We start from the raw sequence: 50425 nt of genomic DNA, 5'->3' as shown, positions 1-50425 counted from the left end.
TGACTCCACAAGCACCCACACGAATTGCTTGATTCAGTTGTTAAAGAGCGGTTGGTTAAGCTTTCGCTCAACCGAGGCGCGCATTCTACAGCAGCCTCTGTTGCTGTCAAGCGGTTATTTTAAGATGTTTTCAAAGTTTCCTCTGTAACATCAACCACTTGCGCTTTCGATCTCTCGTCAGCGGGAGGCGAATTCTACAGCGTTACACGCTGCTGTCAACACCTCATTTCCTGCTTCGATGAATTGAAGCTGGTATCGTCAAAACCGTCTAACTCATTGAAACTCAAGGAGTTTTCCGTTTCGACTGCGCCGGAAGTGGGCGCATTATAGGCCAACAAAATGCGCCGTCCAGCATTATTTTCAAGTTTATTCAGATTTCAACGTAATTCGCGCAAACGCCTTCTTACCCGCCTGACAAACATGAGTGGAGCCCAATGCATATATATAGGAGCGATCAACCACCTCTCCATCAATACGCACACCGCCCGAACCCAACAAATCACGCGCAACCGCAGAGTTCTTCACCAGCCCAGCTTTATTCAGCACTGCAGCAATCGGCATGTCTTCAGTAGCGCTCAGCTCAATCTCAGGCAAGTCATCCGGCAGCTCACCCTCTTTCATGCGGTTACCCGCACCACGGTGCGCATTAGCTGCAGCCTCTGCACCGTGAAAACGCGCCACAATCTCTTCAGCCAGCTTGATTTTGATATCTCGCGGATTGGCCCCAGCCTCAACCTCTGCCTTAAAGGCATTGATCTCATCCATCGAGCGGAAGCTGAGCAATTCAAAGTAACGCCACATCAAAGCATCCGGGATCGACACCAGCTTGCTATACATCACACCAGGCGCTTCCTGAATACCAACGTAATTACCCAGGGATTTGGACATCTTCTTGACGCCATCCAACCCCTCAAGCAAAGGCATCGTGACGATGCACTGCGCCTCCTGCCCATAACCACGCTGCAACTCACGACCCATCAGCAAATTAAACTTCTGATCAGTGCCACCTAACTCGACATCCGCTCGCAAGGCAACCGAGTCATAGCCCTGTACCAACGGATACAAAAACTCGTGGATAGCAATAGGCTGATTCGTGGTGTAGCGCTTATCAAAGTCGTCGCGCTCAAGCATGCGCGCTACAGTGTATTGGGACGTCAGACGAATAAAATCCGCAGGCCCCATCTGATCCATCCAGGTTGAGTTGAACGCCACTTCGGTTTTCGATGGATCCAGAATCTTGAAGACCTGTGTCTTATAGGTCTCGGCGTTGTCGAGCACTTGCTCGCGCGTCAGCGGAGGACGCGTCGCACTCTTGCCACTTGGATCACCAATCATCCCGGTAAAGTCACCGATCAGAAAGATGACGTGATGACCGAGCTCCTGAAACTGGCGCAGCTTATTGATCAGTACGGTGTGACCCAAATGCAGATCGGGTGCAGTAGGGTCAAATCCCGCCTTAATACGCAGCGGCTGGCCACGCTTCAACTTCTCGACCAGTTCAGACTCGACCAGTACCTCTTCGGCACCACGCTTGATTAGCGCTAGCTGCTCTTCAACCGACTTCATATCAGACCCGTAAGGCTCAATTTCAAAGGGAACCAACCATACAAGATCACCCACTAATTACAAGTTCTGGCGGGCGCACGGGAGGCTATCTGTCAGTTTATGTGTGGTCAACTTGCTTCAAGGGCGTTTTGGTTATATTTTATACAGTTATTTCATCTTCACAGTGTCAGTCATCTTTTCCAATTCATCCTTTATCTCAAAGTCAAATTACCTATGACCAGTCAACCGCCTAAAGCGCCACCGCTTTATCCGAAGACCCACCTGCTCGCCGCAAGCGGGATCGCAGCATTATTGAGTTTGGCACTGCTGGTATTTCCATCCAGCGAAGTCGAGGCCAAACGCACAACGCTAAACCTGGAACTGGAAACCCCCGCAGAACAACTGACACAAGATCAAGACGCCGCAGACCTCGTTCAGGCCACAAATGAAGCGACACCTGCTCCGTTTACCCAAATAGACCCGCAAGACAGCGCGCCCGCTGCGACTGCCAAAGCTGAAGACAAAAAAGCGCCTAGCCACCGCGAAGTCATTGTCGCGAAGGGCGATACCCTCTCTACCCTGTTTGAGAAAGTGGGCCTGCCCGCTGCGTCCGTACACGAGGTTCTGGCCAGCGACAAACAGGCCAAGCAGTTCAGCCAGCTGAAACACGGGCAGAAGCTCGAGTTTGAAATGGGCACAGACGGTCAGCTCAATAACCTGCACAGCCGCATCAGCGATCTCGAAACCATCACCTTGAGCAAAACAGCCAAGGGCTATTCGTTTCGCCGTGTGACAGCTCAACCGACACTGCGCACCGCCTATGTTCACGGTGTAATCAGCAGCTCCTTGTCTGCTTCCGGCCAGCGCGCCGGCCTGCCTCACAGCATGACGATGGATATGGCCAAAGTATTCGGCTATGACATCGACTTTGCACAAGACATACGGCCCGGCGATCAGTTCGAGGTTGTCTACGAGCAAAAAGTGGTCAACGGCAAAACGGTTGGCACGGGCAACATCTTGTCTGCTCGCTTCACCAACCGAGGCAAAACCTATACGGCAGTGCGTTACACCAACAAGCAGGGCATCAGCAATTACTACACCGCTGACGGCAATAGCATGCGCAAAGCCTTCATCCGCACCCCAGTAGATTTCGCCCGCATCAGTTCACGCTTCTCTTCGGGACGCAAACACCCGATCCTGAACAAGATCCGTGCCCACAAAGGCGTGGATTACGCGGCACCACGTGGAACACCGATCAAGGCTGCCGGTGATGGCAAAGTATTACTTGCAGGCCGTCGTGGCGGCTACGGCAACACCGTCATCATTCAACATGGCAACACGTACCGCACGCTTTACGGCCACATGCAGGGCTTCGCCAAGGGCGTCAAAACGGGCGGCGCCGTCAAGCAAGGGCAAGTCATTGGTTACATTGGCACGACCGGCCTGTCGACCGGCCCACACCTGCATTACGAGTTTCAAGTCAATGGCGTCCATGTAGATCCGCTGGGGCAAAAGCTCCCGATGGCTGATCCGATTGCCAAAAACGAGCGTGCCCGGTTCATGCAACAAAGCCAGCCATTGATGGCTCGCATGAATCAGGAAAAAGCCACCCTGCTGGCTTCGAGCAAGCGCTAAGTCATGGCGCTCTACATAGGAGTGATGTCCGGCACAAGCCTCGATGGCATGGACATCGCTCTGATCGAGTTAGGGGCGAGCATCAAGCTTCTCGCCTCTCACTACACCCCCATGCCATCCTCATTACGCGCCGAATTACTCAGCCTGTGCGCCAGCGGCCCTGACGAAGTTGCCCGCTGTGCCATTGCTGAAAATCACTGGGTTGAACTGGCCGCACAAGGCGTAAACGCACTTCTCACACAACAACAGCTCTCCCCACAAGACATCCGGGCGATAGGCAGCCACGGCCAGACCATCCGGCACGAACCCGCTCTTGGCTATACCGTTCAAATCGGTAACCCTGCTTTATTGGCCGAGTTGACAGGGATTTGCGTGGTGGGCGATTTCCGTCGGCGGGATGTCGCAGCTGGCGGCCAGGGCGCGCCGCTCGTGCCGGCATTTCACGAAGCCTTGTTCACTCACGAGAGTGGCTATCGAGCCGTTTTAAATGTTGGCGGATTCAGCAACCTAAGTTTGATAACACCTGCCGAGCCTGTAGCCGGATTCGATTGCGGGCCCGGAAACGTCTTGCTGGATGCCTGGATACAAGACACACGCGGCGACCTGTATGACCGTAGTGGCCAATGGGCTGCCAGTGGCAGAGTAGAACCAGTTTTGCTGAACACGTTGCTCAGCGACCCATTCTTCAAGACACAAGGCCCAAAAAGCACCGGGCGCGAAGTCTTTAACCTGAATTGGCTGAAGCACCATCTCTTCAGCCTGCCCGCCTTCCCCGCTGAAGACATTCAGGCAACCCTGCTCGAACTCACAGCCCTAACGATCGTGGACTCACTGCAAAGCGCTCAACCGCACACCGACGAGCTTCTGGTATGCGGTGGCGGCGCGCACAACACCGCACTGATGACGCGGCTCGCTTCACTCCTCCCCCAAACCCGGGTCAATAGCACCCAGGTTAAAGGCGTGGATCCAGACTGGGTGGAGGCCATGGCTTTTGCGTGGTTGGCCCATTGCTGCCTGGAAAACATTCCTACCAACCGCCCCAGCGTCACTGGCGCTCGCGGCTTGCGCATCCTTGGCGCTATCTATCCCGCCTGAACACCCGTTCAATAAACGGCAGACAGCAAAACGCCGCGTATCGACGCGGCGTTGAGGGTCAAACGTGTGTGCGGACAATCAAATCGAGAAGGACGAACCGCAACCACAGGTCGTGGTGGCATTCGGGTTTTTGATCACAAAACGCGACCCTTCGAGACCTTCCTGATAGTCCACTTCAGCGCCAGCCAGGTACTGGAAGCTCATCGGATCAACCACTAGGCTCACGCCCTCGCGCTCAACGATAGTGTCATCGTCTGCGACTTCTTCATCAAAAGTGAAACCGTACTGAAAACCCGAACAACCGCCGCCCGTCACAAATACGCGCAGCTTCAAACGATCATTACCCTCTTCATCGACCAGGCTCTTCACCTTGTGCGCAGCACCTTCGGTGAATTGCAAAGCCATGGGGGTGAAGGATTCGACGCTCATGCTGACTATCTCCCGGCGCTATGCCGCCATAATGCGTGATGACGCGCATTATCCGCTTCTCCTAGAAAAGCGGTCAACTATTCATAAGTAGCAGCGGTAAGCTGAACGCGTACCGCTTGAGGATATCTGCAAGGTTTACGGCAGCATTCCGGCATGGGACAGGCCCAGACGCTCATCCAGACCAAACAGGATATTCATATTCTGCACGGCCTGACCTGACGCCCCCTTGACCAAGTTGTCGATAACCGACAAAACGACCACCAGATCGCCATCCTGCGGGCGGTGAATGGCTATGCGGCACACATTGGCGCCGCGCACACTACGTGTTTCGGGATGGCTGCCAGCAGGCATTACATCCACAAAAGGCTCGTTTGCATAACGCTTTTCAAACAGCGCCTGCAGATCCACAGAGCGATCAGTAACCGTCGCGTACAACGTGGAATGAATCCCACGAATCATTGGCGTTAAATGCGGGACGAATGTCAGCCCTACCTCTTTCCCGGCGGCACGGCGTAAACCCTGACGAATTTCCGGCAGGTGACGATGCCCTTTGACGGCATAAGCCTTCATGCTTTCAGACGCTTCGGCATATAGAGAGCCAACACTCGCCCCCCGACCAGCTCCGCTGACACCGGATTTACAGTCAGCAATCAAAACCGACGTATCGGCAAGACCTGCTTCGAGCAAAGGAAGAAAACCCAGTTGGGTAGCAGTCGGGTAGCAACCCGGCACTGCAATCAATCGCGCTTGCCTTATTTGTTCGCGATTGACTTCCGGCAGGCCATAAACCGCCTCTTCTAGCAGTTCAGGCGCACCATGCGGCTGGCCGTACCACTTGGCCCACTCCTCTGCATCTTGCAGACGGAAATCGGCCGACAGGTCGATCACCTTGGTTCCGGCCGCAAGCAATTCACCTGCCAAGGCATGAGCCACGCCATGGGGCGTCGCGAAAAACACCACATCACACGCCGCCAATGTCTGAGTATCAGGCACGCTGAAGGCAAGGCCATCGTAATGACCGCGCAGGTTGGGATACATATCAGCAACAGGCAGGCCTGCTTCGGATCGAGAAGTGATCACTACCACTTCTGCCTGCGGATGCTGCGCCAGCAAACGCAGCAATTCGACACCGGTGTAACCCGTGCCGCCGACAATACCGACCTTGACCATAACCTGCCCCTCAACGAACCCACTGGAAAGCCCTCGATAATAGGGACAGCGCGCCCCTGCGACAACCGCCAAGGTGACTCCCGGACGCTCTACTACTACTATTTGATCTACCGTGAACCTGGGAATAACTAAAAATGCTTTATCTATGGCTCAAAGCCTTCCACATCATCAGCATCGTCTGCTGGTTTGCTGGCCTGTTTTACCTGCCTCGCCTGTTCGTTTACCACGCCCAAAGCGAAGATTCCGTCAGCAAAGAGCGCTTCAGCGTCATGGAGCGCAAGCTGTATCGCGGCATCATGGGCCCCGCGATGATCGCCACAATCATTTTTGGCGGCTGGCTGATCAGCCTTAACCCTAGCGGCTATTTTAGCCAGGGCTGGATGCATGCCAAATTGACACTCGTGGTGCTGCTCATCGGCTATCACCACATGTGCGGGGCTCAAGTTAAACGCTTCGCCCGTGGAGAAAATACCCGCAGCCATGTGTACTTCCGCTGGTTCAACGAAGTGCCGGTCCTGTTTCTGATCGCCATCGTAATTCTGGTGGTGGTCAAACCGTTCTAACGGCAACTCATCTTTCAACGAGGTTATCCGATGTCACTGCCCGCTCTGCTTGAACAACGCTTGCGCCTGCCGGTGGTGGCCGCTCCTATGTTTCTGATCTCCAACCCGCAACTGGTGCTTGCCTGCTGCCGTAACGGCGTAGTCGGCAGTTTCCCGGCACTGAACCAGCGCGACAGCCAGGGGTTCAAAGCCTGGCTGGAGGAAATCGAAGCAGGTCTGGCACTACTGGATAACCCGGCGCCCTACGCCGTGAACCTGATCGTGCACAACAGCAACCCACGACTTGAAGCAGACCTCGCCATTTGCATTGAGCACAAAGTGCCCATCGTGATCACCAGCCTGGGCGCCGCTAAAGAGGTGATCGACGCGGTTCACAGCTACGGCGGGCTGGTCTTCCATGATGTCACCACCCGCCGTCACGCCGAAAAAGCCGCACAAGCCGGTGTCGACGGTTTGATCGCTGTTGCTGCTGGCGCAGGCGGGCATGCGGGCACCTGGAGCCCTTTCGCTCTGGCGGCTGAGATACGCCAGTTTTTCGACAAAACGCTGCTGCTCGCAGGCTGCCTGAACCACGGCCACGAGATCTTGGCAGCTCAAACACTTGGCGCCGACTTGGCCTATATGGGCACGCGCTTCATCGCCACCCGCGAAAGCCATGCGCCTGACGCTTATAAGCAGATGCTGCTAGCATCCCGCGCGGCCGATATCATTCACACCCCGGCGGTATCAGGCGTACCTGCCAGCTTCATGCGGCAAAGCCTTGAAAATGCCGGGTACGACTTGGCAGCGTTGCAAAGCAAGGGGGAATCAGGAAACAAACTGAAACCGCTCAACGATGAAGCCAAAGCATGGAAAACCGTGTGGTCGGCCGGTCAGGGCGTAGGCGAAATCTTCGACTTGCCTTCAACGGATGAACTGATCGCACGCCTGGACGAGGAATATCGTCAGGCGTTAAGTCGAATTCAACGGTTATCCAGCCATTGGCCACACCTTTGAAACATCGAAGCCCGCCCAATCAGCGGGCTTCATTTTTTAAATACCTGACAAGGACGCAGTAATGCCGGAAGTAAGCCTGGATAAAAAATCTCACGAATCGTATGGCACGCTGGACCCATTGGGGTTCGACGGTCGAATTGGCCGCATGCGAATGCTGGCCTGGCCACTGGTGCTCACCGCAATCGCGGCTGCACTGCTCATCCCGTGCCTGCTGTTAGCCCAAGTCTCATACACGCTGGGGTTCACCTGTAGCCTGACGTTACTACTGGCCTATTTCGTCATTAGCATCAGGATCAGCGCACAGCGCCTGCATGATCTCAACTGGTCAGCGTGGATGCTCTTGCTGCATTTAGTGCCTGTGGCAACCCTGATCCTGTCCTTTATGTTGGTACTGATGCCCGGTACGACCGGTACGAACCAGTATGGCCCGCCACCGCCGCCTAACAGTCCGGCAGTCAAAGTACTGGCTTGGGTTGCGATCACGCTGATGATTGTTTCGTTAATCGTGACGGTCCTCGCCTTTGCACTGGGCCTTGCAACCTCGTTCATCAACGCAGCCGGCACCAACAGCCTGTAGACTGCGCACTTTATTAAACGCGCTAACGCCAGGGACATCATTGTCACCGGACTGAACCGTTGCGATGGAGAACAGCATGACCCGTTACGCTTTGATCACTGGCGCCTCAAGCGGCATTGGCCTGGCCCTGGCAGAAGCCCTTGCCCGTCGCGGGCGCAGTTTGATTCTGGTTGCCCGCCAACGGGACGCACTGGAGGCCATAGCCCTCGAATTCACCCAGCGCTTTGGCGTAGAAGTGCTGATTCGCGCCTGCGATCTGGGCGAGCCGCTGCGGTTGTCCGGCTTCCTGCTGGAGCTGGAAGAAGGTGACAGGCAGATTGATTTGCTGATCAATTGCGCAGGGATCGGAACCTGCGGCCCCTTCCTGGCGCACGACTGGAGCGCAGAGCAAGATTTGATCGAGCTCAATGTGCTGGCCCTCACGCGGCTGTGCCATGCCATCGGCAATATGATGGCGGTCCAGGGCGGCGGGCAGATCCTCAACGTTTCCTCGATCGCGGCGTATCAGCCGGGCCCTTGGCTGAGCACCTACTTCGCCAGTAAAGCCTACGTGCTGCACTTTTCAGAGGGCCTGCGCGAAGAGGTCAAGAAAACCGGGATCAACGTGTCAGTGCTCTGCCCCGGCATCACCCGCACCGGTTTTTTTGAGGCGGCGAACATGAATGCCGACACGGTCAAACACAATCGCCATGCACTGAGCCCTGAAGAAGTCGCGCTTTACACCGTACGCGCACTTGAAAAGAACAAGGCGATTATCATGCCGGGCTGGCGAAACCGCTGGATGACCCGCGTCCCCCGGCTGCTTTCACGCTGGATGACACGCAAGATTGCCGCCTCGGTTAACAAGTCGTACTGCCCACGTTAAGGTGGCTGGTCGCCAAACGATCCCCTGCGTACACTCAGATCGGACTTCACTTACGGAGATACAGCTTTGGATACTCTGTTCACCAAGATCATCAACCGTGAAATACCCGCAAAGATCATTTATGAAGATGATCAGGTTCTGGCGTTTCACGACATTGCGCCACAAGCGCCGGTGCACTTTCTGGTCATCCCGAAAAAACCGATCCGCACCCTCAATGACCTGACCGAAGAAGACAAAGCGCTGGCCGGTCATATTTTGTTCACCGCGCAGCGTCTGGCGGTCGAACAAGGCTGCGAGAAGGGCTTTCGTGTCGTGATGAACTGCAATGAAGAGGGCGGCCAAACGGTTTACCACATTCACATGCACGTGCTGGGTCAGCGCCAAATGAACTGGCCGCCGGGCTGATTCATCGATCGGTTTGCGCGGGAGTGCCAAAACCTCCTGCGCTGACCCATGATCCAACGCAAACCCTGCCCGTCCGATTGGGGTAAACTGGCCGCCGTGATTTTTTCCGGAGGTAAGCATGACTACCCAACGTCACTACTCGCCGATTGACCGTCTTCTGTTACAAGCTGATACCGCAATGCGCACTTTGCTGCCTTTCAGCGGCCAGCCGTATCGCCCCTCACCTGCCATCGTCAAACCTGAAAACCCGCTGGGGGAACAGACCACGCGTCATGTGGCGGGTCTGATGCGCATCAACCATACCGGCGAAGTCTGCGCCCAGGCCTTGTATCAGGGCCAAGCCCTGACCGCTAAGCTGCCGCAGGTGCGCGAAGCCATGGAACATGCCGCTGAAGAAGAAATCGATCATCTGGCCTGGTGCGAACAACGCATTCGTCAATTGGGTAGCCACCCGAGCGTACTGAACCCGCTGTTTTACGGCATGTCTTTCGGGATTGGCGCTGTGGCCGGCCTGATCAGCGACAAAGTCAGCCTGGGGTTTGTCGCCGCCACCGAAGATCAAGTGTGCAAGCACTTGAACGAACACCTGGCGCAACTGCCGCCCGAAGACGAAAAGTCGCGCGCCATTCTCGAACAAATGCGCATCGATGAAGAACACCATGCTGAGTCCGCACTGGAGGCGGGCGGTTACCGTTTCCCGGCACCCGTAAAATTCGGGATGAGCCTGATGGCAAAAGTCATGACCAAAAGTACCTATCGCATTTAATCGCCCCTGCGCAAAATGCACACAAAAAAGGCGGCTCACCTCACGGTAGCCGCCTTTTTTGGTTGCTCGTTGCTTACGACATATTGCGTGCGTAAAAGATTTCGAGCATTTCGTGCTTCACACGCTCAGTGACCTGAGCGCGCTGCTCGGTCGACAGATTGCTCGTGGCATCGCCGAACAGGTAGTTATCCAGTTCGAAGTCCTTGAGCAGCATCTTGGTGTGAAACAGGTTCTCTTGATACACATTCACGTCGGTCATTTGATAACCGTCGCGGGTGTCTTCGGAGAGGTAGTTCTGGATCGAATTGATCTCGTGATCGATAAAGTGCTTTTTACCTTCCACGTCGCGGGTAAAGCCGCGCACGCGATAGTCGACCGTCACGATGTCCGAATCAAATTGATGGATCAGATAGTTGAGAGCTTTAAGCGGTGAAATAACGCCGCACGTCGACACGTCGATGTCCACACGGAAAGTCGCGATTCCGTCCACCGGATGAATCTCCGGATAGGTGTGTACCGTGATATGACTTTTGTCGAGGTGACCCAAAATGGTCTCTGGCAGCGGGCCTGGGGATTCTTCGATCTGGCTTTCGGTAGGTGTTACCGGCTGCTCGGAAATCAGAATAGTCACGCTGGCGCCTTGGGGATCGTAATCCTGACGGGCGATGTTCAGGATGTTGGCACCAATGATATCAACCACATCTGTAAGGATCTGCGTCAGGCGTTCTGCGTCGTACTCTTGATTGATGTACTCAACGTATGCCTGCTGGTCTTGCGGGGTTTCCGCATAGCAGATGTCATAGATGTTGAAGCTCAAGGTCTTTGTCAGGTTATTGAACCCGTGGAGCTTGAGTTTGCTTTTCACCGTAATAAAACTCTCTATGTCGATGCGGCTCGGCCGCGTGATCCAGCATGCCCGTCAAGTGCGTGGGACGCACCTGCGTAGGACGGTTAACACCTCTTCGCGATGGCGATTTTGGTTATCTGTTCGGACCCGCCGCCGGGATGATGCCCCGCCACGACCCTTAAAAAAGTGGCGCATTATGCAGACGTCAGCGACTGATCGCCAGAGTCTGCAATGCTTTTATGAAAATTGAATGTCCACTCAGCCCAGTTCGATTATTTCGTAGTCATGGCTGATGGCAACGCCGGCCGCGCCCAGCATGATCGACGCCGAGCAATACTTCTCGGCCGACAGTTCGATCGCACGCTTAACTTGTGCTTCTTTTAGCCCACGTCCCTTGACCACGAAGTGCAGGTGAATCTTGGTAAACACTTTCGGGTCCTCAGTGGCGCGCTCCGCCTCCAGGAACGCCTCGCAGCTTTCGACTGCCTGACGCGACTTCTTGAGGATGCTGACCACATCAAAATTGCTGCAACCGCCAAGGCCCAGCAGCAGCATCTCCATAGGACGCACACCCAGGTTCCGGCCGCCGCTTTCTGGAGGTCCGTCCATGACGACGACGTGGCCACTGCCCGACTCGCCCAAAAACATGGCTTCGCCCGCCCATTGAATGCGTGCCTTCATCGCTCAGACTCCACTGTCTTAAAAGGGGCGCCAGCTTATCACAGGGCCAAAATTCAATGACTGGCAGGCCCGAAGCCTTTCCCTGACGCAGCATGAGGAAATTTCTGCGTTAGGTGAAGAATTCGTCTGTTAAGCTGGCGCCAATTCGCTGGCGCCATGCCGGCAAGCGCTCTACATAAAAATAGATCAACCCCCTTACCGTGCAGGCTTTACGGGACACAACCATGGTTGCCCTTACTCCCATACCCAAGATCAAGAACCTCGACAAATTTCTGACTCATTGCCAACGCAGGCGTTATCAAGCCAAAAGCAACATCATCTGCGCCGGTGAACGTTCACAGACGCTGTTCTTCATCGTCAAAGGCTCCGTGACCATCGTGATCGAAGACGACGACGGTCGTGAAATGATCATCGCCTACCTCAATGCCGGGGATTTTATTGGCGAATTGGGGTTGTTCGAACAGCCGGGCCTGGAACAGGCGCGCAGTGCGTGGGTCAGGGCCAAGACCGAATGCGAAGTTGCAGAAATCACTTACGCCAAATTCAGGGAGTACGCGCATCAAGAACCTGAAATCCTCTACGCGCTTAGCGGGCAAATCGCACAACGATTGCGCAATACCACACGCAAGGTAGGTGATCTGGCGTTCTTCGACGTGACCGGCCGCGTAGCCCGTTGCTTGTTGGAACTGTGCAAGCAGCCTGACGCAATGACTCACCCCGACGGCATGCAAATCAAAGTGACGCGTCAGGAAATCGGCAGGATCGTCGGGTGTTCGCGGGAGATGGTGGGACGCGTGCTCAAGGATCTGGAAGAACAGAACCTGGTCAGCGTTAAAGGCAAGACCATGGTGGTGTACGGCACACGTTAAGGCTTGAGCAACGGCGCCAGAAGGTCTTGATAGCGGGAAGCCAGCTGTTCAAAAAAGTCGGGCGCCGCAAACACCTCGTGCAACGCAATGTGACTCTGCGCACGACAACGCTGCTCCAGTGAACACAGCCCATTGAATCGGTTGACCGACGCCACCATCGATTCGCGCTCGTTATCCAGCAGCAGAGCACCGTGAACCAGCCCCACCGGCCGTTGCCCCCCCTGACTCTGGCGCCAGCGCTGAGCGGTACCCACCAACTTGCGTCCATTGAGGTTGACGTTGAAACGGCCATCACAGAAAGCCCCTTCAATTTCCCCCAATGAAGCAACGCCGCCCAGTTCGGTCAAAAGATCACAGATAGGTTGGCACAGTCGCTGATAGGCAGTTTCGATACGCCCCTGATCCCCCTCGCTGCGAAGCGGGGCGTAAACCAGCGCGATGTTGACCGTAGATGCGGATTGAGGAACCGGCTCGCCGCCTGTTTCCCGCAACAGGATCGGCCAACCGTGGGTCGCCAGTCCAACACGCGCACTCTCAAAACCGGGCAGTCGAGCCAGGCGTTTAGGCATGACCAACGCCCGGTCGGTAGGCTGCCAAAACAGCACCCCGGCTTCACGCTCACCCGCGCAGACCGATGCCAGCAAATCCTGTTCGGCTTTGAGCCCGGCTTCGACACAGAGACGCTGAATACGGGTCATGGCAGTCCTTGCTAAACGCTGGCCGGGTTTAATCCGCTGTTGAGCCCGAAATGGGTGTACCGCGTTCCGGGAAGAACAACCGCTGCAATTCTGCGCCCGGACTTTCAGCGCGCATGAATGCTTCACCGACCAGGAACGAATACACCTCGCTGATTTCCATCAGCTCAACATCGGCGCGGTTCAAAATTCCGCTTTCGGTAATCACCAGTCGATCACGCGGCACACGGGGCAACAGGTCCAGTGTGGTTTCCAAACTCACCTCAAAGGTGTGCAGGTTGCGGTTGTTGATACCTATCAGGGGCGTATCAAGGGTTTTCAGCGCTCGCTCAAGCTCATCGCCGTCATGCACTTCAACCAGCACGTCAAGCCCCACGCTTTTGGCAACACTGGCCAGTTCGGCCATCTTGACGTCATCCAGCGCCGAAACAATCAACAGCACGCAGTCCGCACCCAGTGCGCGGGCTTCAACGATCTGATACGGATCGATCATGAAATCCTTGCGGATTACCGGCAGCTTGCACGCCGCGCGCGCCTGCTGCAGGTACGCATCTGCGCCCTGAAAAAAATCGATGTCCGTCAGCACTGAAAGGCAGGTTGCGCCGCCTTTTTCATAACTTTGTGCAATGTCAGCAGGCACAAAGTGCTCGCGGATCACACCTTTGCTCGGTGATGCTTTCTTGATTTCGGCAATCACCGCCGGCTGCTTCAACTTGGCCTGCGCCAGCAATGCTTTGGCAAAGCCACGGACCGGATCGGCCTGAGCGACCTGACGTTCAAGTTCAGCCAAACTGATGCGCGCGCTACGCTCGGCCACTTCCTGAACCTTGCGCGCCAGAATATTTTCCAGAACGGTTGGCACACTCATGCTTCATTCTCCTGCTTGAAAATCGCGGTAAACGCGCCCAGTTCTTCCAGCTTCTCCCGGGCCAGCCCGGTGTGCAGCGCATCGTGCGCCAGCGCCACACCCTCTTTCAGAGTGTAGGCAAGATCAGCAGCGTATAACGCAGCACCCGCATTCAGCACGATCATCTCGGCGGCCTTCTGCCCGGCCTCGGTCTTACGGCGCCCCAGCGCATCGCGAATCAGCTCCAGCGATTGCTCGGGGCTGTCGACCACCAGGCCAAACAGGCTTTGGCTCTTGATGCCCAGGTCTTCAGGCTGAACCCAATATTCCGTGATCTCGCCTTTGCGCAGCTCAGCGACATACGTCGGCGCGGCCAGGCTGAACTCGTCCAGGCCGTCCTGCGAATGAACCACCAGCACATGCTTGCTGCCCAGACGCTGTAACACTTCGGCCAAAGGACGGCACAACGCCTGGCTGAACACGCCGACCACCTGGTGCAACACACCGGCTGGATTGGTAAGCGGGCCAAGCATGTTGAACAGGGTACGCAGGCCCAGATCACGACGCGGGATGGCCGCGTGCTTCATGGCGCCATGATGGGATTGGGCAAACATGAAACCAATGCCCACGCTGTCAATGCAGCGAGCCACTTGCACCGGGGTCAGGTTCAGGTAAACGCCTGCCGCCTCCAGTAGGTCAGCACTGCCGCTTTTGCCAGAGACAGCGCGATTGCCGTGTTTGGCAACCGTGCAACCGGCCGCTGCGATCACCAGGGCGGACGCTGTGGAAACGTTGAAAATATTCGCACCGTCGCCGCCGGTGCCCACAATGTCGACCACGCCATCAAGTGTGTTGAGTTCGACTTTGTCCGCCAGCTCACGCATTACTGTGACCGCACCGACGATTTCGTCGATGCTTTCACTCTTCATGCGCATGCCCATCATGAAGGCGCCAATCTGCGCCTCAGTGCATTCGCCGGTCATGATGTCGCGCATCACATCGCGCATTTCCTCGGTGCTCAGGTCGAGGTGACCGACGATACGGTTCAGGGCAGTCTTGATATCCATATGAAGTCCTTAGCGCGTGCCGCCGGTTTGTTTAAGAAAGTTGGCGAACAGTTCATGACCTTGCTCGGTCAGGATCGATTCAGGGTGAAACTGCACCCCTTCGATGTGGAGGGTTTTGTGACGCACGCCCATGATCTCGTCGACCGAGCCATCGGCATGTTGCGTCCAGGCCGTCAGCTCAAGGCAGTCCGGCAGGGTCTCGCGCTTGACCACCAGCGAGTGATAACGGGTGACGGTCAACGGGTTGTTCAATCCCTCGAACACCCCCGTGTCGCGGTGATAAACCGGGCTGGTCTTGCCGTGCATCACGTGGCGCGCACGCACCACATCGCCGCCAAAGGCCTGCCCGATGGATTGATGCCCCAGGCACACGCCCAGAATCGGCAATTTGCCCGCGAAGTGTTTAATCGCTTCAAGTGAGATGCCCGCCTCATTCGGCGTGCACGGGCCGGGCGAAACCACAATGCGCTCGGGGTTGAGCGCTTCGATCTCGGCCACAGTCAGCTCATCGTTGCGCACCACCTTGACCTCTGCACCCAGCTCGCCGAGGTACTGCACAACGTTGTACGTAAAAGAGTCGTAATTATCGATCATCAGCAACATGGCTAAGCTCCTCAGGCGTCGGACGCGGGGGTTTGTTCGGCGAGCGCTACGGCACGAAACATCGCGCGGCGTTTATTCAGCGTCTCTTCCCACTCCAGGGCCGGTACCGAGTCGGCAACAATCCCGCCGCCCGCTTGCACATGCAACTCACCGTTCTTGATCACCGCTGTACGAATGGCGATAGCCGTGTCCATATTGCCGTTCCACGCAAAATAACCGACCGCGCCGCCGTACACGCCGCGCTTGACCGGTTCCAGTTCGTCGATGATCTCCATCGCACGGATTTTCGGCGCACCCGACAACGTGCCTGCCGGCAATATCGCACGCAAGGCGTCCATCGCCGTCAGACCGTTCTTCAACTGGCCGGTGACATTGGACACGATGTGCATCACGTTGGAGTAACGCTCGATCACCATTTTTTCGGTGAGTTTGACCGAACCAATTTCAGAGACCCGCCCCGTGTCATTGCGCCCCAGGTCGATCAGCATCAAGTGTTCAGCAATTTCCTTGTCATCACCGAGCAAGTCCTGCTCCAGCGCCAGATCCGCCTCTTCGGTCGCACCCCGCGGACGCGTCCCGGCAATCGGGCGCACGGTGATCAAATTATCTTCAACCCGCACCAGCACTTCAGGCGAGCTGCCCACCACGTGGAAGTCGCCAAAGTTGAAGAAGTACATATACGGCGTCGGGTTGAAGCAGCGCAGCGCGCGATACAGATCGATCGGCGCGGCCTTGAAATCGATGGACATCCGCTGCGACGGCACAACCTGCATGCAATCGCCCGCGAGAATGTAATCCTTGATGGTATCGACGGCTTTCTCGTAGTCGCTCTGGGTAAAACTGGAACGGAATACCGGGTCGGCTGCCTGTTGGGCCGTGAAGTCCAGGCCGCGGCGCGGCGCAATCGGCTGACGCAATTGCTCAAGCAATGCTTCAAGTCGCGCCAGCCCCTCTTCGTACGCACCTGGCTGTGCAGGATCGACCAGCACAATCGCGTGCATCTTGCCTGCGAGGTTGTCGAACACCACCACGGCATCGGACACCATCAGCAGGATATCCGGCACGCCCAGCGGATCCGGGTTCGGGCATTGGCCCAAACGTTTTTCCACGTACCGCACACAGTCATAACCGAAGTAGCCCACCAAACCACCGTTGAAACGCGGCAACCCGGCAATGGTCGGCACGTTGTAACGGGCCTTGAAGGCTTCGACAAACGCCAGCGGATCTTCGGCCTCGCAGGACTCGATCTCGACACCGTCGTGGGTCACACGCACCTGATGGTCGTGCACGCGCAGTACCGTGCGGCACGGCAAACCGATGATCGAATAACGCCCCCACTTCTCGCCGCCCTGCACCGACTCCAGCAAATAGGAGTTGGGCTGGTCGGCCAGTTTCAGGTAGATGGACAGCGGCGTGTCAAAGTCGGCAAGGGTTTCGCGGGCAAGCGGGATACGGTTATAGCCGGCAGCGGCCAAACGCAGGAATTCTTCACGGATCATGAGGTGCCTCGTGGTCTGAGGGTCAAACAGTCAGGTATGCAAACGTGCCGGATCTCCGGCCAGATTCAAGTCAGGCGCGCCAACGCCAACGGGCCAGGGCCTTGATAACTTTCATCCAGAGTTTGCGAGTGACCACCACGATGGAATCTCTACGAGAGGGGTGAACAGAAGAGCCCAACGGTATCTCAGCCGCCGAATCTAAGCAACCGGCTATCAGCTCCTGCAAATTGCCAATCACCATGTCCGGCGACTCTTCTTCAATCGGGCGACCGTGGTTGTAACCGTAGTTCAGGGCCACACAGCGCACGCCAGCCGCCTTGGCGGCCAGCACGTCATTGCGCGAATCACCGATAAACATCGATTGCTGCGGGGTGACGCCAGCCATTTTCATCACAAACTGCAGCGCAGCGGGATCGGGTTTTTTCTGCGGCAAGGTGTCGCCGCCGATGATCCAGCGGAAAAACCGGCCCAGCTTCAATTCATCCAGCAGCGGCGCCACGAAACGCTCGGGTTTGTTGGTGATCAGCGCCATTTCGACGCCCTGCTTTTGCAGCCACTTGAGGCTTTCGCGTACGCCGGGGTAAACCTTGGTGTGCTCATGGCCGCCGTCGTAGGCCTCCATGAAAATCTCCAGGGCCCGCTCAGCCTCGGCATCATCGACGCCCGACGCATCAAGATTGCCGGCCAGCGCACGACGCACCAGCATCGGCGCACCGTTGCCAATCCACATCTTGACGTTTTCGAGCCCGGCCGGCGGTCGGCCCAGCGTCTGCAGCATGGTTTCCACGGCAGCCGCCAGGTCCGGCACCGAATCAATCAGCGTGCCGTCCAGGTCGAACATCACCAGTTTTGGCAGCTGCCCTTGAAGGAGCTGCTCAAAACGGCTCATGGGCGAGCCAACGCAAGCTCGGCGCGCATTTGCTGAATGACGTGCTCGTAATTCGGCGTGTTGAAAATGGCCGAGCCCGCGACAAATGTGTCGGCGCCAGCTTCAGCGATTTCACGGATGTTGCCGACGTTGACGCCGCCATCGATTTCGAGACGGATGTCGCGACCCGACGCATCGATCAGTGCACGGGCTTCACGCAGTTTGTCGAGGGTGCCGGGAATGAACTTCTGACCGCCGAAACCGGGGTTCACGCTCATCAGCAAGACCATGTCGACCTTGTCCATCACGTACTTGAGCACGTCCAGCGGAGTGGCCGGGTTAAACACCAGGCCCGCCTTGCAGCCGCCTTCGCGGATCAATTGCAGGGAACGGTCGATGTGCTGCGTGGCTTCGGGGTGGAACGTGATATAGGTCGCGCCCGCCTCAATGAAGTCGCCGATGATGCGATCCACAGGGCTGACCATCAAATGCGCATCGATAGGCGCCGTGATCCCGTACTTGCGCAAGGCCGCGCACACCATCGGGCCGATGGTCAGGTTGGGCACGTAATGATTGTCCATGACATCGAAGTGAACGATGTCAGCACCCGCTGCGAGAACGTTGTCCACCTCTTCGCCAAGACGGGCGAAATCGGCAGAAAGAATCGATGGGGCAATAGCGAAGGGCTGCATGACGCACCTTTTAGTGAGCTAAACACGGTGGCGCGCATTGTATACCGCCGACCGCGACCCGCACACCGCCTCGCAGACGCTACGCGACCGATCGCAGCCTCCGGCGGCGAGGGAGCCCCTGGGAGCTCCCGGCAATATCTTGCGAACAAAGGCACAAGGCATGCCTTCACAACCCGTCTAGGTTTAAACAACGATCACCACGAGGAAGGCAACGGAATGCCGAAGTCCTACAGCAGCGGGCAACTCTTGAAAGGCCGTTACACCGAGCCCGGCCGTGTTTATTTACTCACCACCGTTACCGAACAACGCCGCCCGATCTTCAGCGACTTTCACTTGGGACGTCTCGTGGTCAATCAACTCAAGCAGGCGCACGACGATGGCATCGTCCAGTCAATCGCATGGGTTGTGATGCCTGATCATTGCCACTGGCTTGTCGAGTTGCGTCACAAAACGCTGGGAGAAGTGATGTGCAGAGTTAAATCGCGCAGCAGCCTGACCATCAACGAAATGACCTGCGCCAGTGAGCGTATCTGGCAAAAAGGTTTTTACGACCGCGTCCTGCACAAGGAAGAAGACCTCAAAGCCACCGCCCGCTACCTGATCAAAAACCCGATTCGCGCGCAACTGACCACACGAATCGGGGATTACCCCTTATGGGACGCCTGTTGGGTCTAGCCCTGAACCTGCGCTGTACGCATTTTCTCGCTGCGCCCGCGCAACCACTCAAGGGTCAGCAGCAGTACCACAGAGAACGCGATCAATAACGTGGCCGCCGCCGCAATGGTCGGGCTCAGGTTTTCGCGAATGCCGCTGAACATCTGGCGTGGCAAGGTCGCTTGCTCAGGCCCGGCCAGAAACAGCGTCACCACCACTTCATCAAATGACGTGGCGAAGGCGAACAAGGCACCAGAAATGACGCCCGGCGCAATCAGCGGCAAAGTCACCCGACGGAACGCCGTCAAGGGCGACGCCCCCAGGCTGGCTGCCGCACGCACCAGGTTGTGATTGAACCCCTGCAAGGTCGCGGACACCGTGATGATGACAAATGGCACACCTAACACCGCATGCACCACGATCAACGAGAAGAAGCTGTTGCCCAGCCCCAGCGGTGCGAAAAACAAGTAACTGGCCACACCGATGATCACCACCGGCACCACCATGGGCGAAATCACCAGCGCCATGACCAGCGCTTTACCCGGGAAGTCGCCACGGGTCAGGCCAATCGCCGCCAACGTGCCGAACACCATGGCCAATACGGTGGCCGCCGGCGCCACGATGACGCTGTTTTTCAGCGCGCGCATCCACTCGGCAGAGGCGAAGAAGTCCTGATACCAATGCAAGGAAAACCCTTGCAGCGGGTACACCAGAAAGCTGCCCGAGTTGAAGGACAACGGAATGATCACCAGCACAGGCAAGATCAGGAACAACAGGATCAGCCCGCAAAGAATGCGCAAGCTGTAGAACCAAATCCGCTCAATGGGGGACATGTAAGGGCTCAGCATGGCGATCTCCTTAACTCAAACGCAGGCGGGTAGCACCCACCAGCCAGTTGTAAATCAGGTACAGCACGACGGTTGCCAGCAGCAGCAAACCGCCCAGCGCCGTGGCCATGCCCCAGTTGATACTGGTGTTGGTATAGAACGCCACGAAGTAACTGACCATTTGATCGTTCGGGCTGCCGAGCAACGCCGGGGTGATGTAGTAGCCAATCGCAATGATGAATACCAACAAGCAACCGGCGCCCACACCCGCGTAGGTCTGTGGGAAGTACACACGCCAGAAGCTGGTAAACGGATGGCACCCTAGTGAGATGGCGGCACGCATATAGGTCGGAGAAATACCCTTCATCACGCTGTAAATCGGCAGGATCATGAACGGCAGCAAGATGTGCACCATGGCGATGTACACCCCGGTGCGGTTGAACACCAGCTCCAGCGGTTTGTCGATCAGCCCCATGCTCATCAGCGCGCTGTTGATCAACCCGCCCGATTGCAGCAACACGATCCAGGCCGCGACCCGCACCAGCACGGACGTCCAGAACGGCAGCAGCACCAGAATCATCAACAGGTTGCTCTGGCGTGCAGGCAAATTGGCCAGCAGGTAGGCCAAGGGATACGCCAGCACCAGACAGATGCAGGTGATGACCAGCCCCATCCAGAAGGTACGGGCGAAGATATCCAGATAAATCGCCTGGTCCGGTGTGGCCGGGGCCACTTCACCCAGGTCATCAATACGGTGATCGACGGCCGCCAACAGGTAAAACGGGGTCACGCTTGAGCTGTTGCGCTTGATCGCCTGCCAATACGCCGGATCTCCCCAACGCTCGTCGAGGGCTTCCAGTGCATCTTTATAAGAGTCAGGCGCCACCTTGAACGGCAGCGCTTTGGCGGTTTTCATCAGCAGGCTGCGATAGCCGGCCAATTCCATGTTCAGACGCTTCGACAAATCGCCCAGCACCTGATTCTTGCGTGCTTCGGCCAAGTCTTCGCTAAGCGCCAGATACACCGGTTCGGCCGGTAAGCCTTTGCCATCCCACCCGTGCACGGCCACCACAGTGCGCGGCAGGCCTTCGACCACTTCCGGGTTGCCGACACTTTTATAAAGCAGCGCCGCTATCGGCACCAGAAACACCAACAGCAAGAAAATCACCAGCGGCGCAATCAACGCCTGCGCTTTCCAGCGATTCACGCGCTCGGCATGCGCCAGACGCTTCTTCAAACTGGGGCTGGCGACTTCGTTCAGGGGGATGGCGATGGCCATGGCGAACTCCGCAAATCTTTAAACGGGGGCGGCGCGACCAGGTCGGGCGCGCCGCGTGTCAGCGCTGCTTACTTGGCAGCCCAGGCGTTGAAGCGTTGTTCCAGTTGCTCGCCGTTATCAGCCCAGAAGCTGACGTCGATCTGTACTTGATCCTTGAGGTTCTCCTGCGCAGTCGGCATGTCAGCTTTCACGGCCGAGGGCAGCAAAGTCATTGCCTCTAGGTTGGCCGGGCCATAGGCGATGTTTTGCGAGTAGACGCTTTGCTGCTTTGGTTCAAGCGTGAACTGCATGAACCTCTTCGCCGCGTCGGCCTTGTCTTTGCTCAAGCCTTTAGGGATGGCCCAGGCGTCAAAGTCGTAAATCCCGCCGTTCCAGACAATTTTCAGGTTGCTTTCTTTCTGCACGGCAGCAATTCGACCGTTGTACGCAGAGCTCATGACCACATCACCCGAGACCAGATACTGTGGCGGCTGTGCACCGGCTTCCCACCATTGAATGCTGGGTTTCAACTCATCGAGTTTCTTGAAGGCGCGGTTCTGGCCGTCTTTGCTCGCCAGCACCTTGTACACGTCCTTGGGCGCAACGCCGTCTGCCATCAAGGCAAATTCCAGCGTGTATTTAGCGCCCTTGCGCAACCCGCGCTTGCCAGGGAAGGTTTTGGTGTCCCAGAAATCCGCCCAACTGGTCGGCGCCGTTTTCAGCTTGTCGGCGTTGTAGGCCATCACGGTCGACCACACGAAGAAGCCAGCCCCGCACGCCTGGATTGCACCGGAGACGTACTGATCGGGATTGCCAAACAGCGCCGGGTCCAGTTGCTCAAACATGTCTTCGTCACAGCCACGGGACAATTCAGGAGACTCCACTTCGACCAAGTCCCACGAAATGCTTTTGGTGTCGACCATGGCCTTGATCTTGGCCATTTCGCCGTTGTATTCCCCGGCGATGATTTTGCCGTCGCCCTTGGCTTCCCAAGGCGCGTAGAAGGCTTTGACCTGAGCGGCCTTGTTCGCCCCGCCAAACGAGATCACGGTCAGATCGGTGGCGGCCAACGCATTGGCGGCGCACATCAGGCCCAAGCTCAGGGCCGTGAATTTCAGAGTGTTATGCATTTTTATTCTCCACAGGGTTGGTGAAGCCGGGGCGATTAATTCGCCTCTAAGAGAGGGTCCAGCGCACGTACGTGTTCAACCTGCCAACCGAGTGGCACCACGTCACCGACGGCCAGCGTCGGGTCCAGTTCGGCAATCGGCTGTTTCACAAAAAAATCGTTCTTGCCGCAGACTTCCAGCCGCACCCGCACGTGGTCGCCCAGATAGATGAACTCTTCAACGCGCCCCGAGAACCGGTTCACGCACGCCTCGCTGGCGCCGTTAAGGCTGATACGTTCGGGGCGGATCGACAGGGTCACGGGTTCGCCGGGGCGACCGACATTCACCGCCAGTGCCTGAACCTTCTCGCCACGCCCCAGCTCAACCACGCAGCGCTCGCCATCCTGGCTGTGCAGGCGACCATTGAGGCGATTGTTCTCGCCGATGAAGTTGGCGACAAAGGTGTTTTTCGGCTCTTCGTACAAGCAACGCGGCGGGGCGATCTGCTGAATTTCCCCTTGATGGAACACCGCCACCCGGTCCGACATGGTCAGGGCTTCGCCCTGATCGTGGGTCACGTAGACCACGGTCACGCCGAGGCGCTGGTGCAGGTGCTTGATCTCCATCTGCATGTGTTCGCGCAGTTGTTTGTCCAGGGCCCCCAACGGTTCGTCCATCAGCACCAGTTGCGGCTCGAACACCAGCGCCCGTGCCAGGGCCACCCGCTGTTGCTGGCCGCCGGACAACTGCGCCGGGTAACGCTGGGCGAAGGCATCGAGCTGTACCATGCTCAGCACGCGTTTGACCCGCTCGCTGATGTCGGTGCGATTGAGGCCACGCACCGACAACGGAAAACCCAGGTTTTCAGCCACGGTCATGTGCGGGAACAACGCGTAGTTCTGAAACACCATGCCGATGTCGCGCTTGTGCGGCGGCACGTTGTTGATAGCGCGGCCCGCGAGCTGGATCTCGCCCGCGGTCGGGGTTTCAAACCCCGCCAGCATCATCAGGCTGGTGGTTTTGCCCGACCCGGAAGGCCCGAGCAAGGTCAGGAACTCGCCTTTGCGAATGTCCAGGTTGAGGTCTTTCACAATCAGGTTTTCGCCATCGTAGCTTTTCTGCACGCCACGAAAGCTGACCAAAATGTCATTCGACCCAGCGCTTGCACCGACCTCACTCATAGCCACACCTTTTTGTTTTGGACTGCTGTAGTCCAAGACTAAAGAAGGCGTCAGCCCCCAGAAATCGGGGCGCAGGAGAGATTCACATCAGCAGGCTGGAAGATTGTGGGTAGGGCACGCCCTACAGGGATGTCGCGAATAGAACACTGGGTATCGCAAGACACAGCGCGCGGCTGAAGCACCACTCAAAAAGCGTCGCAAACAGGCATGCCCTGTCGCCGCGGCTCTAATGCTCGCGGCGCGTCAGCCCTTACACCAGCTTATGTTCCATGGCGTATTTCACCAGTTCGGCCAACGAGGTGACGTGAAGTTTTTGCATCAGCCGCGCTTTATGGGTGCTGATGGTTTTGCTGCTCAGGGCCAACTGCTGGGCGATGTCATTCACGTTCACCCCTTGCGCCAGCCGTTCAAACACCGAGAATTCCCGTTCTGACAGCAGCGCATGCAGCGGACGCGCGTCAGTCAGGCCTACTTCAAAGACCATGCGGTCCGCCAGCTCGGGGTCGATGTAGCGCCCGCCTGCCGCCACTTTACGAATGGCCATGAGCAAGAGTGCCGGGTCGCTGTCCTTGGTCGCGTATCCGGCCGCGCCGAACTTCAACGCCCGCGCCGCCATCTGCGCCTCGTCGTGCATCGACAGCACCAGGATCGCCGGCGGGTTATTCAAGGCGCGGATGCGCGGGATCGCTTCCAGCCCGTTAACGCCGGGCATGGAGATGTCCAGCAGCACCACCTCGCACGGCACATGGCGCAGGGTTTCCAGCAATTGCTCGCCGTTGCTCGCCTCCCCCACCACCCGCAGGTCTTTGGCCAGGCCGATCAATTGCTTGATCCCCTCCCGCACAATGGTGTGGTCTTCAGCTACCAGTACACGGATCACAGACAACGCCTCCTCAAAGTCACAACGGCACCCGCACACTCAGGATCGTGCCTTCGCCCGGCACACTGTGCACCGACAGCGTCCCGCCCATCATCAATACCCGCTCACGCATGCCCACCAGTCCGAAGGATGTCGGCCTGCCGGTGGCGGGAATAAACCCCTGGCCATCATCGCTGATGCTCAGGCACAGCGCATGCGCTTCAACACTCAGGGTTAACTCTACGGTTTGCGCCTGAGCATGACGCATCACGTTGGTCAGCGCCTCCTGCAAAATTCGGAACAGCCCGACTTCCTTGGCCGCACTCAGCGGTGGCAGATGCTCAGGAACCTGCACCAGACACGGAATGTGCGTACGCGCTTCAAAGCGCTGTGCCTGCCATTCGATGGCCGAACTGATGCCCGCATCCAAAATGGGCGGCCGCAGTGCTGTGGCCACATCGCGCACCAACTGGAACAACTGCGCGATGAGTTTTTTCATGCTGTTCAAGCGCTCACGCAGACCGGGGTCCAGATCCGCGTAGGCCAACTCGCACATGGACGTTTCAAGTTTGAGCACGGTCAACATCTGCCCCAGCTCATCGTGCACTTCTCGGGCAATGCGCGCCTTTTCTTCTTCGCGCACGCTTTCAAGGTGCGCGGACAGTTCGCGCAGCTGGCCGCGAGAGCTGTCCAGCTCCAGCTCGATTCGCTTGCTTTCGCTGATGTCCCACACGATGCCGTCCCAGACCACGGTGCCATCTTGCAGGCGACGGGTGATGGCCTTGATCTCGGCCCAGCGCTGCTCGCCTTCACGCGTGACAATCCGGCCCTGCCAAGACCAATCGCTGTCGCTGTCGAGCGCCTGGTCCTGCACACGGTGGTAATCCGCTTTGTCGTCCGGGTGCACAAGGCTGCGCAGACCGACTTCACGTTTACGCAACGTCGCGGGCGAGAACCCGGCCAAGCTTTCACTGCCTTCGCTGATGTAGGGGAAGTCCAACTCGCCCGTGAGCAACGAACGTTCCAGACGAAACACCAGCCCGGGGACGTTGGCCGCAATGCCTTGCAGGCGTGCATCACTTTCTTGTAGCGCGGCCTGCACGCGGCGGCGCTCGGTGATGTCATTGAGGTACACCACCAGGTATTCCGCCGCCTGAAAGCGCAAAAAACTGAGCGTGACGTCGGCCGGAAAGGTGCTGCCATCCGCCCGCACGCACTGCGTTTCAAACCGTTGCGCGCCCTCTTCACCGGCCCGCGCACGCTTCCACAACCCCAGCCAGCGGTCCATGCTCAGCCCCGGTTCGAAATCACTCAATGGCCGCTCGAGCACAGCACCCGGCGCGCACCCGAGCATGCGCTCGGCGGCCAGGTTGGCGTAGCGCACATGGCTGTCCCAATTGACCCACAAGATGCCAACCGGGCTGCGATCAATTGAAAACTGAGTCAGGCGCAAGGCTTCGGCACTGGCGGCGCGCAGGGCAATGTCTTCGCGCGCGCTAAGCAGGGCACGCTCCAGCGAGGTTTGCTGCCCCCGCTGCCAGAACACAATCGCCATGCTCGCCAGCAGCAAGGCACCGATCAACAGGCTGACATTCTGCCAAAAACCGGGGGACGGCCCGGCGTGGGGATACTTGGGCTGCAACCAGCGCGCGTGCAATTGCTCCATGTCCCGCGCCGGGATGGCGTGCAAACCGCGCTCGACGATGCTGGCCAACTCCGGCCAGTCACGCCGGGTCGCCACGCGCAGCAACAGCGGCAAACCAATATCACCCACCACGGTCAACCCGGAGAACTCAGGTTCAATGGACAAACGACTGAGCTGCGCTTCATCAATCACGGCGTAAGTGGCTTGCTGGCTCAGCAACAATTGCAGGGCCTGACGCTCCAACGGCACGCCCTGCACATTCAGGCCCGGATAGCTGGTGCGCAAGAACTCTGCCGTGCTGCCAGGCATGCGCACAGCCACACGGGTCTGGCTGTCGAGCCGTTCCAGATCGACGGAGCCGCTGCCGTCGCGCACGCCCACAATCAACTGCGGGACGCGCATGTAAGGGTCAGAAAATTGCCACAACCTCAACCCTGCGGGGGTTTGCAAAAGGCCCGGCACCAGGTCGATTTCCCCGGCTTGGGCGGCTTTTTCCAGTTGCGTCAGGTCCGGGTAATTGCGCCACCGCAACTCAACGTTAAGTGCCTGCGCCAGCCATTTCATCAGCTCCACATTGGCCCCGGACAACTGCTGCAAGCGCTGGTCGAAGCGCGCGTAAGGGGCTTGCAACACCAGCCCCACGCGCAATTCCCGATGCTGCGACAGCCACTGCTGTTGCCCGGCACTCAATTGCGCCGCCGGCACAGGCGCTGCATGGCTCATCAAGGGCAGCCAGAACCAGCCGATAACTAACAGATAGCAAAAACGTGTCATCTGAACGCTCACACCCTGACAAATACGGATCAACCCTTTAGGCTGCCGGGATTACTTCTGGCCTGGAAAAAACGATGTCTTCTTACCGTCTGGCACTGCCAGCCCTGTGCCTGTCGTTGTTATTGCCCCTGGCGTTACCTGTTCAGGCGGACGACCCGGCGCCCGCCGCAGAACCCGCCCAACCCCAGCCCGTGGTGCGCGAGCCGCTGCCCGAGCGCAGCCAGGAAGACGCGGCCGCGCTGGAGCGACAACTCCCGCCCCATGAGCAGCAACAGCTACAGGCCGGGGAAGTCAGCTTTCTCGCCCTCTGGAAGCCCGCCAATAACAGCGACCCCAGCGGAGCGGTGATTATCGTCCCCGGCGCAGGCGAAACCGCCGACTGGCCCATCGTTGTCGGCCCGCTGCGCAACAAGCTGCCCGACGCCCGCTGGGCAAGCCTGAGCCTCAGTTTGCCGGACATGCAAAGCGAAGCCAGTCAGGCACGCACCGTCGAGCCAGAGAAATTGCCTACACAGCAAGCGCCAGACAGTAGCAGTAAAGACGCCAGCACCACAGCCAAACCTATCGAACAAGCCGCCAGTGTCGGCACCGAAAACCCGGCACCGGACCTGACGCCGGTGGCGTCGCAGGAAGACATGAATAAAGCGGATGCCGAGCGGATTTTCGCCCGTATCGAGGCGGGCATTGCCTTCGCGCAGCAACAGAATGTGCGCAGCATTGTGCTGCTGGGGCACGGCACAGGCGCGTACTGGGCAGCACGCTATACCGCCGAGAAACAACCGGCGCAAGTGGGCAAACTGATCATGGTCGCCGCGCAGACACCGGCTCAGGAACAGGCGGACTTGAGCCAGATGACACCCAACCTGAAGGTGGCGTTGCTGGACGTGTTTTACAAAGACAATGCGCTACCGCGCAAAGCCGCCCTGGAACGGCTGCAAGCCAGCAAGCGGGTCAATGGCGGGAATTTCACTCAGGTCGGGTTGTCCGCGATGCCGGGCAATCGCGATGCCAGTCAAGAACAGTTGTATCGCCGTATTCGCGGTTGGCTCAGCCCGCAGCCTGTGGATAAGTAACGGTCAAAAACCGCGACGCTGCCGGATTAACGCGTAAGCGTGATGCAGCTCGCGGGTTTTCTCCGTGGCGTCGAGCACCTGAGCCGGACCGGCGCCTGAACCGGCCACCTTGTCGGGATGATGACGACTGAGCAAACGTCGGTAAGCCCGTTTGATGTAGGCCGGGTCGCTCTGATGGGTGACACCGAGTAGCGTGAGTGACTCCTGATAGGTGCCACCTCGCGTGGCCAGCGGCTTTTTGTGCGGCTCATAATCGGCCCCCAGCGCCTGAATCTGTTGCGGGGTCCAGCCCAGCCATTTGCCCCACAGCCCTATCAAGGCTCGCTCTTGAGCATCTACCCGCCCGTCCGCCACGATCATCCGCCAGCAAGCGCGCAACACGCCTTCGGCCGCATGGGGCTGGGCCTTGAGCCGCCGCAAATAACCGCGCAACGAGTCGTTGCCAGACTTGCCCCGATTAAACGCAGCAATCGCCCGCTGCTGCGCGGGCGCGCTCATGTCGAGCAGGCGCATCTCTTGGCGTGCCTGCTCGATGTGCTTATCCACCACGCGCCCGCCGCTTTTGGCCAGACGGCCGAGCAACACAAACAACAGTTCGTCATTGCGCAGCGCAGCGCGACCGCCCAGGCGTTCGCGCAGATGGGCCCAGCTTTGCAGGTTCAGGCGCCGATCCAGCGCCTGCCCCAACAACGCACCCAACATGGCCCCCGGAATGCTGGCAATCACAAACCCGCCTCCGGCTCCGATCAGCGTCCCTGGCCACAGCATCCTACTGAGCGCCCTTGATCAGGCCTTCGGCCTCAGCCAAACGCTCGTGTGTGCCTACATCCACCCAATGCCCTTGCAAATGCTCTCCTGTGACATGGCCTGCGGCCATGGCTGTACGTAATAACGGCGCCAGCTTGAACGCGCCGGGCTCACACCCGCGGAACAACGCCGGGCTCAACACGGCAATGCCGCTGTAAGTCAGCGCGGGGCCATCAGGTTGCGCATCCTGAACCTGCGATCCCATCAGGCAAAAATCACCCGTGGGGTGATGAGGCGGGTTATCGACCAGCACCAGATGCGCCAGACCGGCGCAAGGTTTGCGCAAAGCAGCAAAATCGTAGTCGGTCCAGATATCACCGTTCACCACCACGAACGGGTTATCGCCCAACAAGGGCAATGCTTTAAAAATCCCCCCGCCGGTTTCCAGTGGCTCGCCCTCGGCGGAGTACTGAATGCTCAACCCGAAGCGCGACCCGTCGCCCAGGTAATCTTCAATTTGCTGACCGAGCCAAGCGTGATTGATCACGATCTCGGTAAATCCTGCGGCCGCGAGCGCCCGCAGGTGGTACTCGATCAAAGGCACGCCGCCCGCACGGATCAAGGGCTTGGGCGTATGCAGGGTCAAAGGCCGCAGGCGTTCACCTTTGCCGGCGGCCAGAATCATCGCCTTCATGCCTGAGCCTCGACCGGTTCACGCAGACTGACAAATAGCTCACCCAGCTCTGACAGTTCCGGGCGACGGGCCAACACGGCTTCTATATAAGAGAAGAAGCGCGGCACATCGGCCAGATAACGTGGTTTGCCGTCGCGATGGCAAATCCGGGCAAAAATGCCGATCACTTTCAAATGCCGCTGCACACCCATCAGGTCACTGGCGCGCAGGAAGTCCTGCAGCACGGGCTGCACCGGGATCGCCAGATGGCGCGCATTTTCCCAGTACTGGGCCAGCCATTGCAGCACCCGCTCTTCGGGCCAACTGAGGAAGGCATCCTTGAACAGGCACGTGATGTCATAGGTCACCGGCCCGTACACCGCATCCTGGAAATCCAGCACACCGGGGTTGGGGATGCTCAGCATCAGGTTGCGCGGCATAAAGTCGCGGTGCACCAGCACTTTGGGCTGCGCCAGCGCGCTGTCGATCAGCACATCGCTGACCCGTTGCCACTGCGCCTGCTGTTGCGCGTCCAGTTGGATTCCCAGGTGACGGCGGACATACCACTCAGGGAACAATTCCAGTTCGCGGCGCAGCAACGCCACGTCATAGCTGGGCAACGGGGCGGTCATGGGCAATTGCTGAAAAGCCAGCAAGGCTTCGATGGCATCGTCGAACAGTTCATCGGCGTTATCGTCATTAATAACGTCAAGAAAGGTTTTATTGCCCAGGTCATTGAGCAAAAGAAACCCTCGATCGAGGTCCTGAGCAAAAATTTCCGGCACATTTATCTCGCTGATACGCAGCAATTGGGCGATATCGACGAAGGGTTTGCAGTTTTCCTGGGGCGGCGGCGCGTCCATCACGATAAAACTGCGCCCCTCTCCTTCCCAGCGAAAATACCGCCGAAAACTTGCGTCACTGCTGGCCGAAGTCAACGTGGCCGGGGGCACGGCGCCCCATCCGTTGTTTAAATACAGGGCTGACAATTGCTCATCGAGCCAAACTTTAAGGTGTTGCAAGCGTACATCTTGGTCAGGCATTACGTGGGTCTCCGACGGCCCTAGCCGTCAAGCGGGTCATGCTTTATTATCCAGCATCTTTTCCAGACCATCGAGAGGCGTGCGGCCCCCACCGCGGGCTGATGGCACGCAGGAAGCCCGGACTAATAAGATGGCATTGAAATCCCCCGCGTTTCGTAAAAAATTTCCGTTGCTGGTAACCGGCAGTTTGCTGGCCATGCAACCTCTAGCCACGCCTTTCGCTGTTGCCGAGGAGCAGTATGACTGTTCCGTGTCGGCATCGGGCGGCTGGGACTGCGCACCGAAAGCGACCACGGCTCAATTGCCGCCGCGCCCGGTTCACAACGCCAACTCGGTGGGCGCCAATGGCGAACCCGTCGAGGAGGTCGCCCAGACCCCTTTGGTGACAGAAGCCAAGGGCCGTGGTCTCAAAGCGCGCAGTGCCGACTACAGTCACCTCGACTGGGTTCCGCGAGACAAGCTGACCCCCGCACAACTGGCCGAGACCGGCCCGTATTGCGCAGGCGCGTATGTCGAGCCGATCCGTCCGGGCATGAACGACCCGACCAGCAAAAGCGATGCACCGACCTTTATCGGCGCCAAGGCTTCCCGCTACCAGCAGGAAGAACAGATCGCAACGCTGGCCGGTGACGTTGTCATGCGTCAGGGCAGCATGCAGATCGAGGCTGACGAAGCCAGCCTGTATCAGGCTGAAAACCGCGGCGAGCTCAATGGCAAAGTCCGTCTGCGCGACAACGGTGCACTGATCGTCGGCGACCACGCCGATGTGCAGCTCGACACCGGCGCGGCCAAGGTCGACAACGCTGAATACATCCTGCACAAGTCGCGCATTCGCGGCAGTGCGCTGTACGCCAAGCGCGGCGAAAACGCGATCATCCGCCTCAAGGATGGTACGTACACCACGTGCGAACCGAACAGCAACGCCTGGCAACTCAAGGGCAACAACATCACGTTGAACCCGGCCACCGGTTTCGGTACAGCGACCAACGTGACGTTGCGGGTCAAAGACATTCCGGTCTTCTACACCCCGTACATCTACTTCCCGATCGACGATCGCCGTCAGTCCGGTTTCCTGCCGCCGTCGTTCAGCAGCAGCACCGACACCGGCTTTATGCTCGTGACCCCGTACTACTTCAACCTGGCGCCCAACTACGACGCCACGTTGTACCCGCGCTACATGACCAAACGCGGCTTGTTGATGGAAGGCGAATTCCGCTACCTCACCGAGTCCAGCGAAGGCCAGTTCGGTGCTGCTTACCTGAACGACAAGGACGACAAGCGCAAAGACCAGACTGACTACAAAGACACCCGCTACATGCTCAACTGGCAGCACAAGGGTGGCCTGGACTCCCGCGTCCTGACCGAGGTCGACTACACCAAGATCAGCGATCCGTATTACTTCCAGGATCTTGAAACCGAACAGATCGGTATTGAAAGTCAGGACTACGTGAACCAGCAGGGTTCGGTGACGTACCGTGGCGACACGTTTAACGCGAAGTTGAATGCGCAGGCCTATCAAATGGCCACCGTGACCCAAATCACCCCTTACAACAAACTGCCGCAAATCACCTTCAATGGTGCGCTGCCGTATCATCCGGGTGGTGTGAACTTTAACTACAACACCGAACTGGTACGGTTTGATCGTGACCTTGAAAACGGTGATTTCATCAACGAAGACGGTACTCCAGCTAAAAGACTCGACACCAACGTCACCGGTTTGGCTAGAGCAAACGGTACGCGTCTGAATCTTGCGCCGAGCATGAGCTTGCCGATGACGGCGAGCTATGGCTATGTCACGCCAAAGCTCAAGTACATCTACACCCAGTACGATCTTGATCTGGACGGCACTGGGAAAAGCGACATCGTAAATGCCCAAGCCACTGCTGCAAAAAATGGAAAGATTTACAATGGAGGCGTTTACAAAAGCTCCCAAAACCGCAGCGTGCCAATTGCCAGTATCGACAGCGGCCTTTATTTCGATCGCAACACTCAATGGTTCGGCACCAACTACCGCCAGACCCTGGAGCCGCGTGCGTTCTACCTGTATGTGCCTGAGCGCAATCAGCAAGACATCCCGGTCTTCGACACAGGCGAAAGCACCTTCAGCTACGGCTCCCTGTGGCGGGACAACCGCTTCTCGGGCAGTGACCGTGTGGGCGACGAGAACAAACTGTCGCTGGGCCTGACCAGTCGCTGGATTGAAGAAAACGGCTTCGAGCGCCAACGCATCAGCGTGGGCCAGGCCTATTACTTCAAAGATCGCAAAGTGCAAATGCCAGGTATTGAGGAGAACCGCGACGATTCCACCTCCAGCGTTTCGCCGTATGCACTTGAGTACGCCTACCGTTTCAACCGTGACTGGCGCGCAACCGCTGACTACAACTGGGATCCGGAAACCCGTAGCCCACGTTCTGGCAGCGCGATGATGCATTACCAGCCGGAAGACAATCCGAACAAAGTCGTCAACATTGGCTATCGCTATCGCAATGACCAGGTGCGCTACAACCAGTACACCGGTAAGTGGGAAATCGGCGGCGGTGACTTCGGTGTGAAAGGTCAACCTGGCTACATCAAGGACTACTACAAGATCCAGCAGCATGATTTCTCGGTTATCTGGCCGATCGTGCCGCAGTGGAACGTCATCAGCCGCTGGCAGTACGACTACAACCGTAACCGCACGCTGGAAGCCTTCGGTGGTTTCGAATACGACAACTGCTGCTGGAAACTTCGTCTGATCAACCGTTACTGGGTCGACAACGATGAGTACACCCAAGAAGCCCCGACCAACGAAAAGGGCGACCATGGTCTCTTCCTTCAAATTGTGCTGAAAGGTCTCGGTGGCGTTGTTGGCACCAAAGTAGAGAGCTTCCTCGACAAAGGCATCCAAGGTTATCGTGAACGTGAAGATCAAGCTTTCTGAGTGTTTGCGCCCGCTAGTGCTGGGCGCGTTGTTCCTGGGTACCGCGGCTCACGCCGCGGTTGAACCTCTCGACCAAATCGTGGCCATCGTCGACAACGACGTGATCATGCAGAGCCAACTGGACCAGCGTGTTCATGAAGTTCAGCAAACCATCGCCAAACGCGGTCAGGGCGTACCGCCTACCAGCGTGTTGGATCAGCAAGTGCTGGAGCGCCTGATCGTCGAGAACCTGCAATTGCAGCTCGGCGAGCGCATGGGCATTCGTATCACCGATGAAGAGCTGAACGATGCCGTGGCCACCATTGCCCAGCGCAATGGCATGACCATCGATCAGTTCCGCAGGGCCCTGGCACACGACGGTCTGTCTTATGAAGACGCCCGCGAGCAGATTCGCCGCGAAATGACGATCAGCCGTGTGCGCCAGCGTCGTGTGGCCGAGCGCATTCAGGTCACCGATCAGGAAGTGCAAAACTTCCTGAAATCGGACCTGGGCAAGATGCAGATGTCCGAAGAGTTCCAGTTGGCCAATATCCTGATTCCAACGCCTGAAAGCGCGAATTCGCAAGCCATCCAGAACGCCTACAAGCAAGCGGTTGATGTCTACAACCAACTGAAGAAAGGCGCCGACTTCGGCCAGATGGCGATTGCCCGTTCGGGCAGCGACACTGCTCTGGAAGGTGGCGACATGGGCTGGCGTAAAGCAGCTCAACTGCCACCTCCATTTGACAGCCTGCTCAGCAAAATGCCGGTTGGCGAAATCACCGAGCCTATTCGTACACCGGGCGGCTTCATCATCCTTAAGCTCAATGCCAAGCGCGGCGGCCAGTCTGTGGTAGTGGACGAAGTACATGTTCGTCACATCCTGATCAAGCCAAGCGAAATCCGCACTGAAGCGCAGACCGAAGCCCTGATCAACAAAATCCACGACCGCATCGAAGCGGGCGAAGATTTTGCCACCCTGGCAAAAACCTACTCCGAAGACCCGGGCTCGGCACTTAACGGCGGCGATTTGAATTGGGTCAACCCCAACTCACTGGTTCCCGAGTTCCGTGCTGCCATGTCCGACACGCCTCAAGGTGTATTGTCCAAACCGTTCAAGACTCAATACGGCTGGCATGTGCTGGAAGTACTCGGTCGCCGCGCCACGGACAGCACCTCTCAAGCGCGTGAGCAACAGGCCATGAACGCCTTGCGCAACCGTAAGTACGACGAAGAGCTGCAAAGCTGGTTGCGTCAGATCCGTGACGAAGCCTACGTAGAGATCAAACTGCCCGGCGCGAACTCGGACGAGAGCGCAAGCCAGGCGGCTCAGTGAACACCCAGCGGTTTGCACTGACACCCGGCGAACCGGCAGGCATAGGTCCAGACCTGTGCCTGCTGCTCGCTTCGCAACACCAGCCCCATCCCCTGATTGCCATCACCAGCTGCGACCTGCTCTCTGAGCGGGCCGCCCAGCTGGGGGTGGACGTCAACCTGCTGCCCGTCGTGCCGGGGCAATGGCCCGAACAACCGGCGCCCGCAGGCAGCTTGTATGTGTGGGATACCCCGCTGAGCACTGCGGTGACGCCCGGCGTACTGGACAAGGCCAATGCCGCCTTTGTGCTGCACACGTTGACCCGCGCCGCCCAAGGCTGTGTGGACGGCGACTTCGCAGGCATGATTACCGCCCCTGTTCACAAGGGCGTTATCAATGAAGCCGGCATCCCGTTTTCCGGTCATACCGAATTCCTCGCCGACCTGACCCGCACCGAACAGGTTGTGATGATGCTCGCCACCCGCGGCCTTCGCGTGGCGCTTGTCACCACACACTTGCCACTGCGTCAGGTCGCGGATGCAATCACCCCCGAACGCCTGATGCGGGTGACGCGCATTCTGCACGCCGACCTGCAACAAAAATTCGGCATTGCCCAACCGCGAATCCTGGTGTGCGGGCTCAACCCCCATGCGGGCGAAGGCGGACATTTGGGCCATGAAGAAATCGACATTATCGAACCCACCCTGGAGCTTCTGCGCAGCGAGGGCATGGACCTGCGTGGCCCGCTGCCTGCCGACACTCTGTTTACCCCCAAATATCTGGAGCACTGTGACGCAGTGCTGGCGATGTACCACGACCAAGGCCTGCCCGTGCTGAAGTACAAGGGGTTTGGCGCCGCCGTCAACATTACCCTGGGCTTGCCGATCATCCGCACCTCTGTTGACCATGGCACCGCCCTGGATCTGGCGGGCAGCGGCAAGATCGACACCGGCAGCCTGCAAGTCGCCCTGGAAACCGCCTACCAGATGGCCGAGACCCGTTTATGAACGAGCAATACCAACACAAGGCGCGCAAGCGCTTTGGTCAAAACTTCCTGCACGATGCTGGTGTAATCGATCGCATCCTGCGCGCCATCAATGCCAAGGCAGGCGATCGCCTGCTGGAGATCGGCCCGGGCCAGGGCGCATTGACTGAAGGCATCCTCCACAGTGGCGGCCAACTTGACGTGGTCGAACTGGACAAAGACCTGATCCCGATCCTGAACCAACAGTTCGCAGGCATGAGCAACTTCAACCTGCATCAGGGCGACGCCCTCAAGTTCGACTTCAACACACTGGGCGCGGCACCCCGCACCCTGCGTGTGGTCGGCAACCTGCCGTACAACATCTCCACGCCGCTGATTTTTCACCTGTTGAAAAACGCCGAATTGATCCGCGACATGCACTTCATGCTGCAAAAAGAAGTGGTTGAGCGTATGGCCGCAGGTCCGGGCGGTGGCGACTGGGGCCGTCTGTCGATCATGGTTCAGTACCATTGCCGCGTGGAACACCTGTTCAACGTCGGGCCGGGCGCCTTCAACCCGCCGCCCAAAGTCGACTCGGCCATTGTGCGTCTGGTGCCACACGAGACCCTGCCGCACCCGGCCAAGGATCATCGTTTGCTGGAGCGCGTCGTGCGCGAGGCCTTCAACCAGCGTCGCAAAACGTTGCGCAACACCCTCAAAGCCTTGCTGAGCAACGCTGAAATCGAAGCCGCTGGCGTCGATGGCAGCAAGCGTCCCGAGCAACTCGACCTGGCGGCATTTGTGCGTCTGGCCGACAAACTGAGCGAGCAAGCCGTCGCAGCGCCCGCTGCCGACTGACCGTCCTTACAAATCGGGTACTGGCCGCATCTGGCCTAGTACCCGTGACTTGGCCTAGACTCAGGCATCAGTTTTATCCCGAGCTGTGTCTCTGCTTTCAAGTAAGGCCTACCGCATGTCCGAACCCCGCTATCAGGTTGACGTCAGCGTCGTCACCCGTTACTTGCCAGAACAATCTCAACCCGAGCACGACCGCTTCGCCTTCGCCTACACCATCACGGTGAAGAACAACGGCTCAATCCCCGCAAAACTGCTGTCGCGTCACTGGATCATCACCGATGGCGACGGGCACACCGAAGAAGTACGCGGTGCCGGTGTGGTCGGGCAACAACCGTTGATCAAGCCGGGCCAGGCACACACCTACAGCAGCGGCTCCGTGATCACCACACAGGTCGGCACCATGCAGGGCAGCTACCTGATGCACGCCCAAGACGATCATGAATTCAAGGCCATCATTGCGCCCTTTCGCCTCGCCGTCCCCGGAGCACTGCACTGATGGCGGTCTATGCCGTTGGTGACCTCCAAGGCTGCCTCCAACCCCTCAAATGCTTGCTGGAGCGGGTCGCCTTTGATCCGACCAAAGACACCCTGTGGCTGGTAGGCGACCTCGTAAACCGGGGACCTGAGTCGCTGGAGACGCTACGTTTTCTGTATGGCCTGCGTGAATCACTGGTCTGCGTGCTGGGCAACCACGACCTGCACCTGCTTGCGGTGGGCAACAACATTGAGCGCCTGAAAAAGGGTGACACGCTTCGCGAGATCCTTGAGGCACCGGATTGCGACCAACTGCTGGACTGGCTGCGCCAGCAACCACTGTTGCATTACGACCTCGAGCGAAATACCGCCCTGGTCCACGCAGGCATTCCCCCGCAATGGAGCCTGAAAAAAGCCCTCAAATATGCTGGCGAAGTGGAGCACGCATTGCGCGATGACAGCCTCTTGGGCCCATTCCTTGATGGCATGTACGGCAACGAGCCTGCCAAATGGGACAGCGACCTCACGGGCATTGCACGCCTGCGGGTCATTACCAACTACTTCACCCGCATGCGGTTTTGCACCCGCGACGGCAAACTCGACCTTAAAAGCAAAGAAGGCGTGGGCAGCGCTCCACCCGGCTATGCACCGTGGTTCAGTTATAAAGAACGCAAAACCCAAGACCTCAAGATTATCTTCGGTCACTGGGCCGCACTTGAAGGCAACTGCAAGGAGCCCGGCATCTACGCCCTCGACACCGGCTGCGTCTGGGGCGGCGCCATGACCCTGCTCAACGTCGACAGCGGCCAGCGTTTGAGCTGCGACTGCGATGATCTGCACCTTAAAGCCCCCGCCAGCGTCCAACCCCCTTCCCAACCTTTGGGCGTAACGACTCCACGCCCGTAGTCAGGCCACAGGAATTTCCCATGACCGATTTCAAACGTATCCCTCCCGAACAGGCCCAAGCACTGCGCGATCAAGGCGCCGTGGTGGTCGACATTCGCGACCCGCAAGCCTATGCCGCCGGGCATATCAAAAACGCGACACACTTGGACAACCACTCGCTGCACGACTTCATTGCCAAGGCCGATCTGGATGCGCCGCTGATCGTCGCTTGCTACCACGGCAATTCAAGTCAGAGCGCGGCGGCCTACCTGGCAGGTCAGGGATTCAGCGAGGTGTACAGCCTCGACGGTGGTTTCGAGTTGTGGCGTGCGACTTATCCGGGCGAAATCGCCCAAAGCCCGGAGGAATAATTTTTTAAAACACGCCAAGCCCACGTATTCAGTGGGCTGGCGCCCTGCCTGACCAACGGTCGCGCACAACAATTCGCGCATCTCACCTTGACCTCTCCCAGAACCAACTATCCTTTAGCTCAGGCCATCCGAATCTGGGGAGAGCCGGTACACCGGCGTGAGGATCATCAGTAGTAACTTCAAAGGGTTAGCCCCTTTGATGGTGTCCTGGGGGGTACACAGCAACAGCAACGTTGCCGCATGCCAGCACTCGAACTGACCGATCAATCGCCGGCTCCACGTATCGAGCGAGGTGACGTCATGAGTATTTTTAGCCACTTCCAACAGCGCTTTGAATCCACGCGCCAGGAAGAACTTACACTCCAGGAATACCTTGAGCTGTGCAAAAACGATAAAAGCGCTTACGCCTCGGCCGCCGAACGGCTGTTGATGGCCATTGGTGAACCGCAACTGCTGGACACCTCGACAGACTCTCGCCTCTCGCGAATCTTCTCCAACAAAGTGATTCGCCGGTATCCGGCCTTTGCCGACTTCCACGGAATGGAAGAGTGCATTGAACAGATCGTTTCCTACTTCCGCCATGCAGCCCAAGGGCTGGAAGAGAAGAAGCAAATCCTTTACCTCCTCGGCCCGGTGGGTGGCGGTAAGTCGTCCCTGGCTGAAAAACTCAAGCAATTGATCGAGAAAGTCCCGTTCTACGCCATTAAAGGCTCGCCGGTATTCGAATCGCCACTGGGCCTGTTCAACGCCACGGAAGATGGCGCGATTCTTGAGGAAGACTTCGGGATCTCCAAGCGCTACCTGAGCACCATCATGTCGCCCTGGGCCACCAAGCGGCTGGCTGAATTTGGCGGCGACATCAGCCAGTTCAGGGTGGTCAAACTCTACCCGTCGATCCTTAACCAGATTGCAGTGGCGAAAACCGAACCCGGTGATGAAAACAACCAGGACATTTCGGCATTGGTGGGCAAGGTCGATATCCGCAAGCTCGAAGAATTCCCGCAAAACGACGCCGACGCCTACAGCTATTCCGGCGCTTTGTGCCGCGCCAACCAGGGTCTGATGGAGTTCGTCGAGATGTTCAAGGCACCGATCAAGGTGCTGCACCCATTGCTCACGGCCACTCAGGAAGGTAACTACAACAGCACCGAAGGACTGGGGGCGATTCCGTTTACCGGGGTTTTGCTGGCGCACTCCAACGAATCGGAATGGCACACCTTCCGTAACAACAAAAACAACGAAGCGTTCATCGACCGGATTTACATCGTCAAAGTGCCGTACTGCCTGCGGGTCAGTGACGAAGTCAAAATCTACGACAAGCTGCTGTATAACAGCTCGCTGGCCAAGGCCCATTGCGCACCTGACACCCTGAAGATGCTGGCGCAGTTCACAGTACTGTCACGCCTCAAAGAACCGGAAAACTCCAACATCTACTCCAAAATGCGGGTCTACGACGGCGAAAACCTCAAGGACACCGATCCAAAGGCCAAATCCATTCAGGAGTACCGCGACAGCGCCGGTGTAGACGAAGGCATGAACGGTCTCTCGACCCGCTTTGCTTTCAAGATTTTGTCCAAAGTCTTTAACTTCGACCCGCACGAAATCGCCGCGAACCCGGTGCACTTGCTCTACGTGCTTGAACAACAGATCGAACAAGAGCAGTTCCAGCCCGAAACCCGCGAGCGTTATCTGCGCTTTTTGAAAGAGTACCTGGCGCCCCGGTATATCGAGTTCATCGGCAAGGAAATCCAGACCGCTTACCTGGAGTCCTACAGCGAATACGGGCAGAACATTTTCGACCGCTACGTGCTGTACGCCGATTTCTGGATTCAGGACCAGGAATACCGCGACCCCGAAACCGGAGAAATCCTCAACCGCATTGCCCTTAATGAGGAATTGGAAAAAATCGAAAAACCTGCGGGCATCAGCAATCCGAAAGATTTCCGCAACGAAATCGTCAATTTCGTTCTGCGTGCCCGCGCCAACAACAATGGCAAGAACCCGACGTGGCTCAGCTATGAAAAACTGCGGGTGGTCATCGAGAAGAAAATGTTCTCCAACACTGAAGACCTGTTGCCGGTCATCAGCTTCAACGCCAAGGCGAGCAAAGAGGATCAACAGAAGCACAACGACTTTGTGACCCGAATGGTTGAACGCGGCTACACCGACAAACAAGTACGACTGCTCTCTGAGTGGTACCTGCGGGTCAGAAAATCGCAGTGAGGCAGCGGCAAGCGCCCGGCTACACGCTGCTCGCACCTGACGAACACTCCCGATCCCGGGAGCTCGCAGTGGCTTGCGGCGTGCAGCTCACCTCTTGAAGCGGCCCGGAGGGCTTATGAGCTATGTGATCGATCGACGCCTCAATGGCAAGAACAAGAGCACGGTAAACCGCCAGCGTTTTCTGCGGCGCTATCGCGACCACATCAAAAAGGCCGTCGAAGAAGCCGTGGGCCGGCGTTCCATCACTGACATGGAGCATGGCGAACAGATCAGCATTCCCGGTCGCGACATTGATGAGCCGGTGTTGCACCACGGTCGCGGCGGTAAACAGACCGTCGTACACCCGGGCAACAAGGAGTTCACCAGCGGCGAACACATTCAGCGCCCCCAAGGCGGGTCCGGGGGTGGGGGCGGCCCGGGCAAGGCAGGCAATTCCGGCGAGGGCATGGATGAGTTCGTGTTCCAGATCACCCAAGAAGAGTTCCTCGAATTCATGTTCGAAGACCTCGAGTTGCCGAACCTGGTCAAACGCCACCTGACCGGCACCGACACCTTTAAAACCGTACGTGCCGGTATCAGTAACGAGGGCAATCCCTCACGCATCAACATCATTCGGACGTTGCGTTCAGCCCATGCCCGGCGCATCGCACTGACCGGCAGCAGCCGCGCACGGCTCAAAGAAGCCAAAACTGAACTGGAGCGCTTGAAGCGCGAAGAACCGGACAATTTCGGCGATATCAAAGACATCGAAGCTGAAATCGAGAAACTCAGCGCCCGAATTCATCGCGTGCCGTTCCTCGACACCTTCGACCTGAAATACAACTTGCTGGTCAAACACCCCAACCCGAGTTCAAAGGCGGTGATGTTCTGCCTGATGGACGTTTCAGGCTCCATGACACAAGCCACCAAGGACATCGCCAAGCGGTTCTTTATCCTGCTGTACCTGTTCCTGAAGCGAAATTACGACAAGATCGAGGTGGTCTTTATTCGCCACCACACCAGCGCACGGGAAGTGGACGAAGAGGAGTTTTTCTATTCACGGGAAACCGGCGGCACCATCGTGTCCAGCGCCCTCAAGTTGATGCAGGAGATCATGGCCGAGCGCTATCCCACGAATGAATGGAACATTTACGCCGCCCAGGCTTCCGACGGTGACAACTGGAACGACGACTCACCCATTTGCCGTGACATTCTGATCAACCAGATCATGCCGTTCGTGCAGTACTACACTTACGTGGAAATTACCCCACGCGAACATCAGGCACTCTGGTACGAATATGAGCGTATCAACGAGGCTTTTCCCGACACCTTCGCTCAGCAACAACTGGTCTCGGCCGGCGATATTTACCCGGTCTTCCGTGAACTCTTCCAGCGCAGGTTAGTGACATGACCGCCAAAGAGAATAAGCGCCACCCTATCTCCACTGGCTCCGAGTGGACCTTTGAACTGATCCAGGCCTACGACCGGGAAATCGGTCGCTTGGCAGAACGGTATGCACTGGACACCTACCCCAACCAGATTGAGGTGATTACCGCCGAGCAAATGATGGACGCCTATGCCTCTGTCGGGATGCCGTTGGGGTATCACCATTGGTCCTACGGCAAACATTTCTTAAGTACCGAGAAATCCTACAGCCGTGGGCAAATGGGGCTGGCGTACGAAATCGTCATCAACTCAGACCCGTGCATCGCTTACCTGATGGAAGAAAACACCATTTGCATGCAAGCCCTGGTGGTTGCCCATGCCTGCTATGGCCACAACAGTTTCTTCAAGGGCAATTACCTGTTCCGGACTTGGACTGATGCCAGTTCGATCATTGATTACCTGGTGTTCGCCAAGCAATACATCATGCAATGCGAAGAGCGCCACGGTATCGATGCCGTGGAAGACCTGCTGGACTCTTGCCATGCACTCATGAACTACGGCGTAGACCGCTACAAACGGCCTTACCCGATTTCGGCCGAAGAAGAGCGGCGGCGTCAGAAGGAGCGCGAAGAGCACCTGCAAAAACAGATCAATGACCTGTGGCGCACCATTCCCAAGAACGCTGACAAATTCAACGAAAAGGACAATGCGCGTTTCCCCGACGAGCCACAGGAAAACATCCTGTATTTCATCGAGAAACACGCGCCGCTGCTGGAACCCTGGCAGCGGGAAGTGGTGCGTATCGTACGTAAAATCGCGCAGTACTTTTACCCGCAGCGCCAGACACAAGTCATGAACGAAGGCTGGGCAACTTTCTGGCACTACACCCTGATGAACGACCTTTACGATGAAGGGCTGGTAACGGAAGGCTTCATGATGGAGTTCCTGACCTCGCACACCAGCGTGGTGTTTCAGCCGGGTTTTGACAGCCCTTATTACAGCGGTATCAACCCGTATGCACTGGGGTTTGCGATGTACCGCGATATCCGGCGCATGTGTGAAGACCCCACCGAGGAAGACCGCCGCTGGTTCCCGGAACTGGCCGGTAGCGATTGGTTATCCAGCATCAAGTTCGCCATGAGCAGCTTCAAGGACGAAAGTTTCATCCTGCAATACCTGTCTCCCAAGGTGATGCGCGACCTCAAGTTGTTCAGCATCATGGATGACGATCAGAAAGACGATTTACTCGTTCCCGCCATCCATGACGAAAACGGCTACAGGATCATTCGTGAAACCCTGGCAGCGCAGTACAACTTGGGTAATCGCGAGCCCAACGTACAGATCTGGAGCATTGACCGCCGCGGCGACCGCTCCCTCACCCTGCGCCATCAACAACATGACCGTAAACCGCTGGGCGATTCCACCGACGAGGTCCTTAAACACCTGCACCGCCTGTGGGGCTTCGATATTCATCTGGAGACGCTGCAAGGAGATCAAGTGATGAAAGTCCATCATGTTCCGCCTAAAGGCGAACATGGGGACGCTGACTATGGGCGCCTGGATTTGAGCGCCATTCACCTGTGACGCACGTGAACCTCCGTTTGCGCGACGCAGCGGTTATCCTGTCGCGCTAACGGAGGTTTTTTATGAAGATTTATAAAGTCGGCGGCGCAGTCCGAGACCGCTTGCTGGGCAAGCCTGTCACTGACATCGACTGGGTCGTGGTAGGCGCAAGCGCAGAACAAATGCTGGCCAAGGGCTTTCGTCCCGTGGGTTCCGACTTCCCGGTCTTTCTGCACCCCAAAACCGGTGAGGAATACGCCCTCGCCCGCACCGAGCGTAAAAGCGGACGCGGCTATGGGGGCTTTGTATTTCATGCCAGCCCTGACGTGACCCTTGAAGAAGATTTGATCCGCCGCGATCTGACCATTAACGCGATGGCCGAAGATGATGCGGGCACTATCACCGATCCCTACCACGGCCAACGGGACCTGGAAGCGCGCATACTGCGCCATGTTTCCCCGGCATTCGCCGAAGATCCGCTACGGGTGCTGCGCGTTGCACGTTTTGCAGCACGTTATGCGGGCCTGGGTTTCAAGGTTGCAGACGAAACACTTGAACTGATGCGTCAACTGTCGGCCTCGGGCGAACTGCAGGCGCTGACACCGGAACGCTGCTGGAAGGAAATTTCCCGCGCGCTGATGGAAGATCATCCCCACATCTTTATCGACGTGCTCAGACAGTGCGGCGCCCTTGAGGTGCTGTTACCGGAAGTTCAAGCATTGTTCGGTGTACCGCAGCCGCCGGCTCATCACCCGGAAATCGACAGCGGCATTCACACCCTCAGCGTGCTTGAACAAGCTGCGCGACATCATCAGCCTTTGACCGTCCGCTGGGCGTGCCTACTGCATGACGTGGGCAAAGGCCTAACACCTGAAGATAAATGGCCTCGCCACATTGCCCATGAACACAAAGGGCTGCGGCTGATCAAGGCGGTGAACGAGCGTTTCAAGGCGCCCCGCGATTGCCAGGAACTTGCATTGCTGGTCGGTGAATATCACACCCACGGGCATCGTGCCTTTGAGCTGAAGGCCTCGACCTTACTGGATTTGCTGCAACGGTTTGACGTATACCGCCGGCCTCAGCGCTTTGAGGAGTTTATCGTCGCGTGCGAGATGGACGCCAAGGGCCGCCTTGGACTTGAAGAGCGGCCTTACCCGCAGGCTGATTACCTGCGCGGCGCCGCAAAAGCGGCACAGGCCGTTGCCGTTCAGCCGCTGCTGGAACAGGGCTTCAAGGGGCCGGAATTGGGAGAAGCCCTCAAGCGCGAACGGCTCAGGGCTATACACACGTACAAAGAGACCCGCAAACACCCGGGGCCTGCTTCGTAGCCGCTGTCCAACAGGTTAGAGCGGCAGCGCCTTACAGGTGCCTCAGCATCTCTTTAGGTGTTAAGGGTTCGCCCCGCCATTCAAACGCAGCCGGGGCGAGCACTTGGTCAATCTGCGCATCAGCCCACATCTGACTCAGCGTGATGCCCACAATCGGGTGCAATTTGTCAGGGGCGATGAGCGAAAGCGGCCACAGCACAAAGGCATTCTTGAGAATCTCGGCGCGCGGCAGGACCAAACCGTCAAAGTTGCCCACCAGATCGCCGTAAAACAAAACGTCAATGTCCAGCGGCAGACCCTTGCGATCCTGAGCATATCGTCCGTTATCGGCTTCGATCAGCTTCAAACGTCGGCTCAACTCAGCTAAAGGAAGATCCGTGTTGGCCACCACCACCAGGTTGAAAAAAGGCCCACTCTTGATGCCTACAGGCTGGCTTTCGAAGACCGCCGAGCACTGCATGCCGTGCAGGAAGCCAGCCAGCGCATCGAGCCCCGCCTGTAAATGCTTTTCGCGCTCGACATTACTGCCCAACCCGAGAAAAACCTGAGTTAGCGACATCCGCGCTCAATCTCCACGCCCACCCCTGTGGCGGCCGCGACGGCGCCCGGCTTGGTCAGCTTGAGGTGCATCCAGGGAATATTGAATTCACGCATCAACACTTCCGTCAGACGCTCGGCAAAGGTTTCTACCAATTGGTAGTGGGCTTGCTCGGCAAAGTCCTGAATTCTGGTCGAGACGCTGGCGTAATCCAGCGCAAGGGTCAGATCATCCCCCGCTGCGGCCGGGCGGTTATCCCACGCAAAATTCAGATCAAGGCGCAAACACTGACGGATGCCACGCTCCCAGTCATAGGCACCGATCACGGTGTCAACTTCCAGGCCTTCGATAAACACTCTGTCCAAGCACTTTTCTCCGCAGCACGACAAGGGCGCAATGCGCCGTTAGAATCAGGGCGTCCTCGCCCGGAATAGTTAGCATGTTTTGGTTACTGGCGATTATCGCCTACCTGCTTGGCTCGCTGTCCTTCGCCATTTTGCTCAGCCGCCTGACGGGTAATCCCGACCCGCGAATGAGTGGCTCAGGCAATGCTGGCGCGACCAATATGTTACGCCTGGCCGGTAAAAAACTGGCCGTCCTGACCTTGCTCGGTGATCTGTGCAAAGGCCTGCTGCCCGTCCTGCTCGCCAACCAACTCAACCTGCCACTCCAGCAACAAGCCTGGATTGGCGTGTGCGCCGTCATCGGGCACATGTATCCCCTGTACTTCCGCTTCAGGGGCGGCAAAGGCGTCGCCACGGCTGCCGGCATGCTGCTGGGGCTTTATCCTCCCGCCGCCTTGCTGGCCGTTCTGGCCTGGCTGCTGACCTTCCAGCTGACCCGCACCAGCTCACTCGCCGCACTGATCGCCACCCCCTTGACCCTGCCACTCCTGGCCTGGCAAGAGCCTGCCGCGCTGCTGCCCATGTGTGGATTAACCGCACTGATTGTCTGGCGCCACCGCGGCAATTTACGCGACCTGATGGCCGGGCGCGAACGGCATTTCTGATTTACCCGCATGAAAATACCTCATGCTGGCCAGTAAACGCCTGAACACCACCGTCACAAAGGCTTCAACTGCTCCATCGGCCAGCGCGCCTGCACACTGATTGCCAAACTTTCGTGCTGGCCCGCCTGCAAGCGCTGACACCCGGCGAATGCGATCATCGCGCCATTGTCCGTACAAAACTCAGGCCGCGCATAAAACACCTGACCGTTCATGCCACCGAGCATGGTCTCCAGCGAAGCCCGCAACGCCTTGTTTGCGCTCACACCGCCGGCTATCACCAGACGCTTCATGCCTGCCTGCTTCAGGGCGCGCTTGCACTTGATGGTGAGCGTCTCCACCACGGCCTGCTGAAACGCCAGCGCGATGTCGCAACGGGCCTGTTCGTTATCATCACCCGCCGCCACGCAGCGCTGCCAAGTGTTCAAGGCAAAGGTCTTGAGGCCGCTGAAACTGAAATCGAGGCCAGGGCGATCGGTCATGGGCCGCGGGAACACAAAGCGTCCCGCCACACCTTGGGCGGCAAGGCGGGCAATTTCAGGCCCCCCCGGATAGTTGAGTCCCATCATCTTCGCCGTTTTGTCGAAAGCCTCGCCTGCGGCATCGTCCAGCGTTTCGCCCAGCAGCGCGTATTGACCGATGCCATCCACCTGAACCAGCTGCGTATGGCCACCTGACACCAACAATGCGACGAACGGGAACTCTGGGGGCCGATCTTCCAGCATGGGGGCCAGCAAATGGCCTTCCATGTGGTGTACGCCCAAGGCAGGAATGCCCCATGCGAAGGCCAGTGCCTGGGCGCAGGAAGCCCCGACCAGCAAGGCCCCGACCAAGCCTGGACCCGCCGTGTAGGCAATTGCATCGATTTCGGTCGGCACGCAGTCTGCCTCGGCCAACACCTGACGAATCAAGGGCAGCATGCGTTTGACGTGATCCCGTGATGCCAGCTCAGGCACCACGCCTCCATAGGCACGGTGCAAATCGATCTGACTGAACAGTGCATCGGCCAAAAGCCCGCGTTCACTGTCGTATAGCGCGACGCCGGTTTCGTCGCAGGAGGTTTCTAATCCCAGTACTAGCATGGGTTTGCGCCTTGTAGAGGCTAAATTCGAAGGCGCGCATAATAGTCGCCACTACCGCCCCCGGCCAGCGGTTTTCGATCAGAGGCTTTGCATTCCGGGCGATGAGGGGTTAACATCCGCAACCCTTAAAAACCGACGTCTTCCAACGCGATTTTGCCTTGAGACGTTGACCCCGGTAATGAATGAAGGTAGCTCTGGATGCCAGCCGTCAAAGTAAAAGAGAACGAACCCTTCGACGTAGCTCTGCGTCGTTTCAAGCGCTCCTGCGAAAAAGCCGGTGTACTGGCTGAAGTTCGCAGCCGCGAATTTTACGAGAAGCCGACTTCCGAGCGTAAGCGCAAAGCAGCAGCCGCTGTTAAGCGTCACGCGAAGAAAGTTCAGCGCGAGCAGCGCCGCGCCGTCCGTCTGTACTAATACACAGACGTTCGTTGCACGCTTCTGCCAAGCCCGGCCTAAAGCCGGGCCGTAGGCAGTTGCAGCAAGTTACACGCTTTACCGTCAAGGCCGCAGATGCGACCGCGACAAACTGCTACACCACGTCAGACCTGGCCTTTAAGCCAGCGGTGCACGTCTTTACTGACGAGCCTTCAAGGCTACCGACGAGCACACACCTCTGATTCTCCTCAAAGACGATCAGCCCAAGGCATCTCTCCCATGCCTGCTTATGAGCTATCCGAGACCAGCCATTGGTCAGCGCCGGACTCAGAGCGTGATATTTCGAACCCATTTACTCTGTTTTAAATACGAGTCTGCGGAGCTTCGACAGATACACTTCCCGACATGATTGAGCAGACGTCACACGTACGAGCAGCGTTTTCGCCTGCACGCCGCCATGACCAAACCTTTCTATACGGCTTTTTTTGCGCTGAGATGACGAGAACGCCATGGCCGGGTTAATCCCCCAGAGCTTTATTGACGACCTTCTGAACCGCACCGATATCGTCGATGTCGTCAGCTCGCGCGTGCAAATGAAGAAAGCAGGCAAAAACTACACCGCCTGCTGCCCCTTCCATAAAGAAAAAACACCGTCGTTCAGTGTCAGCCCGGATAAACAGTTTTATTACTGTTTTGGTTGTGGCGCAGGCGGCAATGCCCTCGGCTTCATCATGGACCACGACAACCTGGACTTCCCCCAGGCCGTCGAAGAACTGGCCAAAGCCGCAGGCATGGAGATTCCCAGAGAGGAAAGCGGTCGCTCGCACAAACCGCGACAGCCGACCGACTCGCCGCTCTACCCGCTGCTGACCGCAGCCGCCGATTTTTATCGACAGGCCCTGAAAAGCCACCCGGCGCGCAGAGCCGCCGTGGACTACTTGAAAGGCCGGGGCCTGACCGGCGAAATCGCCCGGGATTTCGGCCTGGGCTTTGCTCCGCCCGGCTGGGACAACCTCTACAAGCACTTGAGCAGCGACACCCTGCAGCAAAAAGCCATGATCGATGCGGGCTTATTGGTTGAGAACGCTGAAACCGGCAAACGCTACGACCGCTTTCGCGATCGCGTAATGTTCCCGATTCGCGACAGCCGTGGCCGCATCATTGCGTTTGGCGGTCGCGTGCTCGGTGATGACAAGCCCAAATACCTGAACTCCCCTGAAACACCTGTCTTCCACAAAGGACAGGAATTGTACGGGCTGTTCGAAGCGCGCAAGTTCAATCGCAGCCTCGACGAAATCATCGTGGTTGAAGGTTATATGGACGTCATTGCCTTGGCCCAACAGGGCTTGCGCAATGCCGTAGCCACGCTAGGCACCGCGACCAGCGAAGAGCACATGAAGCGCCTGTTTCGGGTCGTACCGAGCGTATTGTTTTGCTTTGACGGTGATCAGGCCGGCCGCAATGCCGCCTGGCGCGCGCTTGAGGCCACACTGCCCTGCCTGCAAGATGGCCGCCGCGCCCGCTTCCTGTTTCTGCCAGAAGGCGAGGATCCGGACACACTGGTGCGCTCCGAAGGCACTGATGCGTTCAAGGCGCGCATTAACCAGCACGCGCAGCCGCTGGCAGATTATTTTTTCCAGCAACTGACTGAAGAAACCGATCCGCGCTCGCTCGAAGGCAGGGCCCACATGGCCACGCTGGCAGCACCGCTCATCGACAAAGTGCCGGGCGCCAACCTGCGCAACCTGATGCGCCAACGCTTGAGCGAAATTACGGGCCTCAACAGCGAAGCGGTCAGCCAACTGGCGCAAAGCGCACCACCCCCTTCGCAACCCGCCTACGACCCCGGCATCGATTACGATGCCATGCCGGACTACAGCGACTTTCAGCAGCCGGAAACGTACGTTCCCCAACAGGAATGGACGCCGAAAAAGTCGGGGGCGGGCGGTAAAAAGTGGGAAAACAAACCATGGGACAAAAAAGGCAAGCGCGGCGGCGAACGCGAGCAGGCCTGGATCCCGGTCGGCGTTGAACCGCCGACATTAACCGCCCTGCGCACCTTGCTGCATCACCCGCAACTGGCCAAAAAAGTAGAAGACGCGGGCCACTTTGCGGCCGAAGACCAGACGAATAACCAGCTCTTGATCGCGCTGGTCGAGGCCGTACAGAAGAATCCTAAGCTAAGCTCTATTCAGTTGTTGTCCCGCTGGCACGGCACTGAACAGGGCCGCTTGCTGCAAAGACTGCTCGAAAAGGAATGGCTAATTGACGCCGACAACCTTGAACAACAGTTTTTCGACACCATAACTAGCTTGTCAGCTCGCCAACGCGAGCGAAATCTGGAACAACTTCTTCGAAAAGCACGTCAAGGCGAGCTAAGTAGCGAGGAGAAAAATCAGTTACGCGACCTTCTGAGTCGCAATAATCCCGCATCAAACCCGACCTCAACTGGCGCGTGAGGTCATAGCTAAGGTATAATCCTCGGCTTGTTTTTTGCCCGCCAAGACCTTCAGTGGATAGGGTGTTATGTCCGGAAAAGCGCAACAGCAGTCTCGTATCAAAGAGTTGATCACCCTCGGCCGTGAGCAGAAGTATCTGACTTACGCAGAGGTCAACGACCAC

General features: G+C 57.8%; 50 protein-coding genes (1 of these 50 cut by a window edge). 26 read left to right on the top strand and 24 right to left on the bottom strand.

Annotated elements, in window-relative coordinates:
- Window positions 1–366: 366 nt before the first annotated feature.
- Window positions 367–1566 carry a tyrosine--tRNA ligase gene (tyrS, locus tag V6F78_RS09655; RefSeq protein WP_047279275.1) on the bottom strand — a complete coding sequence of 400 codons (1200 nt, stop codon included), beginning with the start codon at window positions 1564–1566 and terminating at the stop codon, window positions 367–369.
- Window positions 1567–1779: 213 nt separating this feature from the next.
- Here tyrS and V6F78_RS09650 point away from each other — a divergent pair, with 213 nt between their 5' ends.
- Together V6F78_RS09650 and V6F78_RS09645 are read left to right on the top strand one after the other, a co-directional pair.
- Entirely contained in the window at window positions 1780–3180 is a 1401-nt protein-coding gene (locus V6F78_RS09650; protein WP_047295812.1) for a peptidoglycan DD-metalloendopeptidase family protein, read from the top strand.
- 3 nt (window positions 3181–3183) lie between these two features.
- Window positions 3184–4275 carry an anhydro-N-acetylmuramic acid kinase gene (locus V6F78_RS09645; protein WP_047295814.1) on the top strand — a complete coding sequence of 364 codons (1092 nt, stop codon included), beginning with the start codon at window positions 3184–3186 and terminating at the stop codon, window positions 4273–4275.
- A gap of 78 nt (window positions 4276–4353) precedes the next feature.
- On the opposite strand, the gene erpA is transcribed toward V6F78_RS09645, so the two are convergent.
- Both erpA and argC read right to left on the bottom strand, forming a co-directional pair.
- Window positions 4354–4704 (bottom strand): iron-sulfur cluster insertion protein ErpA, encoded by a 351-nt coding sequence (erpA, locus tag V6F78_RS09640; RefSeq protein WP_003444456.1) that lies wholly within the window; start codon window positions 4702–4704, stop codon window positions 4354–4356.
- A 135-nt stretch (window positions 4705–4839) separates the two neighbouring features.
- Window positions 4840–5874, bottom strand: coding sequence for an N-acetyl-gamma-glutamyl-phosphate reductase (argC, locus tag V6F78_RS09635; protein WP_047295815.1), 1035 nt, complete (start codon window positions 5872–5874; stop codon window positions 4840–4842).
- Between the two features lie 134 nt (window positions 5875–6008).
- Between argC and hemJ the strand changes: the two genes are divergently transcribed.
- The 6 genes from hemJ to coq7 all read left to right on the top strand — a co-directional run bounded on the left by hemJ (window position 6009) and on the right by coq7 (window position 10046).
- Window positions 6009–6437 (top strand): protoporphyrinogen oxidase HemJ, encoded by a 429-nt coding sequence (gene hemJ / locus V6F78_RS09630; RefSeq protein WP_047277952.1) that lies wholly within the window; start codon window positions 6009–6011, stop codon window positions 6435–6437.
- A gap of 30 nt (window positions 6438–6467) precedes the next feature.
- Complete coding sequence (locus V6F78_RS09625) at window positions 6468–7433, top strand: NAD(P)H-dependent flavin oxidoreductase (protein ID WP_094990669.1); 966 nt, start codon at window positions 6468–6470, stop codon at window positions 7431–7433.
- A 61-nt stretch (window positions 7434–7494) separates the two neighbouring features.
- On the top strand, window positions 7495–8010 hold the full coding sequence (locus V6F78_RS09620; RefSeq protein ID WP_047295818.1) for a DUF805 domain-containing protein: 516 nt from the start codon (window positions 7495–7497) through the stop codon (window positions 8008–8010).
- A 76-nt stretch (window positions 8011–8086) separates the two neighbouring features.
- Window positions 8087–8875 carry an SDR family NAD(P)-dependent oxidoreductase gene (locus V6F78_RS09615; RefSeq protein ID WP_047295821.1) on the top strand — a complete coding sequence of 263 codons (789 nt, stop codon included), beginning with the start codon at window positions 8087–8089 and terminating at the stop codon, window positions 8873–8875.
- Window positions 8876–8941: 66 nt separating this feature from the next.
- Window positions 8942–9280 (top strand): histidine triad nucleotide-binding protein, encoded by a 339-nt coding sequence (locus tag V6F78_RS09610; protein ID WP_047277960.1) that lies wholly within the window; start codon window positions 8942–8944, stop codon window positions 9278–9280.
- 118 nt (window positions 9281–9398) lie between these two features.
- A complete protein-coding gene (coq7, locus tag V6F78_RS09605; RefSeq protein ID WP_047295823.1) occupies window positions 9399–10046 on the top strand; it encodes a 2-polyprenyl-3-methyl-6-methoxy-1,4-benzoquinone monooxygenase in 648 nt (215 codons plus the stop codon).
- A gap of 73 nt (window positions 10047–10119) precedes the next feature.
- On the opposite strand, the gene speD is transcribed toward coq7, so the two are convergent.
- Both speD and V6F78_RS09595 read right to left on the bottom strand, forming a co-directional pair.
- Window positions 10120–10911, bottom strand: a complete 792-nt coding sequence (gene speD, locus V6F78_RS09600) for an adenosylmethionine decarboxylase (protein WP_047277964.1) — start codon at window positions 10909–10911, stop codon at window positions 10120–10122.
- A 240-nt stretch (window positions 10912–11151) separates the two neighbouring features.
- The gene (locus tag V6F78_RS09595; protein WP_003444470.1) at window positions 11152–11574 is read right to left on the bottom strand and encodes an OsmC family protein; all 423 of its coding nucleotides are present in this window, start codon (window positions 11572–11574) and stop codon (window positions 11152–11154) included.
- 224 nt (window positions 11575–11798) lie between these two features.
- Here V6F78_RS09595 and crp point away from each other — a divergent pair, with 224 nt between their 5' ends.
- Window positions 11799–12443, top strand: coding sequence for a cAMP-activated global transcriptional regulator CRP (gene crp / locus V6F78_RS09590; protein WP_047277966.1), 645 nt, complete (start codon window positions 11799–11801; stop codon window positions 12441–12443).
- Here the strand turns inward: crp and V6F78_RS09585 are convergent.
- The 7 genes from V6F78_RS09585 to rpe form a co-directional block, all read right to left on the bottom strand.
- Window positions 12440–13141 carry a lipoate--protein ligase family protein gene (locus V6F78_RS09585; protein ID WP_047295824.1) on the bottom strand — a complete coding sequence of 234 codons (702 nt, stop codon included), beginning with the start codon at window positions 13139–13141 and terminating at the stop codon, window positions 12440–12442. The two genes, crp and V6F78_RS09585, sit on opposite strands and share 4 nt — an antisense overlap.
- Before the next feature lie 28 nt (window positions 13142–13169).
- Window positions 13170–14006: an indole-3-glycerol phosphate synthase TrpC gene (gene trpC / locus V6F78_RS09580; protein ID WP_047277970.1), complete on the bottom strand. Its 837-nt coding sequence runs from the start codon at window positions 14004–14006 to the stop codon at window positions 13170–13172.
- On the bottom strand, window positions 14003–15052 hold the full coding sequence (trpD, locus tag V6F78_RS09575) for an anthranilate phosphoribosyltransferase (RefSeq protein ID WP_047295826.1): 1050 nt from the start codon (window positions 15050–15052) through the stop codon (window positions 14003–14005). Before trpD ends, trpC begins: the two co-directional genes overlap by 4 nt.
- Before the next feature lie 9 nt (window positions 15053–15061).
- A complete protein-coding gene (locus V6F78_RS09570; RefSeq protein WP_047295828.1) occupies window positions 15062–15655 on the bottom strand; it encodes an aminodeoxychorismate/anthranilate synthase component II in 594 nt (197 codons plus the stop codon).
- Window positions 15656–15666: 11 nt separating this feature from the next.
- The gene (gene trpE / locus V6F78_RS09565; protein ID WP_332727039.1) at window positions 15667–17154 is read right to left on the bottom strand and encodes an anthranilate synthase component I; all 1488 of its coding nucleotides are present in this window, start codon (window positions 17152–17154) and stop codon (window positions 15667–15669) included.
- 70 nt (window positions 17155–17224) lie between these two features.
- The gene (locus tag V6F78_RS09560) at window positions 17225–18043 is read right to left on the bottom strand and encodes a phosphoglycolate phosphatase (protein WP_047295830.1); all 819 of its coding nucleotides are present in this window, start codon (window positions 18041–18043) and stop codon (window positions 17225–17227) included.
- A complete protein-coding gene (gene rpe / locus V6F78_RS09555; RefSeq protein ID WP_047277981.1) occupies window positions 18040–18714 on the bottom strand; it encodes a ribulose-phosphate 3-epimerase in 675 nt (224 codons plus the stop codon). The genes V6F78_RS09560 and rpe overlap by 4 nt, the downstream gene beginning before the upstream one ends.
- 216 nt (window positions 18715–18930) lie before the next feature.
- Between rpe and V6F78_RS09550 the strand changes: the two genes are divergently transcribed.
- Window positions 18931–19389: an REP-associated tyrosine transposase gene (locus V6F78_RS09550; RefSeq protein ID WP_094990664.1), complete on the top strand. Its 459-nt coding sequence runs from the start codon at window positions 18931–18933 to the stop codon at window positions 19387–19389.
- On the opposite strand, the gene V6F78_RS09545 is transcribed toward V6F78_RS09550, so the two are convergent.
- The 6 genes from V6F78_RS09545 to V6F78_RS09520 form a co-directional block, all read right to left on the bottom strand.
- Window positions 19386–20216, bottom strand: coding sequence for an ABC transporter permease (locus V6F78_RS09545; RefSeq protein ID WP_094990663.1), 831 nt, complete (start codon window positions 20214–20216; stop codon window positions 19386–19388). The two genes, V6F78_RS09550 and V6F78_RS09545, sit on opposite strands and share 4 nt — an antisense overlap.
- A 10-nt stretch (window positions 20217–20226) precedes the next feature.
- Window positions 20227–21474, bottom strand: coding sequence for an ABC transporter permease (locus V6F78_RS09540; protein ID WP_047277987.1), 1248 nt, complete (start codon window positions 21472–21474; stop codon window positions 20227–20229).
- A gap of 68 nt (window positions 21475–21542) precedes the next feature.
- Window positions 21543–22583: an ABC transporter substrate-binding protein gene (locus V6F78_RS09535; RefSeq protein WP_314399228.1), complete on the bottom strand. Its 1041-nt coding sequence runs from the start codon at window positions 22581–22583 to the stop codon at window positions 21543–21545.
- Between the two features lie 35 nt (window positions 22584–22618).
- Complete coding sequence (locus tag V6F78_RS09530; protein ID WP_047277990.1) at window positions 22619–23743, bottom strand: ABC transporter ATP-binding protein; 1125 nt, start codon at window positions 23741–23743, stop codon at window positions 22619–22621.
- A gap of 250 nt (window positions 23744–23993) precedes the next feature.
- Complete coding sequence (locus V6F78_RS09525) at window positions 23994–24623, bottom strand: response regulator (protein ID WP_047277991.1); 630 nt, start codon at window positions 24621–24623, stop codon at window positions 23994–23996.
- A gap of 19 nt (window positions 24624–24642) precedes the next feature.
- The gene (locus tag V6F78_RS09520) at window positions 24643–27021 is read right to left on the bottom strand and encodes a PAS domain-containing sensor histidine kinase (protein WP_047295838.1); all 2379 of its coding nucleotides are present in this window, start codon (window positions 27019–27021) and stop codon (window positions 24643–24645) included.
- A 74-nt stretch (window positions 27022–27095) separates the two neighbouring features.
- Here V6F78_RS09520 and V6F78_RS09515 point away from each other — a divergent pair, with 74 nt between their 5' ends.
- Entirely contained in the window at window positions 27096–28094 is a 999-nt protein-coding gene (locus tag V6F78_RS09515; RefSeq protein WP_332727032.1) for an alpha/beta hydrolase family protein, read from the top strand.
- A 3-nt stretch (window positions 28095–28097) separates the two neighbouring features.
- Here V6F78_RS09515 and V6F78_RS09510 read toward each other — a convergent pair whose 3' ends face one another.
- From V6F78_RS09510 to V6F78_RS09500, 3 genes are read right to left on the bottom strand one after another with little or no spacing between them, the layout of a single operon-like run.
- The gene (locus tag V6F78_RS09510; protein ID WP_094990660.1) at window positions 28098–28862 is read right to left on the bottom strand and encodes a TerB family tellurite resistance protein; all 765 of its coding nucleotides are present in this window, start codon (window positions 28860–28862) and stop codon (window positions 28098–28100) included.
- Between the two features lies 1 nt (window position 28863).
- Window positions 28864–29535: an N-acetylmuramate alpha-1-phosphate uridylyltransferase MurU gene (gene murU, locus V6F78_RS09505; RefSeq protein WP_094990659.1), complete on the bottom strand. Its 672-nt coding sequence runs from the start codon at window positions 29533–29535 to the stop codon at window positions 28864–28866.
- On the bottom strand, window positions 29532–30557 hold the full coding sequence (locus V6F78_RS09500; protein WP_094990658.1) for an aminoglycoside phosphotransferase family protein: 1026 nt from the start codon (window positions 30555–30557) through the stop codon (window positions 29532–29534). Before V6F78_RS09500 ends, murU begins: the two co-directional genes overlap by 4 nt.
- Window positions 30558–30687: 130 nt before the next feature.
- On the opposite strand from V6F78_RS09500, the gene V6F78_RS09495 reads away from it, so the two are divergent.
- The 11 genes from V6F78_RS09495 (at window position 30688) to V6F78_RS09445 (ending at window position 44802) form a co-directional block, all read left to right on the top strand.
- Window positions 30688–33477, top strand: a complete 2790-nt coding sequence (locus tag V6F78_RS09495; protein ID WP_332727029.1) for an LPS-assembly protein LptD — start codon at window positions 30688–30690, stop codon at window positions 33475–33477.
- Window positions 33452–34792 (top strand): peptidylprolyl isomerase SurA, encoded by a 1341-nt coding sequence (gene surA / locus V6F78_RS09490; RefSeq protein ID WP_169840099.1) that lies wholly within the window; start codon window positions 33452–33454, stop codon window positions 34790–34792. The genes V6F78_RS09495 and surA overlap by 26 nt, the downstream gene beginning before the upstream one ends.
- Window positions 34789–35778 carry a 4-hydroxythreonine-4-phosphate dehydrogenase PdxA gene (pdxA, locus tag V6F78_RS09485; RefSeq protein WP_047295849.1) on the top strand — a complete coding sequence of 330 codons (990 nt, stop codon included), beginning with the start codon at window positions 34789–34791 and terminating at the stop codon, window positions 35776–35778. Before surA ends, pdxA begins: the two co-directional genes overlap by 4 nt.
- Entirely contained in the window at window positions 35775–36593 is an 819-nt protein-coding gene (rsmA, locus tag V6F78_RS09480) for a 16S rRNA (adenine(1518)-N(6)/adenine(1519)-N(6))-dimethyltransferase RsmA (protein WP_047279308.1), read from the top strand. The genes pdxA and rsmA overlap by 4 nt, the downstream gene beginning before the upstream one ends.
- A gap of 115 nt (window positions 36594–36708) precedes the next feature.
- The gene (gene apaG, locus V6F78_RS09475; protein WP_047281413.1) at window positions 36709–37089 is read left to right on the top strand and encodes a Co2+/Mg2+ efflux protein ApaG; all 381 of its coding nucleotides are present in this window, start codon (window positions 36709–36711) and stop codon (window positions 37087–37089) included.
- Entirely contained in the window at window positions 37089–37973 is an 885-nt protein-coding gene (locus tag V6F78_RS09470) for a symmetrical bis(5'-nucleosyl)-tetraphosphatase (protein ID WP_047278012.1), read from the top strand. The genes apaG and V6F78_RS09470 overlap by 1 nt, the downstream gene beginning before the upstream one ends.
- A gap of 20 nt (window positions 37974–37993) precedes the next feature.
- Window positions 37994–38323 (top strand): thiosulfate sulfurtransferase GlpE, encoded by a 330-nt coding sequence (gene glpE, locus V6F78_RS09465; protein WP_047295853.1) that lies wholly within the window; start codon window positions 37994–37996, stop codon window positions 38321–38323.
- A 300-nt stretch (window positions 38324–38623) separates the two neighbouring features.
- Entirely contained in the window at window positions 38624–40546 is a 1923-nt protein-coding gene (locus V6F78_RS09460; RefSeq protein WP_047278017.1) for a PrkA family serine protein kinase, read from the top strand.
- A 115-nt stretch (window positions 40547–40661) separates the two neighbouring features.
- On the top strand, window positions 40662–41936 hold the full coding sequence (locus V6F78_RS09455) for a YeaH/YhbH family protein (protein ID WP_047278020.1): 1275 nt from the start codon (window positions 40662–40664) through the stop codon (window positions 41934–41936).
- A complete protein-coding gene (locus V6F78_RS09450; RefSeq protein WP_047278022.1) occupies window positions 41933–43495 on the top strand; it encodes a SpoVR family protein in 1563 nt (520 codons plus the stop codon). Before V6F78_RS09455 ends, V6F78_RS09450 begins: the two co-directional genes overlap by 4 nt.
- Window positions 43496–43557: 62 nt before the next feature.
- Window positions 43558–44802: a multifunctional CCA addition/repair protein gene (locus V6F78_RS09445; protein ID WP_047295855.1), complete on the top strand. Its 1245-nt coding sequence runs from the start codon at window positions 43558–43560 to the stop codon at window positions 44800–44802.
- Between the two features lie 31 nt (window positions 44803–44833).
- Here V6F78_RS09445 and folK read toward each other — a convergent pair whose 3' ends face one another.
- The gene (folK, locus tag V6F78_RS09440) at window positions 44834–45361 is read right to left on the bottom strand and encodes a 2-amino-4-hydroxy-6-hydroxymethyldihydropteridine diphosphokinase (protein WP_047295857.1); all 528 of its coding nucleotides are present in this window, start codon (window positions 45359–45361) and stop codon (window positions 44834–44836) included.
- Window positions 45352–45705, bottom strand: a complete 354-nt coding sequence (folB, locus tag V6F78_RS09435) for a dihydroneopterin aldolase (RefSeq protein WP_169840096.1) — start codon at window positions 45703–45705, stop codon at window positions 45352–45354. The genes folK and folB overlap by 10 nt, the downstream gene beginning before the upstream one ends.
- 74 nt (window positions 45706–45779) lie before the next feature.
- Between folB and plsY the strand changes: the two genes are divergently transcribed.
- Window positions 45780–46349: a glycerol-3-phosphate 1-O-acyltransferase PlsY gene (gene plsY, locus V6F78_RS09430; RefSeq protein WP_047278031.1), complete on the top strand. Its 570-nt coding sequence runs from the start codon at window positions 45780–45782 to the stop codon at window positions 46347–46349.
- Window positions 46350–46402: 53 nt separating this feature from the next.
- On the opposite strand, the gene tsaD is transcribed toward plsY, so the two are convergent.
- Window positions 46403–47428 (bottom strand): tRNA (adenosine(37)-N6)-threonylcarbamoyltransferase complex transferase subunit TsaD, encoded by a 1026-nt coding sequence (tsaD, locus tag V6F78_RS09425; RefSeq protein ID WP_047295861.1) that lies wholly within the window; start codon window positions 47426–47428, stop codon window positions 46403–46405.
- A gap of 198 nt (window positions 47429–47626) precedes the next feature.
- Here tsaD and rpsU point away from each other — a divergent pair, with 198 nt between their 5' ends.
- The 3 genes from rpsU to rpoD form a co-directional block, all read left to right on the top strand.
- A complete protein-coding gene (gene rpsU / locus V6F78_RS09420) occupies window positions 47627–47842 on the top strand; it encodes a 30S ribosomal protein S21 (protein WP_002551877.1) in 216 nt (71 codons plus the stop codon).
- Window positions 47843–48312: 470 nt separating this feature from the next.
- The gene (gene dnaG, locus V6F78_RS09415) at window positions 48313–50262 is read left to right on the top strand and encodes a DNA primase (protein WP_047295863.1); all 1950 of its coding nucleotides are present in this window, start codon (window positions 48313–48315) and stop codon (window positions 50260–50262) included.
- Window positions 50263–50329: 67 nt separating this feature from the next.
- Window positions 50330–50425: the beginning of an RNA polymerase sigma factor RpoD gene (gene rpoD / locus V6F78_RS09410; protein WP_094990655.1), read on the top strand. Its footprint extends 1755 nt past the window's final position; the window shows 96 of its 1851 coding nt (coding positions 1–96); it begins with the start codon at window positions 50330–50332; its stop codon lies off the right edge, out of view.

It is taken from the genome of Pseudomonas sp. ESBL9, assembly GCF_036668715.1.
Taxonomy (GTDB): domain Bacteria; phylum Pseudomonadota; class Gammaproteobacteria; order Pseudomonadales; family Pseudomonadaceae; genus Aquipseudomonas; species Aquipseudomonas lundensis.
The sequence above is the reverse complement of the archived record's forward strand: the minus strand, read 5'-3'. Positions and strand labels throughout refer to the sequence as shown.

What these genes read in the sequence shown, in the direction of transcription:
- V6F78_RS09620 (WP_047295818.1), top strand. Translation starts at nt 7,495, where the DNA reads ATGCCGGAAGTAAGCCTGGATAAAAAATCTCACGAATCGTATGGCACG.
- V6F78_RS09500 (WP_094990658.1), bottom strand. Translation starts at nt 30,557, where the DNA reads ATGCCTGACCAAGATGTACGCTTGCAACACCTTAAAGTTTGGCTCGAT.
- crp (WP_047277966.1), top strand. Translation starts at nt 11,799, where the DNA reads ATGGTTGCCCTTACTCCCATACCCAAGATCAAGAACCTCGACAAATTT.
- trpD (WP_047295826.1), bottom strand. Translation starts at nt 15,052, where the DNA reads ATGGATATCAAGACTGCCCTGAACCGTATCGTCGGTCACCTCGACCTG.
- V6F78_RS09645 (WP_047295814.1), top strand. Translation starts at nt 3,184, where the DNA reads ATGGCGCTCTACATAGGAGTGATGTCCGGCACAAGCCTCGATGGCATG.
- V6F78_RS09595 (WP_003444470.1), bottom strand. Translation starts at nt 11,574, where the DNA reads ATGAAGGCACGCATTCAATGGGCGGGCGAAGCCATGTTTTTGGGCGAG.
- V6F78_RS09540 (WP_047277987.1), bottom strand. Translation starts at nt 21,474, where the DNA reads ATGGCCATCGCCATCCCCCTGAACGAAGTCGCCAGCCCCAGTTTGAAG.
- V6F78_RS09450 (WP_047278022.1), top strand. Translation starts at nt 41,933, where the DNA reads ATGACCGCCAAAGAGAATAAGCGCCACCCTATCTCCACTGGCTCCGAG.
- V6F78_RS09535 (WP_314399228.1), bottom strand. Translation starts at nt 22,583, where the DNA reads ATGCATAACACTCTGAAATTCACGGCCCTGAGCTTGGGCCTGATGTGC.
- erpA (WP_003444456.1), bottom strand. Translation starts at nt 4,704, where the DNA reads ATGAGCGTCGAATCCTTCACCCCCATGGCTTTGCAATTCACCGAAGGT.
- V6F78_RS09550 (WP_094990664.1), top strand. Translation starts at nt 18,931, where the DNA reads ATGCCGAAGTCCTACAGCAGCGGGCAACTCTTGAAAGGCCGTTACACC.
- apaG (WP_047281413.1), top strand. Translation starts at nt 36,709, where the DNA reads ATGTCCGAACCCCGCTATCAGGTTGACGTCAGCGTCGTCACCCGTTAC.
- V6F78_RS09530 (WP_047277990.1), bottom strand. Translation starts at nt 23,743, where the DNA reads ATGAGTGAGGTCGGTGCAAGCGCTGGGTCGAATGACATTTTGGTCAGC.
- murU (WP_094990659.1), bottom strand. Translation starts at nt 29,535, where the DNA reads ATGAAGGCGATGATTCTGGCCGCCGGCAAAGGTGAACGCCTGCGGCCT.
- dnaG (WP_047295863.1), top strand. Translation starts at nt 48,313, where the DNA reads ATGGCCGGGTTAATCCCCCAGAGCTTTATTGACGACCTTCTGAACCGC.
- V6F78_RS09650 (WP_047295812.1), top strand. Translation starts at nt 1,780, where the DNA reads ATGACCAGTCAACCGCCTAAAGCGCCACCGCTTTATCCGAAGACCCAC.
- V6F78_RS09460 (WP_047278017.1), top strand. Translation starts at nt 38,624, where the DNA reads ATGAGTATTTTTAGCCACTTCCAACAGCGCTTTGAATCCACGCGCCAG.
- tsaD (WP_047295861.1), bottom strand. Translation starts at nt 47,428, where the DNA reads ATGCTAGTACTGGGATTAGAAACCTCCTGCGACGAAACCGGCGTCGCG.
- tyrS (WP_047279275.1), bottom strand. Translation starts at nt 1,566, where the DNA reads ATGAAGTCGGTTGAAGAGCAGCTAGCGCTAATCAAGCGTGGTGCCGAA.
- coq7 (WP_047295823.1), top strand. Translation starts at nt 9,399, where the DNA reads ATGACTACCCAACGTCACTACTCGCCGATTGACCGTCTTCTGTTACAA.
- V6F78_RS09585 (WP_047295824.1), bottom strand. Translation starts at nt 13,141, where the DNA reads ATGACCCGTATTCAGCGTCTCTGTGTCGAAGCCGGGCTCAAAGCCGAA.
- V6F78_RS09445 (WP_047295855.1), top strand. Translation starts at nt 43,558, where the DNA reads ATGAAGATTTATAAAGTCGGCGGCGCAGTCCGAGACCGCTTGCTGGGC.
- rpe (WP_047277981.1), bottom strand. Translation starts at nt 18,714, where the DNA reads ATGCAGCCCTTCGCTATTGCCCCATCGATTCTTTCTGCCGATTTCGCC.
- V6F78_RS09520 (WP_047295838.1), bottom strand. Translation starts at nt 27,021, where the DNA reads ATGACACGTTTTTGCTATCTGTTAGTTATCGGCTGGTTCTGGCTGCCC.
- folK (WP_047295857.1), bottom strand. Translation starts at nt 45,361, where the DNA reads ATGTCGCTAACTCAGGTTTTTCTCGGGTTGGGCAGTAATGTCGAGCGC.
- V6F78_RS09615 (WP_047295821.1), top strand. Translation starts at nt 8,087, where the DNA reads ATGACCCGTTACGCTTTGATCACTGGCGCCTCAAGCGGCATTGGCCTG.
- rpsU (WP_002551877.1), top strand. Translation starts at nt 47,627, where the DNA reads ATGCCAGCCGTCAAAGTAAAAGAGAACGAACCCTTCGACGTAGCTCTG.
- V6F78_RS09545 (WP_094990663.1), bottom strand. Translation starts at nt 20,216, where the DNA reads ATGCTGAGCCCTTACATGTCCCCCATTGAGCGGATTTGGTTCTACAGC.
- V6F78_RS09510 (WP_094990660.1), bottom strand. Translation starts at nt 28,862, where the DNA reads ATGCTGTGGCCAGGGACGCTGATCGGAGCCGGAGGCGGGTTTGTGATT.
- argC (WP_047295815.1), bottom strand. Translation starts at nt 5,874, where the DNA reads ATGGTCAAGGTCGGTATTGTCGGCGGCACGGGTTACACCGGTGTCGAA.
- V6F78_RS09625 (WP_094990669.1), top strand. Translation starts at nt 6,468, where the DNA reads ATGTCACTGCCCGCTCTGCTTGAACAACGCTTGCGCCTGCCGGTGGTG.
- V6F78_RS09455 (WP_047278020.1), top strand. Translation starts at nt 40,662, where the DNA reads ATGAGCTATGTGATCGATCGACGCCTCAATGGCAAGAACAAGAGCACG.
- glpE (WP_047295853.1), top strand. Translation starts at nt 37,994, where the DNA reads ATGACCGATTTCAAACGTATCCCTCCCGAACAGGCCCAAGCACTGCGC.
- trpE (WP_332727039.1), bottom strand. Translation starts at nt 17,154, where the DNA reads ATGATCCGTGAAGAATTCCTGCGTTTGGCCGCTGCCGGCTATAACCGT.
- plsY (WP_047278031.1), top strand. Translation starts at nt 45,780, where the DNA reads ATGTTTTGGTTACTGGCGATTATCGCCTACCTGCTTGGCTCGCTGTCC.
- V6F78_RS09495 (WP_332727029.1), top strand. Translation starts at nt 30,688, where the DNA reads ATGGCATTGAAATCCCCCGCGTTTCGTAAAAAATTTCCGTTGCTGGTA.
- V6F78_RS09515 (WP_332727032.1), top strand. Translation starts at nt 27,096, where the DNA reads ATGTCTTCTTACCGTCTGGCACTGCCAGCCCTGTGCCTGTCGTTGTTA.
- V6F78_RS09560 (WP_047295830.1), bottom strand. Translation starts at nt 18,043, where the DNA reads ATGAGCCGTTTTGAGCAGCTCCTTCAAGGGCAGCTGCCAAAACTGGTG.
- hemJ (WP_047277952.1), top strand. Translation starts at nt 6,009, where the DNA reads ATGCTTTATCTATGGCTCAAAGCCTTCCACATCATCAGCATCGTCTGC.
- V6F78_RS09470 (WP_047278012.1), top strand. Translation starts at nt 37,089, where the DNA reads ATGGCGGTCTATGCCGTTGGTGACCTCCAAGGCTGCCTCCAACCCCTC.
- rsmA (WP_047279308.1), top strand. Translation starts at nt 35,775, where the DNA reads ATGAACGAGCAATACCAACACAAGGCGCGCAAGCGCTTTGGTCAAAAC.
- V6F78_RS09570 (WP_047295828.1), bottom strand. Translation starts at nt 15,655, where the DNA reads ATGTTGCTGATGATCGATAATTACGACTCTTTTACGTACAACGTTGTG.
- trpC (WP_047277970.1), bottom strand. Translation starts at nt 14,006, where the DNA reads ATGAGTGTGCCAACCGTTCTGGAAAATATTCTGGCGCGCAAGGTTCAG.